We start from the raw sequence: 57,671 nt of genomic DNA on the forward strand, positions 1-57,671 counted from the left end.
GTCGCGATCTCCCGCGCCAAGGCGATGGCGGTCATCGTGGGCAGCCCCCTGCTCACCGACGCCGAGGTCCACACACCGGAGGAGCTGCGCGCCGTCAACGCGCTGTGCCGCTACGTCGACGAGGCCAAGACCGTCTGAGCCGGGACTCGCCGGCCGGGCGCCGCTCGGTGATGGCCCGCGTCGACCGCAGCGGCCCGCGCCGGTCCGGGCGTCAGTTTCGGCGGGGGAGCGACGCGAGGTCCTTCTCGACGACCTCGCGGTCCTCCGGGTCGTCCATCGTGGCAAGCACCTCACGGGCCTCGGCCTCGAAGCGCTCGGCGGCATCGAAGTCGCCGCCGACCGCGGCCGCCCTCGCGGACGCCTCGAGGGCGGCCGCGAGGTCCCAGCGCTCGCCGGCCCCACCGCGCGCGATGGTGACGTACCGCCCCGCGTGGTAGGCAGCGGCATCAGGCTGTCCGAGCACGGCATGCACGCGGGAGACGAGCCAGTGACCCCGGCCCCTGTTCTCCGGCCGCACCCCCTCGAACCTGCCCCAGTGGTACAGCGAGGCATGGGCGCGAGCCAGCATCTCGTCGTCGTCCTCCGGCGACCGGTCGGTCTGCTCGAGCAGCTCCCACGTCGCGTTGTAGAGGTCCACGCCGAGGCGGCGGTGGTCGATCTCGCTCATGGCGGCACTGTAGACCGCAGCCTGGTCCGGGTTCAGGCGCCGTGGGCGGCGACGTCCCAGAGCCGTCCCTCCCCGCGGATGCCCGGCAAGGCCTCCCGGATCGACCGCTCGGCGAGCTCGGGAGCGACACCGAGGTCGACGGCATACCGCAGCGCCACCGCCGGGGTGCGCTGGACGCCCTGACGGCAGTGCACGAGCACCCGCTTGCCCTCGGCGCGGAACTGTCGCAGTGCCGACGAGGCGTCGTCGAGGACGAAGTCGAGGTGAGGGTTGCTCTCCTCCTGCTCCTCGTCGTTGATCCAGAACTCGATGTGGTCGCGTGCCGTCATGCCGGCGGCGGGGATGTCGTCCAGGCCGAGCGCGCACAGGGAGACGATCGCCTGCACGTCGAGCTCGGGCACGCGTCCGAGGTCAGTGATGGTGCCCAGCACGATGTCGGGGTCGATGGGGTGCGGGATGCCCAGTGTCGGGATCCGCGCGTCGCCCATCGAGGCGACCGACGGCCACTCGCCGACACGACGTCCGCCTTCCGAGGTCGAGACGGCGAGCTCGACGAGGTCGTGGGCGCGCAGCCCCGGCCACCCGTGCACCATGCGCCGCCACTGGGTCGGCACCGCCGACGCGCCGTAGCGGGCGCCGAGCAGCGAGCCCGCGATGGCGGCGACGGTGTCGGTGTCGTGTCCCGCCCGGACGGCAGCCTGCAGCCCCCGCTGGAGGTGCATCGCCGAGCCGTCGCCGCGGTCGGTCGTCGTGATCGCGGCCCAGGCGTCCTGCAGCGCCGTCACGGTGAAGCCGTTGTTGCCGAACTGCCCCGGCTCGGCGCCGGTCGCCGCCTCGATCCAGTCGCCCCAGCGTCCGACGTGCGGCGCGCTCACGAGGTCGAGACCGGCCGCGAGGTCGAGACGCCCCTCGGTGACGGCGACCCGGATCGCCTCCGACCACAGCACCGCCGAGTCACCGGCGAGCGGGTCGGCGTGGGTGAGCAGGGCGATGGCTCGGGCGGCGCGGGCCGTCGCGTCGCGGTCGTCGAGGGCCGACAGGCCGACGATGGGGGTCCGCATCAGCGCGCCGTTGCCGGCGGTCAGCCCGGTGCGGGCGTGCAGTGCCTCGCTCGCCCGGGTCAGGCGTTCGTGCGAGCGTCCGGTCAGCTCCTTCGCCTCCGTCAGCACCGAGCGCGTCTGGATGCCGACGTCCGTGGCGCCGCCGTCGAGCCAGGCCGTGAAGGCATCGGCGACGCCGTCGAGGCCCTCGGGCGAGGTGAGGTCGATGCCCTGGGCGGCGATGCGCGCCACACAGAGCGTCATCTGGGTGTCATCGCTCCATTCGCCGGGCTCGTACGGCCCGAGGCCACCACCCTTCATGACCGCCTCGCCGACCGGGGGCGCCGCCATCTCGTACGGCACGCCGAGTGCGTCGCCGCAGGCCTCGCCGAGCAGCACCCCCGCCGCGCGGTCGACGGCGATGGGGCGGATCGACACGACGGCTCCTCCTGGACGGTGTGGACGCTCGGGCGCCCGGGGACGTGGGGTGGTGCTTCGGGACGAAACTACCGTCCGCGCCGGCCCGGTCGACGGTCCGGTCCAACCCTCGATGCCGCGTCGGGGAGCACGGACCGACGCCGTAGGCTTCTCGCGTGCTCCAACCCCTGACCGTCGTGCTGCTCGTCGCAAGCGGCCTGCTCGGCCTGCTGGCCGCCCACCACCTGCTCCGGGGCCGTCTCGTCGACGACCCGCTCATCATCGTCGGTGCCGTCATCGAGCTCGCGCTCGTCGTGCAGCTCGTCGTGGGGCTCACGAAGGCGTCCGCGATCGGCGACGGCGCCGAGCGGGCCACCTTCATCGCCTACCTCTTCACCGTCCTGCTCGTCATCCCGGCCACGATCGTCATCGCCGTCAAGGAGAAGACGCAGTGGGCCATGGCCGTCGTCCTCGGTGGCGCCCTCGTCGTGGCGATCCTCGTCGCCCGCCTGCAGCAGGTCTGGAGCCTCAATGTCTGAGCCGGCGCCCACCCCCGAGGCCTCGTCGGAGCAGCCGGACACGGAGCGGCCGCACACCGGGCACGGCTTCGGCCGCGTGCTCGTCGCCGTCTACGGCCTGCTCGCCCTCGCAGCGACCGGGCGCTCGATCCTGCAGATCACCGAGTACTTCGACCGGGCACCAGTCCCGTTCCTGCTGTCGGCGCTCGCGGCGCTCATCTACCTCGTCGCGACCATCGGTCTGGCCCGCGGCGACCGTGCATCCGTACGCCTCGCGACCATCGCCCTCACGGTCGAGCTCGTGGGCGTGCTCGTGGTCGGGACCTGGAGCGTCGCGCGACCCGAGGCCTTCCCCGAGAAGACCGTCTGGTCACACTTCGGCGCAGGCTACGGCTACGTCCCTCTCGTGCTGCCGCTCGTCGGCCTCTGGTGGATCCGTCGCACGGCCCGGGCTACCGCCGCCTCCGATGAGGAGGTGGCGCGGTCGGCGGACTGACGCGCCGCCGATAGGGTTGCGGCCATGACCGAGCAGACCCCTGCCCCTGCGCCGACGACGCAGGCGACCCTTGTCGCCGGCCCGCTGACGGTGCGCGAGATCAGCGCCGACGAGGCCGTCGAGACACTTCTCGAGGTCGGGGGCAGCTTCCTCCAGACGCCTGCCTGGGGACGGGCGAAGGCAGGCTGGCGGCGCACGCACCTCGGCTGGTTCGACGCCTCGGGGGCCCGCGTCGGGGCCGGCCTCGTCCTCTCGCGCACCATCCCGCGCCTCTCCCGGTCCTACGCCTACCTGCCCGAGGGTCCGGGGCTGCCGTGGGACGTCGTGGCGACCGACCCGGCGGCGTGGCTCGACCCGCTCGTCGCCTGGGCCAAGGCCAACAAGGCGTTCGCGCTCCGGCTCGGCTACCCCGTCGTCTCCCGCGTCTGGGACCGCGAGCCGGTCAAGAAGCAGGTCGTCGACAACGGCCTGCTCAGCTTCACCACCCTGCCCGCGGCGGTCGACAACCCGACGGCCCGCACCCTCGAGGCCTGGCTCGACCGCAACCACTGGCTCCCGCTCGGCGCCGACGGTGTCGCGGTGGGTCAGCCCCGCCTGCTCTGCATCGTCGACCTGCGTGGCCGCTCCGACGCCGAGCTGCTCAAGGGCATGAACCAGCAGTGGCGCCGCAACGTCAAGAAGGCCGAGAAGGCCGGCGTCCAGGTGCGCGCGGTCGGGCCCGAGGGGCTCGACACCTTCCACGCCCTCTACGTCGAGTCGGCCGACCGAGACAACTTCCTGCCCCGACCCAAGGCGTACTTCGACGTCATGGCGCGCTCGTTCGCGTCGGACGGCACGGACGGTGACGGTCCCGTGTCGGCGCGCTTCTACGAGGCCCACGTCGACGGCGACGTGCTCGCCTCGGCGTTGATGATCCGCTTCGGTCGCACGTTCTCCTACCTCTACGGCGGGTCGACCGAGCGCAACCGCGACGCACGAGCCTCCAACGCCCTGCAGTGGCAGGCGATGCGTGACGCCGCCGCGGCCGGGTGCGAGTCCTACGACTTCAGGGGGTTCAACACCTCCCTCGGTGCCACGAGCCCCCTCACCGGCCTGCTCCTCTTCAAGCTCGGCGCCGGCGCCGACGTCGTCGAGATGGTGGGAGAGCGCGAGCTCGTCATCAGCAGGTTCTGGCACCTCGCCTTCGAGAAGGCCATGGCTGCCCGGATCGCAATCAACAAGCGCCGCAAGGCGGCCCGCGCCTCGGCCGACGCCGCCGACATCTGACCGATCGACGCGGTAGGTGGCGCGCCGACCGCGGGTCAGCGTCGCTGGATGTCGAAGTACGGGCTGACGTAGCAGGTGGCATAGCCCTGCCCCTGCTGCGCCGTGACGACGATCCCGTCGACGAGCGCCCGGCACGACACGGCGCCGCGGACCCCTGACCCCGTCGGGTCGCTCGTGCGCACCCGGAGGCTGAAGTAGTCGTTGCTCGTCGCGCCCGGTCTGACCGGCACCTCGAAGGCGAGGGGCGCGGTCTGCGCGGGGTAGTCGTAGCGCTGGTGCGTCGCGTCCGAGAGGGACACCTCGATGCGGGCGCCCTTCTCGGCATACGCCTCGAAGCGGATCGTCCGCGCGTCCGCGGGAACGGGCGTCACGGGAACGGCCGGCACGGGGATGAGCGTGGGGGGAGAGGTCATGACGCCTCGGGTCGGGGTGGTCGCCTTCGCGGTCGCGCCGGGGGCCGACCGGGTCGGGCTGGCGCCGGGAACCAGGGGCGTGATCGTCGGGACCGGGAACGTCCTCGTCACGACGGGACGGTTGCGGGTGACGCTGACGGCGGGTCGGGCGACCGGGTCGAAATCGTCGACGGAGCTCATGGCCGCCCAGAAGCCGAGCGGGACGAGCATCCCGACGAGGATCGCCACGACGTGCCAGGCCTGGAGACGCCCGCCGAGCGAGCGTCCCGCGGCGCCGGGAAGGGTGACGGTGCGCAGCCGCTCGGTCATCGGCGGGGAGGCGGGTGCGGGAGGAGGCGGTGGCATCGGTGCGGGGTCCGCCCCCAACTTCTGCGGCACCCAGCTCGTCGCCGGCGGCCGCTCGAGGCCGAAGGTCGTGTCGTATGCCGTCACGTCCTGAGGCGTCCCGGTCGCCGTGGGCAGATCGGCCGGGTCAGCCGAACCGGCCGGGTCGAGACCGCGGGCACTCGTCGACCCGTCACGCGGGTCGGTCGGATCGGGGCCGACATCTCCCGTCGTGTCGCGGGTCGGGTCGGGCTCGAACGGCGGATTCTCAGACACGGGGTCCCCTCGTCTCGTGCGTGCGGCTGCCCAATCTAGTGCGGCCGACCATCCCTGACCTCGGTCACAGGGAGGGGCTGCAGACGACTTGGTGGTCCGACGTGTCGACGGCCACGAGCTGTCGGCCGGCGTAGACACGGCACTGGATCGTGCCCGGCCCGGTAAGGACCGTCGCCGTGACCTGCAGCTCGGACGGCCGGCTGTCGAGCGTGACCTTGGCGGCGTACGGGCCGAGCCCCTGGTGCCCGTCCAGGACGACACCGCCCCAGGTGATGTCGACGCCGGCGACGAGCCCCGCGCTGGGCGAGCTCGGCGTCGACACCACCTCGACGGTCAGCGAGGTGGCGTCCGCCGGCACCGGGGACACGTCCGGGGTCCCCCCGAGCAACGGGGCAAAGGCCGTCGAGGCGGTGACGTCACGGGCATGGACGCCGATCACGGATCCCGGGGCGTCACTGCTCCCGTCGGTCGTGCCGTCGAGCGTCCCGTCCATCGTGCTGTCGCAGTCGGGGATGCCGGGTTCCGCTCCGATGTCGGAGGTCCAGCACTCGTAGCTCTCGGTCGCGTCGTCGTGGTTCGAGAGACCGAGGAGCAGGGGCGGGATGAGGAAGAAGGCGGCCCATCCCGGCAGTCGTCGCCGGGGCGGTTGCCGGACCGGCGGGGTGGTGAGGACCGGCGGCACCGGGGCCTGCCACGAGGACGGCGTCGCTGACTCCGGAGCGGGGGCGGACGACCGAGGCGCCCACGCGTCCGGGGGCAGGGACGGTCCCGACGTGGCGGGGTCAGCGCTGGACACGTCGCCCGGGAAGGAGACGTGCCGGTCCCGCTGGGGGTCCGGGAGGGCCGGGCGCGGGTGGTCGGGGTCGGACAACGATGCCTCGCTTCAGACGGGTGGGACCACGGTAGGTCCTCGGGTGCCTCAGTCGTCGCACCTCTGACCGTCCCCGGCCTCGGCGCGTTCCGTGCGGCTGCCGGGTCCCGAGCCGGGAGGCTGACGGCGCAGGCTCAGCGGACGCCGCTCCGCGTCCGGTCGTTCACCGCGGCATCGACGGCCGGGGTCACCCCAGCTCGGTGGCGGTCAGTCGGCGCCGGGCCTCCAGCCACCGACCCGGATCTCGGTGCCGTCGACGATGTCGACGGGTGAGGTGGGGTCCAGCGGCACGGCCGCCGGTGACGACCCGTCGCTCACGACGATCGTCATCGACGCGGTCTGCTCGACGCCGGCGGCGGCGAGGTCGCCCCGCCACCCGAGGTCGAGGTGGGCGACGTCACCGGGATCGAGGGGCACCGTCTGCGCACTCGAGGTCTCCGCGTCGTGCAGGCGACCGCGAGGGTTGGCGAACACGGTCCCGGAGGGGCCGCGAGCGGACACCACGGCATACCCGGTGAGGACGCACGGCACCCGGCTGGAGTTGGTGACCCGCACCCGCATCTGCCGATAGCCCAGCGCGGGGTCGACCGGGCTCGCCGAGACGTCGAGCTGGCTCGGCTGGCACGGTCCGTCAGGGAAGAGCGGCGCCGCCGGGTCGACCGGACCCGTCGACGCACCGGCGGTCCGGCTGGGCGGCAGCACGAGCGGAGGCTCGGTGGGCAGGGCCGTCGGCGTCTGCTCGGTCTGGGCCGTGGTGGCCGGCGGGCTGGACGCGTCGAGGGAGGTGTCGGGTGGCGGGCTGGCGCAGCCGGCGACGAGAACGAAGGTCAACGCCAGCGTTGCGGCGGACACGACGGATCGGGCCGACGTCCTGCCTGCCTCCCCGTGCACGCCCGTCCCCCTCATGGCTCCACGCTAGGCGAGTCCACGGCGCCGTCGACCCGAGCCACACGAGTCCTCGACGAGGTCTTCACCCTCAGCACAGAGCGCGGGAGCGATATCCGTTCGGAGCCACCGCCGCCGCCCGCCTATCCTGTCGAGCATGTCCGACGAGCCTGCGAACGCACCCGCGCGCTCGCGGCCACCTCGTCGACGCGGGCGTCGACGTCCGGCGGGCGCCCAGCAGCCTCCGGCCCAGACACCCTCGGCCCCCGCCTCCTCGGCCTCCTCGGCCTCCTCGGCTTCCTCGGCCTCCACCGAGCCACCGGCCTCCTCGACTCCCTCGACGCCCGCGGCCGCCGAGGGCCATTCGGACCGGACGGCCCAGCGCGCCAGGGCCACGGAGGGTGACCGGCGCGACCACGGCCGCACCGCGACTTCGCGACGTCAGTCCGTCCGCACCCTGACGCCCGAGCAGCGGGAGGCCCGCCGCGCCGCCCGGGCGGCGACGGTTCCGCCCATCACCTATCCCGAGCACCTGCCCGTCGTCGAGCGTCGCGACGACATCGCGGCGGCGATCCGGGACCACCAGGTCGTCGTCATCGCCGGTGAGACGGGGTCGGGCAAGACGACCCAGATCCCGAAGATCTGCCTCGAGCTCGGTCGCGGCCTCGACGGCGTCATCGGGCACACCCAACCGCGTCGTATCGCGGCGCGCGCCGTCGCCGAGCGGCTCTCCGAGGAGCTCGCCGTCGATCTCGGCACCGCTGTCGGCTACCAGGTGCGCTTCACCGACCAGAGCAGCCGAGACACCCTTGTCAAGGTCATGACCGACGGCATCCTGCTCGCAGAGATGCAGCGGGACCGCGAGCTGCGCCGCTACGACACGATCATCATCGACGAGGCCCACGAGCGCAGCCTCAACATCGACTTCATCCTCGGCTACCTCAGGCAGCTGCTGCCTCGGCGCCCCGACCTCAAGGTGATCATCACCTCGGCCACCATCGACCCCCAGCGCTTCGCCGAGCACTTCGCCGACCCGGCCACGGGCGAGCCGGCCCCGATCATCGAGGTCTCGGGCCGCACCTTCCCCGTCGAGATCCGCTACCGCCCGCTCGTCGACCCCGACCGCCCCGAGGCGGAGGAGCGCGACATGGTGACCGGCGTCTGCGAGGCGGTCGAGGAGCTGTGGACCGAGCGGCACGCAGGCACGAGCAGCGACATCCTCGTCTTCTTCTCCGGCGAGCGAGAGATCCGTGACGCCGCCGACGCGCTCAACGGCATGAAGCTGCCCGTCACCGAGGTCGTCCCGCTCTACGGACGGCTCTCGGCCGCCGAGCAGCACCGCGTCTTCTCGTCGCACACCGGCCGCCGGATCGTGCTGGCCACCAACGTCGCCGAGACCTCGCTCACCGTCCCGGGCATCCGCTACGTCATCGACACGGGCACGGCGCGCATCAGCCGCTACAGCCAGCGCACCAAGGTCCAGCGTCTGCCCATCGAACCGGTCAGCCAGGCGTCGGCCAACCAGCGGTCGGGTCGCTGCGGGCGCGTCTCCGACGGCATCGCGATCCGCCTCTACTCCGAGGACGACTACGACAGCCGCCCCGAGTTCACCGACCCCGAGATCCTGCGCACCAACCTCGCCTCGGTCATCCTCCAGATGACGAGCCTCGGGCTCGGCGACATCGCCCGCTTCCCCTTCGTGGACCCGCCGGACAGCCGCCAGATCACCGACGGCGTCCGGCTCCTCGAGGAGCTCCAGGCCTTCGCCCCCGAGGACGACGAGCCCGCCCCGGCGCGGGGGAGGCGACGTCCGGGACGCCGCCTGACGGCATACGGCCGCACCATCGCGACGCTGCCGATCGACCCGCGTCACGCGCGCATGGTCATCGAGGCCGACCAGCGCGGTGTCCTGCGCGAGGTGCTCGTCATCGTCGCGGCCCTGTCGATCCAGGACCCGCGCGAGCGGCCGCAGGACAAGCAGGAGCTCGCGAACGCCTCGCACAAGCGCTTCGCCGACGAGACGAGCGACTTCGTCACGTGGCTCAACCTCTGGGCCTACCTCAAGGAGCGGCAGCACGAGCTGAGCAGCAGCGCCTTCCGGCGGATGTGCAAGGCCGAGTTCCTCCACTACCTGCGCATCCGCGAGTGGCAGGACCTCCACAGCCAGGTCAAGCAGGCCGCCAAGCAGGCCGGTCTCGACCTGAGCCGCGGGAGCACTCACGTGGCCCAGGGCGAGCTCGACGTCGACGCGATCCACCAGTCGCTGCTCGCCGGACTCCTCTCGCACGTCGGTGTCCGGGACGAGCAGAAGCGGGAGTATGCCGGTGCGCGCGGCACGCGTTTCGGCATCAGTCCCGGGTCGGCGCTCTTCCGCAAGCAACCCCAGTTCGTCATGGCCGAGGAGCTCGTCGAGACGAGCCGCCTGTGGGCGCGCGTCAACGCCCGCATCGACCCCGTGTGGGCCGAGCAGCTCGGCGAGCACCTCGTGAAGCGGCAGTACTCCGAGCCACGGTGGTCGGGAAAGCGTGGCTCGGCCGTCGCGACCGAGCGCGTCACGCTCTACGGCGTGCCGCTCGTCGTCGGCCGCGTCGTAGGCCTCGGCCGCATCGACCCCGAGCTCGCGCGCGACCTCTTCATCCGGCACGCCCTCGTCGAGGGCGACTGGCACACCGAACACGCTTTCCTGCGCGAGAACGCCGCCCTCGTCGAACGCCTCGGCGAGCTCGAGGCCCGCACCCGGCGCCGCGACATCGTCGTCGACGACAGCACGTTGATCGCGTTCTACGACAAGCGGATTCCCGCCGACGTCGTCTCGGGACGTCACTTCGACACGTGGTGGAAGAAGGCGCGGCGTCAGACGCCGGACCTGCTGACCTTCACCGAGGAGCTGCTCCTGCGCGAGAGCGCGGGCAGCATCGCCGACGAGGACCACCCGACGACCTGGACCCAGGGCGAGAACGTCCTGTCGGTGACCTACCAGTTCGAGCCGGGATCGGCACAGGACGGCGTGACCGTGCACATCCCGGTCGAGCGCCTCAACCAGGTGACACCCGACGGCTTCGACTGGCAGGTCGCGGGCTTCCGCGAGGAGCTCGTCACGGCGCTGATCCGCAGCCTTCCCAAGGGGATCCGCCGCAACCTCGTTCCGGCGCCCGACCACGCCCGCGCCGTCCTGCCCGAGCTCGACCCGACGTCGGGACCGCTCCTCGTCACGCTCGCGACCGTGCTGCGGCGCCGGGCGGGCGTCGCCGTCACCCCCGCGGACTTCGACGTCGAGCGCATCCCGCCGCACCTGCAGGTCACCTTCAGCGTCGACGGCGCCGACGGCCGACCCGTCGCCACCGGCAAGGACCTCGAGGCGGTCCGTGACACCGCCGCTCCGCAGCTGCGCCGGCAGGTCAGCCGCGCCGGCTCCGGACTCGAGCGCGCGGGCCTCACGTCGTTCCCCGACGCAGGCGTGGCCGAGTCGTTCGAGAGCGCGCAGGGCGTCCACGGCTACCCGGCCCTCGTCGACACCGGCTCGACCGTCGACCTCCGGGTGCTCCCGACGCGTGCTGAGGCCGACGCCGAGCACCGCCTCGGGGTCCGGCGACTCCTCCTGCTCGGCATCTCGCCGCCGTGGAAGCAGATCCTCGCCCGCCTGACGAACACCCAGAAGCTCGCGCTCGGCCACAACCCGCACGGCAGCGTCCCGGCCCTGCTCGACGACTGCCTCGCCGCCGCCATCGACGCGATCCGCGACGACGCCGTCACCGACAGGTCGGACCACACGGTGCGCACCCGCGAGGACTTCGAGTGGGCCCTGTCGGCCGTGCGCACCCACACGACCGCCAAGGTCGTGCAGGTCGTCGGGCTCGTCGAGCCGATCCTCGCCAAGCACCTCGCCCTGACGAACCGGCTCGCCGAGCTCGACCGGTCGAGCAGCCCGGCCATCCGACCGATGCTCGCCGACGTCCGGGCCCAGCTGGGAGAGCTGGTGCGCCCCGGCTTCGTCGCCGACACCGGGCTGCGCCGTCTGCCTGACCTCGATCGCTACCTGCGGGGGATCACCCACCGCCTCGACAAGGCGCCGGCCAACCTGGCCCGCGACGCCCAGGCGCTCGAGCAGGTCGACCTCGTCGAGGGCCGGTACGCCGACCTGCTCGACACGCTGCGGCCCGCCCAGCGCGGCGCCGCCGACGTCGTCGACATCGGCTGGATGATCGAGGAGCTGCGGGTCTCGCTCTTCGCGCAGACCGTCGGGACGGCATACAGCGTCTCGCCGCAGCGCATCCTCAAGGCGATCGCCAAGGTGGACGCCTGACCCCTGCCGCGCCCGGACATGGGGAATCATGGGATGCAGCGGAGCGTTGCACGAAGGACCCCGTACGACGAAAGGCCAGACCCGTGCAGGACCCGACCGAGCTCTTCCAGTTCGAGAGCGACACCTCACCGAGCCAGCTCCAGCAGCTGCAGGCGTCGGTGCTCGTGGTCGCCCTCGGCGGATTCATCGACGCCGGCCACACCCAGCGACTCATGGCCGACCACATCCTCGAGACGCACGAGTCGCGCGTCATCGCCTCCTTCGACGTCGACCAGCTGCTGGACTACCGCGGCCGTCGACCCGTCATGGTCTTCGACCGCGACCACTGGAGCAGCTACGACGACCCGAGCCTGCTGCTGCACCGCGTCGTCGACAAGGAGGGTGTGCCCTTCCTGCTCCTCGTCGGCCCCGAGCCCGACTACCAGTGGAACCGGATGGTCGAGGCGACCACGATGCTCGTCAAGGCGTTCGGCGTCGACCTCACCGTGAGCGTCCACGGCATCCCCATGGCCGTCCCGCACACCCGACCGCTCGGCGTGACCGCGCACGGCACCAACCCGCGGCTCGTGACCGGCAACGACCCGGCGTTCGGCACGGTCCAGGTGCCGGCGAGCTTCTCGTCGCTGCTCGAGCTGCGCCTCGGCGAGGCAGGGCTCGACGCCATCGGTTTCGCCGTCCACGTGCCGCACTACCTCGGTCAGAGCGAGTTCGCCGACGCCGCCGTGCTCGGCCTCGAGCGGGTGCGCGCTGCGACGGGGCTCGACCTCGACCTGCGCGAGCTCGCCGCGACCGCCGGGCTCAACCGGGCCGAGATCACCCGGCAGATGGAGGAGTCCGACGAGATCTCCGCTGTGGTGCACGCGCTCGAGCAGCAGTACGACACGTTCCTCGAGGGCCGCCAGCAGCGCAACCTGCTCGCCACCGACCTCTCGGACCTCCCGACGGCCGACGAGATCGGCGCCGAGTTCGAGGCGTTCCTCAAGGATGTCACCGACGAGGACCAGGGCGACGACCGCACCTGAGGCGTTCTGACGAAAGGCGGGTCCGACCATCTGGTCGGGCCCGCCTTCGTGTCCCCTGCTCCCGTATGCCGTCGGCCGCCGCCGATGCCGCTCCCCCCGCCGCGCCCCGCTCGCTCGTGTTCGGCTCGGCTGCCTCGGGTCAGGCTTTCGCTTCGCTCCAGCGGCGGACGATGGAGGTGTCGGCGACGAACCGGACCTCGTCGGTGCCGGCCCACGTGCGCGCTGCGCTCGTCAGCGTGCCTTCGACGGCGGCCGCCGCGGCCGCGGCGTGCTGCTCGGGCACGTGGACGAGCAGCTCGTCGTGCAGGCACAGCACGATCTGCCCGCCGAGCGGGCGCACCGCGTGGCGTACCGTCGCCGCCCACGCCTTGAAGAGCTCGGCCGCCGAGCCCTGGATGATCGCGTTGCGCGCGTAGCGGCCCCGCGCTCCGTCCGCGCCCGTCGCGGAGAACTCGGCGCTGCCGGACGGCTCGGGCGCGCCCGGCTCGAGCGCGGGCAGGGGCACCCCGCCGAAGCGGATGAGCCGTCCACCCCACGTGCGCACCGGACGGCGGGCGACCCCGTCCGCGTAGGCCCGGTCGAGCAGGCTCATGGCCACGGGGTAGGCGCGCTCGAGGTCCTTGAGGGCCTCGCCCGCCGCACCCGAGCGCTGGCCGTACATCGCTGCGAGCACGGCCACCTTGGCCCGGGGCCGGTCGGCGCCGAGCTTGGCGGCCACGGGTGCGTAGAGGTCGTCGGCGCGGGTGGCCTCGGCGAACGCCCGGTCGGCGCTGACGACGGCGAGGACGCGCGGCTCGATCTGGCCGAGGTCGGCGCGGACGAAGACGTGGCCCGGTGCCGCGCAGATGGCTGGACGCAGGGGTGCGGGGAGGTTGTGCAGACCGTTCTGCGCGGTCATGCGCCCGGCCGCCCCGTCGCAGGCGGTCCAGCCGCCACGGAGCCGGTCGTCGGCGCCGACGTGGTCGTCGAGCCAGCGGTAGCCGTAGGTCGTCGCGATCCGCTCGTCCTTGCGCCACCGGAGCAGCGCGTCGACGAGGGGATGCGTGTGCCGGTACGGCTCGAGCACCCAGGCGCGCGTGTTGGGCACGTCGACACCGACCGAGAGGAGCAGGTCGCGCACCTGGCCCGGGTTGCGCAGGTCGGCGCGCTCCCGGCCGGGCGCGTGGCGGAGCACGACCGCGTCGCGCTCTGCCCTGATGCGCGCCGCGTCGGCGTCGTCGTCGGGTCGCGCCCCGGCGGACGCCGCGATGAGGTCCTCGGCGGCGGGCCGGTCGACGGGGAGCCCGTCGCGCTCGAGCTCGAGGCAGAGCACGGCCGCGGCGGACTCGGACCACACGGTGCGTTCGAGCCGACCGACGTGGTCGCCGCCGAGGCGGGCGAGGGCCTCGCGCTGCGCGGTGCAGCAGTCGAGCGCCAGGACGGCCAGCTCGCGCAGGCGGGCGTCGTCGGTCGCCCACGCGAGAGCATCGGCGCGGAGGTGGCCGGCCGCGGTCAGCAGGGACACGTCCTCGCCGGCAGCAACGTCGAAGAGGTCGCCGTCGAAGCCGCTCAGCCGCGGCGCGCGTGGCGCGGGCACGTCGGCCTCGTCGAGCCCGCGGCACCCCGCCACGACATGACCGGGCGTCGCCCACCAGCCGCCGTGGACGATGCGGTGGGCCTCGGCGAGGTCCCACGTGCGGGAGACGTCGACACCGGCGCCGACGACGAGCCGCAGGGTCGAGGCGGCCGACCACACGACCCAGCGCGGACCGAGCCGCGTCGTCGTGTCGACGAACCGGTGCACCACGTCGCCGAGCGGCCACGCCTCGTCGACACCCGGCCCGACGGCATACGCCCCTCGGGGGCCGACGACGAGCGCGACGAGCGGAGGACCGGAAGACTTGTCAGTCAAGGCAACTCGCCATCCGCTTGACGGCCTCGCGGAGGATGTCGGGGGAGGTCGCGTAGTTGAGCCTCGCGTGCCCCGCGCCGCCGGAGCCGAAGATCGGACCGGGGGAGAGCGCGACGCGGGCGCGGCGCAGCACCTCGCCGGTGGGGTCGTCGCCGAGGCCCAGCCCGGAGAGGTCGAGCCACGCGAGATAGGTCGCCTCCGGCACGACGAGACGGGCGCCTGGCAGCTGCGCTGCGACGAGCTCGGCGAGCAGACGCCGGTTGGAGTCGAGCTCGCGGACGAGTCGGTGCACCCACTCGCGCCCGTCGCGGAAGGCAGCGGTCTGCGCGATGACGCCCAGGTGGCTCGCGCCGAACGTGACCCAGGGGTGGAGGCGGCGCACGTCGTCGGCGGCGTCGGCCCCGGGGACGATGATCGCGGCCTTGAGCCCTGCGAGGTTCCACGCCTTGGAGGCCGACGTCACGGTGATGCCGCGCTCGGCGCCCGCGACGGCGAGATAGGGCGTGAAGGTGCTCGTCGGCAGCACGAGCGGACCGTGGATCTCGTCGGAGACGACCCGGACGCCGCGCTCGTCGGCGACCCGGGCGAGGGCCGCCAGCTCGTCGGGGGTGTGCACCGTGCCGGTCGGGTTGTGTGGGTTGGAGAGCAGGTATGCGGCGCGGTCGCCCCGAGCGGTCACCTCGGCGAAGACGTCGGCGAGGCGGTCGAGGTCGAGCCGGTGGTCCGGACCGAGCGGCGCCTCGACGACCCGTCGCCCGCACGCCTCGATGACCTCGTAGAAGGCGTTGTAGACGGGCGGGCTGACGACCACCGAGCCACCGGGGTCGGTGAGGAGCCCGAGCAGGTGGGTCACGCCGGTCAGCACGTCGGCGACGCGGGTCGTGCTGTCGTGGTCGAAGCCCCAGCCCCACTCGTCGGCGGCGAACGCGGCGATCTCGGCGGCATACTCCTGCGTCAGGGCGTAGCCCGTGTCGCCCCGGGCCACGGCGGCGCTCACGGCGTCCACGACCGCGGGGCACGGCGCGCAGTCCATCTCGGCGATCCACATCGGGATGACGTCGGGCTCGTAGCGTCCCCACTTGACCGACGTGCGGTCGCGCCGGAGGTCGGCCAGCGGGACGCCGAGGATCGTCGCGCCGTCTGCGTGCCTCTCACCCATGGGAGCGACCCTACGAGAGCGGGGGGACGTCGTCTCCCGCGGTCCCCGGTCGGCTCGACTGGGTACGAGGGTGCCACGAGCGACCCGGGCGGCATACGGTGTCGTCGGCGGCGAATCGACAGCCGCCACACAGGGACGACGGACGAAGGGGTGGAGCCGGTGGGCATCTTGGGTTACGGCAGGGACGAGACCGTCGAGGCATCGGACGCGACCGCGGTGAAGCTGCGCACGGCGAAGGACGCCGGCGCGCTCGAGCGGGCTGCCCTGCCGGCCGAGGGAGGTCTCTCGGGAGCCGCGACCCGACTCGTCGAGCGTCTCCTCGACGTCGGGATCGACGGCAAGGGACCGTTCGACCCGGCCCACGAGGTCGCCGCCAACGCGCTCAAGCACGCCCGGGGAGATCGCGACCAGGCCCTGCGGATCATCGTGCGCGACCACCGGCAGCTCGGCGCGATCGGCGGCTTCGCCACCGGTCTGGGCGGCTTCTTCACGATGCCCCTCTCGCTGCCGGCCAACGTGCTCGAGTTCTACCTGCTGGCCACCCGCATGACGGCGGCGACGGCCAAGGTGCGCGGCTACGACATCGACCAGCCCGAGATCCGCTCCGCGATCCTGCTGACCCTCGCCGGCGCCGACAGCGACGACCTCCTCAAGAAGGCCGGTCTGCAGGCTGCCGGTGGCAAGCTGTCCTCCGTCGCCTTCGACCGGCTGCCCGCCCCGGCGCTCATGGTCCTCAACAAGGCGGTCGGCTTCCGCCTGCTCGGGCGCATCGGGCAGGGGACCTTCGCCCGGCTCGGGCGCCTCGTGCCCGTCGTCGGAGGCCTCATCGGCGCCGCGGTCGACGTCTACATGCTGGGCCGCATCGGCAAGCAGGCGGCCAAGGAGTTTCCTCCCGTCGAGACCTTCGGTCGCTGAGCGACCGGCTGGACTGGCCTCACCGTGAGGGACACGCAGATCACCGTTGCGCATCGCCGTCCGGGCCGGGGAATCGCACGCGGCACCCGTTCGTTGGGCCGGGCATGAAGCCCGCATCCCGGATCAAGATGGCCGCGACCGTCGCGTCGGTCGTGCGCGCCTCGACGCGACCCGGCGCGCCCAGCCTGCCGGAGCGGCTGCAGGCCGTGCCGCGCCTGGTGCGCGCCACCGTGGACGGGACGTATGCCGGCACGACCCTCAAGCGGCTCGGGCTCGTCGCAGGGGCGGTCGCCTACGTCGCTTCGCCCGTCGACCTGCTGCCCGAGGCGGTCCTGCCGGTCATCGGCGCGGCCGACGACGCCGTCGTCATCTCCTGGGCGGTCAAGGCCTTCTTCGAGGAGACCGAGCGCTTCATCGCCTGGGAGGTCGGTCAGGGTCTGCACCGCCCGCGGCCCCGGCGTGGTTCTGCGAGCGGGGCGCCGGGTGGCGATCCGGCGACCGAGGCGTCGCGCACGACGGTGCACGGTGAGCCGGTCACGGTGCCGGGCGATCCGACGACCCGGGCGTGGGCCGGAGGTGCCGAGGACGGACTGCGCCGCGACCGTGACAGCACCGGGGCTGCTGCACCCCGCCGCATCGTCAGCCGCGTCACGCGTGTCAGGGGCAGGTCCGCCAGCAGTGACCCCGGGCGGGGTCGGGACGACCGGGCGCGACTTCCGGAAGGGACGCGCCAGGCCGCGACCGACTACGTCCTCGAGTCGGTGCGCAAGCGCCTCGAGCGCTGAGCCCAGCGCACTCGGCGACACGGCGTACTGCTGCGCCGTGCTGCGTGCGGTGAACCCGGCCGCTGGGTCCGCGATCCACACCCCCTGACACGAAAGGCACTCGGTCCACAGGAGCCGATCGGGGTCTGCCGGTCCCCGGTGCGTGCCGCGAGGCTCGGGACATGCCGAAGATCTCACTGTCCGGGCCGGCCGAGCTGCTGACCATCATCCCCTTCCACCTGGGCTTCCAGCCGGAGCGCAGTGTCGTCGTGGTGTGCTTCCACGGCAAGCGGCTCGGGCTCGTCGCGCGGCTCGATCTCGTCGACGAGACCCTGGCCGCCGAGGCCGCCGCCCAGACGGTGCCGACCCTGCTCCAGGGTTCCCCGTCGTCGGTGGCCCTCGTGGGTTTCGAGCAGGTGCGCGACGAGTCGCTGGCCCTGCTCGAGGCGCTCGCCACGGGCGTCGAGGACCACCGGGTCGTCGTCCGGGAGCGACTCGCGGTCCTCGAGGGGCGCTGGCGCTCGGTCGGGTGCGACTGCTGCCCCTCGGAGGGCTGGCTCCTCCCGGAGCAGGCGGACGTGCCGGCCGTCGCGAGCTACGTGGCGCTCGGGCACTCCGTCCTGGCGGACCGAGAGGGGTTGGCGAGGCTCGTCGAGCCGCTCGCCCCCACGGAGCCCCGGCACGACCTCGCTGCCGCCGCGATCGACGACTGGCAGCGCCGCTATGTGGCAGCCGGTGGCTCCCTCAGCAGGACGCCGGCCCGGGCGAGCCGGACGGACCGGAAGCCCGCCCGGGGTCGGCGCCGTCGACCCACAGGAACGGGGCGCCGACCCGGCGCGGCGCTCGGGGTCCTCGACGGCGGCGACCCGACGGCCCGCCAGTTCCTCGTCCACGACTCCCTCGTGGCCTGGGGAGGGGTGCTGCACGGCGAGATCGAGGGGTACGGCGTCGAGCACTGGCTCCCGTCCCTCGTAGGTCCGCTCCGTGACCCGCGCTTCCATGACGCCCTGGTGGCGTGGCTCTGCCCCGGGATGGCCTCGGCCGACTTCCTGTCCGACGACCTCGCAGCCCTCCTCGGGGTGCTGCTCGGTCCAGACCTCCGGCTCGCCCCGGCTGCGGGCGATCACGAGACGGCCGGCGTCCCGACACCCGACGGCGCCGAGCCCGGTCGCTCCCCGGGATCGGGTGCGGACCCGGGCGACCCCGACACCGCGGCGGGGTCGGGGATGCCCGTGCAGGAACGCCTCGAGGAGGGCGACTCCGACGCGCTCCGAGCGCTGTTGCAGCTGCTGGCTGCGGGGCCGCCGTCGTCGGACCGGCACGACGACGACACCGACGACGAGGACCCCGGCGACGACAACAACGACGAGGACGAGGACGACCACGAGGACGACCACGAGGACGACCACGAGGACGACCACGAGGACGATGGCGAGCCGCCGCGCGACGTCTTCGAGGCACGACGGGTGCTGGACGAGCCGGACGCCATGGGGACCGTCGCGGCGCTCGAAGCGTCGGTGGACCGGGACGGACCGCGCTCGCTCGACCTTCGGGCCGGCCTCGCCGCAGCGCCCGACGCGGCTCCCGAGTCGTGGCTCGGTGACGGCACCGACCCGAGCGGCTGGGAGGAGTGGGACGAGGCTGCGACGCCACGACTCGTCCTGTCCCGCCTCGAGCAGGTCTGCCGACTCACGCCGGCGGATCATGCGGTTCCCGTCCTGTCCCTCTTCGCCTCGATGGCGTGGTGGTGCGGCGACGGTGCGCGGGCCGGGGTCGCGGTCGACCGTGCGCTCGAGCTGGAGCCCGAGGACGGGCTGGGGCGGCTGCTGCGGCACGCCCTCGACGTCGGCCTCCGGCCACGGGAGTGCGCCTGAGCGTCTCCGGCGGCGGCGCCGTCCGTCCATGTCGTGGAACGGCGCGCGGCCTCTCCGTAGGGCCTCGCGTATGGTTGGAGCAGGTCATGAGTACCAGCGACAAGCCCCGGCTCGCTGGTCGGCAACCCTCCTTCGCGGTGGGGTGCCCCGGGTGAAGACCAGGCCGCCCCGTCCCCGGGTGCGTGCAAGCGCGAGGACCGAGGAGTACCCCGATGACCGTCACCCACCGGACGCAGAGCACCCGCCGCCGTGCGCGGCCCGGGACCGCTGGCACCGGCCAGACCGGCGACTCGGCGACGAGGGACCGTGCGGCGACGAGCCACGTCGACCCGACGGCACCGGAGCCCCGCCGGCCCGACGGCGCCTGGCGTGACGGCGACCCGGTCGGCCGGCGGCAGTTCGCCCACGTCGGTGACATCGAGCTCGAGCGCGGGGGAGTGCTGCCCGACGTCCGCATCGCCTACGAGACGTGGGGCCGGCTCAACGAGGCCGGCGACAACGTCATCCTCGTCGAGCACGCACTGACCGGCGACAGCCACGTCATCGGTGAGGCCGGCGACGGACACGCGTCGCCCGGCTGGTGGAACGCCCTCATCGGGCCCGGCGGACCGGTCGACCCCGAGCGGTGGTTCGTCATCGCCTCCAACGTCCTCGGCGGGTGCCAGGGCAGCACCGGCCCCGCGAGCCCCGCGCCCGACGGTCGACCCTGGGGCAGCCGTTTCCCCTACGTCACGGTCCGCGACCAGGTCGCCGTCGAGCGACGCCTCCTCGACGGGCTCGGCATCCGCCGCCTCGCGGCCGTCGTCGGCGGCTCGATGGGTGGGATGCGTGCGGTGGAGTGGGCCGTGACGCACCCCGACGACGTCGACCGCTGCATCGTGCTCGCGTCGACGGCGTACGCGACCGCCGACCAGATCGCCTGGTGCCAGCCGCAGCTGCTGGCGATCCGCAACGACCCCGACTACGCGGGTGGCGACTACTACGAGGGCCACGCGCGACCCGACACCGGCCTGGGCCTGGCTCGCCGCATCGCCCACATCACGTACCGCACCGAGACCGAGCTCGGCACCCGCTTCGGACGAGAGGCCCAGCTCGGTGAGGACCCGCTGCGCGCCGGAGACCGCGGCCGGTTCGCCGTCGAGTCCTACCTCGACCACCACGCGGGCAAGCTGGCCCGGCGCTTCGACGCCAACTCCTACGTCGTGCTGACCGAGGCGATGAACTCGCACGACGTCGGGCGCGACCGCGGGGGGCTCGAGGCCGCCCTCGAGCGCGTCCGCGCCGAGTGCACCATCGTCTCGGTCGACACCGACCGCCTCTACCCGCCCCGGCTCTCCGACGAGCTGCACGCCGCCCTGCCGGGGTCCCGACGTGCACACATCACCTCGGAGTTCGGGCACGACGGCTTCCTCATCGAGGAGGACCAGGTGGGTCGCATCGTCCGGGACGCGCTCGAACGACTCCGCGACTGAACCCATCTGCGCGCCGGGCCGGTTCGCCGACAGGCGGCGCTGTCGCACGCTCGTCGTCCGCGTCGCCGACGCCGCGGTGAGACTTCGCGCGGGACGCGCCGGACGCCTCGTAATCGGGTACGGTGCGAGCACTGGTTGTTTCCGTCCCAAGGAGGTCCGGGAAAGTGGCCATCGTCGTTGGTTATGTCGCCACCAAGGAAGGTCGCGCGGCGCTCAAGCGAGCCGCCGAGGAGTGCGTCCTGCGTGGAGCGAAGCTCGTCGTCATCAGCTCCCACCGGGGCGGCAAGGACTTCGACGCGAACGAGGCCAGCCAGTTCGAGAACGAGCTCGCCCGGGTGCAGACGCTGCTCGAGGAGAAGGGCCTGGAGCACGAGGTGCGCCAGCTCGTCCGGGGCAACGACCCCGCCGAGGACCTCATCTCCGTCGCCGAGGAGGAGAAGGCCGACTTCATCGTCATCGGCCTGCGTCGCCGCAGCCCGGTCGGCAAGCTGATCCTCGGGTCCAACGCGCAGCGCATCCTGCTCGACGCGAGCTGCCCGGTGCTCGCGGTCAAGGGCGACTGAGCTCTCTCCGGCACGTCGTCCGGCCCGGTTCGTGCGGGCCGGACGCCCGTTCGCGGCACGCGGGTTGGACGCGCGTTCGCTCGGAGGGCGTACGCCGTTTTATAATGTCCGAGTACCGGATCGCACGAGGCGCACCGAGAGCTCGAAACAGGGATCGACTCCGACAGGCCAAGCTCTTCCGGCACCAACCCCCATTCTCGTTCGTTGTGATGGTGCATGCCCGGATTCGGGTCGACCATCAGACGAGACCTGTGACGAAAGGCGACTGCATCCGTGCCTAAGGCAACAACCGCTGGAGCTCCCAAGACCCTGCCGAAGGTGTTCCAGCACGAGGCGATCATGCAGCTCCTGGTCAAGGGCAGCAGCAGCGGCACCATCACCGGGACGGAGATCGCGCGCGCCCAGGTCGATGCAGGACTCGACCTGAAGCAGATGAAGCCGGTCCTCACGACCCTCGAGGCCCACGACATCGAGATCGTCGTCGACGCGCCGCACTCCAGCACGACGAAGAAGACCCGAACAGGGACCAAGGGAGGCACTGTGGCCACCGCACGCAGCACCACCGCCGCGGCGACGAAGTCCGCGACGCGGACGACGACCGCGACGACGAAGACCGCCGCCAAGAAGACGACGGCCAAGGCGGCGCCGGCCCGTGCCGCCGCAGCCACCGACGACGAGGCGGCCGCCGCCCCCAAGGCGGCCGCGGCCCGCACGGCCAAGAAGGCTGCCACGAACGCCGGTGTCGCCAAGGCGGCCGCAAAGCCCGCTGCCAAGAAGACCGCCACCCGCAAGACCGCCGCGAAGAAGGCCACGACGTCGGCCGACGGCACCGTCGTCGCCGGTGACGACGCCGAGCCCGAGGACGCACCGGTCGGCGAGCTGGAGGAGGTCGTCGTCGAGCCCGTCGACGTGGACGACGACGCCGAGGACGGTGACGAGGCCACCCCCGCAGCTGCCGCGAAGACCGAGGAGACCGAGGAGTCCGGCTTCGTCATCCGTGACGACGACGAGGACGACGCCCCGGCCCAGCAGGTCGTCACCGCCGGCGCCACGGCCGACCCGGTCAAGGACTACCTCAAGCAGATCGGCAAGGTCGCCCTCCTCAACGCCGAGCAGGAGGTCGAGCTCGCTAAGCGCATCGAGGCCGGCCTGTTCGCCGAGGAGAAGCTCAACTCCGGCGACAAGATCGACATGAAGCTCAAGCGTGAGCTGTGGTGGATCGCCCAGGACGGCAAGAAGGCCAAGAACCACCTGCTCGAGGCCAACCTGCGACTCGTCGTCTCGCTGGCCAAGCGCTACACCGGCCGCGGCATGCTCTTCCTCGACCTCATCCAGGAGGGCAACCTCGGCCTCATCCGTGCGGTCGAGAAGTTCGACTACACCAAGGGCTACAAGTTCTCGACCTACGCGACGTGGTGGATCCGCCAGGCGATCACCCGCGCCATGGCCGACCAGGCGCGCACCATCCGCATCCCGGTGCACATGGTCGAGGTCATCAACAAGCTCGCCCGCGTGCAGCGTCAGATGCTCCAGGACCTGGGCCGCGAGCCCACCCCGGAGGAGCTCGCCAAGGAGCTCGACATGACGCCCGAGAAGGTCGTCGAGGTCCAGAAGTACGGCCGCGAGCCCATCTCCCTGCACACGCCCCTCGGTGAGGACGGCGACAGCGAGTTCGGTGACCTCATCGAGGACTCCGAGGCCGTGGTCCCGGCCGATGCGGTCAGCTTCACGCTCCTGCAGGAGCAGCTGCACTCGGTGCTCGACACCCTGTCCGAGCGGGAGGCCGGCGTCGTCTCGATGCGCTTCGGCCTGACCGACGGCCAGCCGAAGACGCTCGACGAGATCGGCAAGGTCTACGGCGTCACGCGCGAGCGCATCCGCCAGATCGAGTCCAAGACGATGAGCAAGCTGCGTCACCCGAGCCGCAGCCAGGTGCTGCGCGACTACCTCGACTGAGGACGCGCCGCGCCGGCCGGCCCGGACACCGAAGGAGCCCACGACACGTCGTCGTGGGCTCCTTCGCGTCTGCGGTGTCCCGTGGTCTGCGTATGCCGTGTGCCGGGCTCAGCGGCGCCGGGGGAGCAGGCGGTCCGGGAGGGAGCGCCAGAACGACACACCAGCCTCGGGCCAGAAGAAGGACCGTGCCCGGGTCTGCCAGGCCCGGGTGCGGCCGACCTGACGCCGGATCGACCGGATGTCGTGGTGCAGCCGGAAGGCCTCCTGCGGTGTCGTGCGCTCGGGCCGGTCGTAGCGGGACTTCTCGAGGGTCGCCGTGACCCGTCGCATGGCGGTGGCGTTCTCCTCGTCGAGGTGCCCGTCGGCGACGTAGCGTTCGCGCAGCTGGCGCAGGGTGACGCCCTCGGGCGCACTGAGCCCCAGGTCGCCGAAGTGCGAGGTGAGGTCGTCCCACTCGGCCTCGATGAGGTCCTGCTGGGTCACGGCGGCGCGTCGGCGACGCAGCCGGAGCAGCCAGGCCGTGATCGGCATCGCGAACGCCGCGAGCAGGCCGAGCACCAGCGCGAGGGCGAGCACGACGTTGCGCACGGTGAAGACGTGCCCGACGGAGTCGAGGAACGTCTCCTCCTTCTGCACGGGGGCCGCCGTTGCCGCCGTGGTCGAGCTGGTGGCCGAGGCCGTGCCGCTCGCGGTGTTCGTCTCGCTGACCTCGCGCCCACCACCCGTCGGGCCGGAGCCCGCGCCGAGGACGGCATACGGTGGCGGCGAGCCCGCACGGGCACCAGGGGTCGGCTCGAAGCGCAGCCAGCCGTAGCCCTGGAAGTAGAGCTCGGGCCACGCGTGGGCGTCGCTCGCGCGGACGATGTAGCGCTCGTCCGAGAGCTGGCCCGGGAGGAAGCCGATCGCCATGCGGGCCGGGATCCCCTGGGCCCGGGCGAGCATGATCATCGCCGTCGCGAACTGCACGCAGTAGCCGCGCCGGGTCTGGTAGAAGTTCTGGATCGGTTCGAGAAGGCGCCCCTGGCTGTCGCGGAGCTGCTCGCCGAGGTCGAGGGAGTAGGTGTAGCGGCTCGGGTCGCGCAGGTGGTCCTGGATCGCGATCGCCTTGTCGAGCGGGTTGTCCGCGCCGCGGGTGACCTGGTCGGACCACTGCTGGATCAGGTCACGCGAGCGGTCCGGGATGGTGAGGTCGTCGTCGGTGATGTCCGGCGAGTCCGGGGCTCCCGACTCGCGCAGCTCCGGCGGTGAGGGCGCGAGATCGGCATACGTCACCCGGTAGGTGCTCACCGCGCGGTCGACGCGGACGTCGCGCGTGACGGGGTCGATGCTCCACGGCGTGCCCTCCATCGCGACGGCGACGACCGGGTAGGGCGCCGCGATGCGGGGCGCGGCGAGGGTGTTGTCCGTCACGGTGATGACGTAGTCGCGTCGCTTGTCCGGTGGCGGCAGCGGAGACGGGTTGTCGGGACGATCGCCGGTGGCGCCGGCGACGCTCCACTGCCCGCGGGAGTAGTACGACGTCGCGAGCACCCGCAGGGGGGACCGCGTGAAGGCCGTCGTCGTGTAGGTCAGGACGGGCGACTGGTCCTGGTTGTTGAGGCTGCGCGAGAGGTCGAGCGTGTCGTTGAACCCGACGGACCCCTCGCCGGCGCCGCCGCCCGACCGGCCGAGCCCCTCGGTGAGGTAGCGCGGTGGGAAGTGCGGGATGACGGCCGGCACGACGAGGGCGACGACGACCCCGACGGCGCCGAGCTTCAGCGCCCCCGCGGTGAACGAGCGCAGGGCGTCGCGGTCGTGGGCTGCCTCGTCGATCTCGCTCTCGTCGGCCGCGCTGGCCGTGCCCCAGCGCCCGAACTGGGCCCGGGCGGTCGTGTGCAGCATGACGAGCCAGAGCACGACGGGCACGACGAAGAAGCGCAGCGCGAGGGCGGCGTCGCCGTTGGCCGCCGTGATGAGGTATGCCGTCAGCAGTGGCAGTCCGGCGGCGGCCGGGCTGCGCCACGTGGCGGCCATGGCGTCGACCGCGATGGCGACGAGCGCGACGGCGACGACGAGGCAGAACGTCAGCCCGTCGTTGAGCGGTGCGGGGGCCGAGTAGCGGTTGATCGTCTCGAGGGCCTGCAGCCCCAGGGAGTTGGCCGCCTCGAGGGTGGCAGGTGTCGGCACGAAGAGGGTGAAGGACTCACCCGTGTAGCGGGCGAGGATGACGTAGGACGTCACGAGCACCTGGAGGAGCACGACGAGTCCGCGTGAGCGGGTGAGGCCCCGGGCGACGAGGCCGAGGCCGGCGACGAGGGCGATGACGAAGGCCGCCTGCGGCAGCCACGTGGACTCGACGAAGAGGCTCGTGATGGGGTAGACGGCGGCCAGGGTGGCCAAGGCGGCCAGGAGGGTGATCCTCCAGCGACGGCGGGTCATCGGCTGCCTCCGACGGTGGCGGCCGTCAGGACGGCCCAGACGTGCGCGACGTCCTCGTCGCGCTGGACCGAGACGGCGCGCCACCCCGCGAGGCGCAGCGTGTCGACGTGCGGCTCGGCCTCCTCGGCATCGGTCGTGCCGAAGCTACGGGCGTCGAGGACGAGCGCCAGGCCGGTGGTGCCCGGTTGGCGCAGGCTCGCCACCCGGGAGGTGATGTCGCGTCCCTGCGGTCCGACGACGGCCACGAGGAAGCCGCCGGCAGCGGCGAGGGCCTGTCCGGCACGCAGGATCTCGTCCTCGCCCGTGTCGTCGCGCGGCGTCGCCACGGCGAGCACGTCGAGGATCTCCTCGGGCATCATGGTCTCGGCCGCGCGGGAGGTCTCGACCGTCTCGGCGCAGACGAGGTGGACGGCATACCCCGAGTCGCACAGGTGCACGGCGATGGACGCAGCCGCGGTGATCGCCCACTCGAACGAGCTGCTCACTCCCGTGCCCCCGTGCGCGGAGGGCCGCGGGTCGATGAGCACGACCGCGCGACGCTGCGCGGGGCGGTCCTCCTGGCGCACCATGAGGTCGCCGGTGCGGGCGGTCGCGGGCCAGTGGATGCGGCGCAGGTCGTCGCCGTCGCGGTACTCGCGGATCGTGACGTCGTCCTCGCCGTGCAGCGCGATGAGATGGGCCTGCTCGCCCTCGGAGCCGACGCCCGCGCTCGGCTGGCGGTTCGACGACAGCGGGTGCACGGCCGGCAGCACGACGAGGTCGGCGGTGCCCTCGAGCACCGCGTTGCGGTTGGCGAGGCCGAACGGGTCCTGCACCTGGACCCCGAGGGGCCCGAGGTGGTGGCGTCCACGCAGGTGGGAGCGCACGGCGTAGTCGATGGCGCGGACGCGGCCCGGCGGGATCCGGCCGACGACGAAGCGCGGCCGGTCGCCGAGGACGTAGTCGAGCCGCTCCTCGGCGAGGAAGATCGGCGTCGTGTTCGTCGAGACGTTCTCGAAGGACAGCGTGACGTGTGCGTCCTGGCCGACGCTGATGCGCTCGGGGTGGCTGTGCCGCTCGATGCGCATCCGCGTCTTGCGGGTGCGCACGAGCACGGCGGAGATGAGGGGGAGCGCGACGAGGAGCACCCCGAAGCGGGTGAGGTCGCGGAAGCCGAAGATGACCCCGGCGAGGACGAGGACCGCGCCCGAGCCCATGAAGGCCCGGCCCCTCGTCGTCAGGACGCTGCGCAGCGAGCGCATGGGCGCCTGCCCCCGCTCAGCGCGCTGCGGGCGGCACCGGCACCTGGCGCAGCAGGTCGGTGACCACCTCGACGGTGGTGCGGCGGGCGAGCTGGGTCTCGCTCGACGGCATGAGCCGGTGGGCGAGGACCGGCCCCGCGAGCACCTGGACGTCGTCAGGGATCACGTGGTCGCGACCCTCGAGCGCGGCAAAGGCGCGGGACGCGCGCAGCAGGTGCAGGGCGGCACGCGGTGACGCGCCGAGCCGCAGCGCGGTCGTCGACCGGGACCGGGTCACGAGGTCGACGATGTACTGGCGGATGGCAGGACTCGCGTGGACCTGGCTGACGGCGTGCACGACGCGGTTGATCGTCTCGGCGTCGGTCACGGGGGTCAGGGCGTCGAGCGGTGAGCTCGAGCCGTGCGTCTCGAGCAGGTCGAGCTCGGCGCTGGGTGCCGGGTAGCCCATCGAGATCCGGGCCATGAAGCGGTCGCGCTGGGCCTCGGGGAGGGGGTAGGTGCCCTCCATCTCGATGGGGTTCTGGGTCGCCATGACGATGAACGGGGCCTGCAGGGTGTAGGTCGTCCCGTCGACCGTGACCTGGCGCTCCTCCATCGACTCGAGCAGGGCCGACTGCGTCTTCGGGGACGCGCGGTTGATCTCGTCGCCGACGACGACGTTGGCGAAGATGGCGCCCGGCCGGAACTCGAAGCGGCGGGCGTCCTGGTTGAAGATGCTGACGCCCGTGACGTCGCTGGGCAGCAGGTCGGGTGTGAACTGGATGCGGCGCACCGTAGCGTCGATCGACCGGGCCAGCGTCTTGGCGAGCATCGTCTTGCCGACGCCGGGCACGTCCTCGATGAGCAGGTGACCACCGGCGAAGAGGACCGTCACGGTGGTGCGGACGACGTCAGGCTTGCCCTCGATGACGCTTGTCATGGCGCCCATGAGCCGCTCCGCCACGTCGTGGATGAGGTCGAGGTCGGCTGCGCCCGTGGTCGCGGCCGCGCCCGGTGATGCCGTGGTCCCGAGCCCCGTGTCCGTCGTCGTCACACTGTCCTCCGTCGTCGTCCCCATGTCGTGGCGCAGCGCTGCTCGTGGCGGGCTGCGTAACCCGTCAGGTGATCTTCTCCCATGGACCCACGACACCGGTAGGGCTGCCCCGGTCGTGACCGGATGGAGACCTTGGTCGTGGGCACGTGGTCGACGCCCCCGGGAGCGCGCCCGGGACCACCTCCACTTTCCTCCACCTCCAACGTCCGGTGTGGCCGTTCGGTTCGGTTTGGGGCGGGTCCTGGTGGGGCCGAACCCGCTGCTGAGCACGATCCGCAGGGCGCGGGCGTCGGCCGGGTGGCCCGGGCGGGCGTCGCCGTCACCGCGGTGGGGTGTTCGGGCGAGTGGTGGTGCCCCAACTGCTCCACTTCACTCCACCCCGTCTGACCTGCGTAAACGCGGGACTCGCCGGGCCAAAAAGGGTCAAAGTTCGTTGACGGTGGAGCAAAGTGGAGTATCGTGGGGCTTCAAGGTAGGGAATGGGGACGCCTTCGGGTCGACAAAGGGGAGGTGGCGGACCATGTTTCTCGGGACGCACACGCCCCGGCTCGACGAGAAGGGTCGGCTCTTCCTGCCCGCGAAGTACCGCGAGCGGATGGCCGGCGGGCTCGTCGTCACGCGCGGCCAGGAACGCAGCCTGTTCATCTACCCGATGGACGAGTTCGTCAAGGTCGCCGACCAGATGCGCCAGGCCCCGACGACGAGCAAGGTCGCCCGCGACTACATGCGCGTCTTCCTCTCCGGCGCGTCCGACGAGATCCCCGACAAGCAGGGCCGGTTCACGATCCCGGCCAACCTGCGCCAGTACGCCGGCCTCGACCGCGAGGTCACGGTCATCGGTGCCGGCGCGCGCCTCGAGGTCTGGGATAGCGCGGTCTGGAACGCCTACCTCGAGCAGACCGAGCAGAGCTTCGCCGACACGGCGGAGGAGGTGATCCCCGGACTCTTCTGAGTCGGGACGACCACCGTCGCCGACGACGACCGCCACGACATCACCCGCACCACCGACCAGCACCTGAGCGCCGGCCTCCAGCCGCTCCACACCCGGGACGACTTCCCCCGTCCCGGGCGAGGCAGCGGATGGGGACCAGCCCCCAGGTCGACGGGCTCCGCAGAGCAGCACCGACAGCACCACTCCCGACCGGCACGCGACCAGCTCCCTCCACCTGTTCGCTGCCACTCCGGCCGACCGGCCACCACCACATCACCCCACGGCGGATCCCTATTCGCCGTGAGGTCACACCAGTCACACCAGCCCCGTGCGTCACAGACGCACCACACAGGGCCCAGCAGCACGAGCGTGAGAGGGACGCACCATGAGCGATCGAGGACAGGCGCAGGAGCGTCACGTCCCCGTCATGCGCGACCGGATCCTCGAGCTGCTCGCCCCCGCGCTGCAGCGGCCAGGGGCGGTGCACATCGACGGCACCCTCGGCATGGGTGGCCACGCCGAGGGTGTCCTCGAGCGCTTCCCCGACTGCACCGTGGTCGGCATCGACCGCGACCGTGAGGCCCTGGCTCTCGCGGGCGAGCGACTGGCCCGGTTCGGCGACCGCTTCCGCCCGGTCCACGCCGTCTACGACGACATCAAGGACGTCGTCGGCGACCTCGACGTGTCCGCGGTCGACGGCATCCTCTTCGACCTCGGCGTCAGCTCACTCCAGCTCGACGAGGCCGACCGGGGCTTCGCCTACCGGGTCGACGCGCCGCTCGACATGCGGATGGACCAGTCGACGGGGCAGACCGCCGCCGACGTGCTCAACACCTACTCGGTCGAGGACCTCACCCGCATCCTGCGCGACTACGGCGAGGAGCGCTACGCGCGCAAGATCGCCAAGGCCGTCGTGCAGGACCGCGCGATCGAGCCGTACTCCTCGTCCGGTCGCCTCGTCGACATGCTGCGTCGCGTCATCCCCGCCGCCTCGCAGCGACAGAGCGGCCACCCGGCCAAGCGCACCTTCCAGGCCCTGCGGATCGAGGTCAACGACGAGCTCGAGGTCTGGCGCCGCGCCATCGACGAGGCCATCGACGTCCTTGCCGTCGGCGGCCGGATCGCGGTCCTGTCCTACCACTCGCTCGAGGACCGGGCCACGAAGCGGGCCTTCGCCGCCGGCGCCACGTCCAGCACCCCCGCAGGTCTGCCGGTCGAGCTCGCCGAGCACGCGGCATACCTCTCCCTCGTCACTCGGGGCGCCGAGGCGCCCGGCGATGACGAGGTCACCACGAACCCGCGGGCCGCCTCGGCCCGACTTCGCGTCGCCGAGCGCGTGCGCAACACCTCCACGCACACCCCAGCCAGCAGGACCAGGAAGGGACCCACCCGATGAGCCAGATGACCGCCACGGCCCGGCCGCTCCGCGCGCCGCGGCGCGGCCCAGCCCCCACGCCGCTCCGGGTCATCCCGAGCAGCATCACGCGCACCGGCAACGGCGCGTTCGTGACGATCTGCATCGGGCTGCTCACGGCCGGGCTCATCGCCCTGCTCCTGCTCAACACGGCACTCGCCCAGGGCTCGCTGGCGGTCGGTGACCTCCAGCGCGAGTCGGCACGCCTCAGCGACACGGCCGGCAACCTCCAGGAGGACATCGACCGGGCCTCTGCCACGGGCGCGCTCGCGCGCAGCGCCGCCGAGATCGGCATGGTGCGGATGAACACCCGCGGCTACATCGACCTCTCCACGGGCACCGTGTCGGGCGAGCCGGAGCCGGCGACGAAGAACAACGCCTTCCCGATCGTCACGAGCCCGACGCCGCCCGCCGTGACGGCAAAGGTCAAGAAGGTCCTGTCCTCCGCGACGAAGGCCAGCAAGGCGGCCTCGGCCACGCCGGCCACGCCGTCCCAGGCCGCCACGCCGACGACGCCCGGTGCCAAGCCGGAGACCCCCGCAGCACCCACACTGGGCACGACGCCCGGAGCGTCGGGGCAGGCCACGGGCGCGACCGGGGCGGGCCAGGCAGGGCAGGCCCAGCAGACGACGGTGAGGTGATCCCGTGACGCAGAACCGAGCGACCGATCCACGACGGACCGGTCGCGGTGCTGCGCCCGCAGGGGACACCCGTCGCGCCTCCTCCGCGACGGGCACGGCCCGCGTCGGCCAGGCGCGCGCAAGCCAGGGCCGGCCCGCCCAGGGTCGGTCCGGCCAGGGGCGGGCCGCCCAGCCGGGCTCCGTCCGGCAGAGCGGTGCAGCCAGCTCCCCGGGCCAGAAGTCGGGCCAGAAGTCGGGCCAGAAGTCGGGCCAGAAGTCGGGACAGAAGCCGGGACAGAAGCCGGGCTCGTCCGCGGGCGCGCGCGCGAGCACGTCGGTGCGCGCGACCTCGGCGGGGCGGGGCGCCGCGCCGGCTCGCAGCCGCAGCGGCAGTTCGTCCGGCAGCCCCCGAGCCAGCACGCGGACGAGCGCTCCCCGGACCCAGACGGCCTCGAGCCGCGGTCGCGGGCCCGCAGCTCAGCGTGCCGCGGCACTTCGGGGACCCCGAGGGCCTCGAGGTCCGCGCGGGCCCCGTCGCCCGCTCAAGATCTCGCGCGCGAACCCGCGCCGTCGGGCGCGCGTCATGTTCGTCGCCATCCTCTTCGTCTTCACGATCTTCGCCGGGCAGCTGCTGCGCATCCAGGCCTTCGACGCGTCGGCCACCCAGGAGGCCGCGCTGTTCAAGCGGTCGGTCAAGACGACGACGCCGGCCATGCGTGGCCAGATCCTCGACACGAACGGACAGGTCCTCGCGGACTCCGTCGAGCGCTTCACCATCGCCGCGGACCCCAAGATCATCCCGCTCTACACGGTGAAGATCGACGGCGTGCGGCAGGAGGTCGGGGTCACCCGCGCCGCTGCCGACCTCGCGCCGCTGCTCGGCATGACGCCGTCGGCGCTGACGAAGCTCTTCACGCGCTCGAACACCCGCTACGTCGTGGTGAAGAAGGAGGTCAACCCCGCGATCTACCGTGAGATCCGGGCGCTGGGCATCCCCGGCATCACGGGTGAGCGCACGGCCCAGCGGATCTACCCGACCTCCATGGCGCTCGGCCAGCTCGTCGGCTTCGTGCGCCCCTCCGACCAGAGCGGCGCGGGCGGCATCGAGCAGATGCTCGACACGGCGCTCAAGGGCACTCCCGGTGTCAGCGTCGCCGAGCGGGCCCGGGACGGCTACATCATCCCGGGATCGCAGCGGGTCGACACCCCCGTCGCCAACGGGCGCGACGTCAAGCTGACGATCGACGCCGACCTCCAGTGGTACGCCCAGAACGCCCTCGCCAAGCAGGTGACCGCCGTCGGGGCCGAGTCCGGCACCGCGGTCGTCCTCGAGGTGGCCACGGGCAAGGTGCGCGCCGCCGCGAGCTACCCGACGTTCGACCCGAACGACCTCGGCGACGCCTCGAAGTCCTCGCTCGGCAACTACGCCTTCAACGACGCGTTCGAGCCCGGATCGACCGGCAAGCTCATGACGATGGCTGCCGCTCTCGAGCAGGGCGTCATCACGCCCGACACCGGGGTCATCGTCCCCCCGCGCCTGCCCCGGGCCGGCACGTCCTTCAAGGACAACGAGCCGCACGGCGTCGAGAACATGACGGCCACGGGCGTGCTCGCGAAGTCGTCCAACATGGGCACCATGCTCATCGGCGAGCGCGTCTCGCCGTCCATCATGGAGGCGTACTACCGCAAGTTCGGCATCGGCTCGAAGACTCCCGTCGGCTTCCCCGGGGAGTCGGCGGGGCTGCTCGCCGGCGCCAAGGACTGGGTCTCGACGCGGCGCTACACGATCCTCTTCGGCCAGGGCTACGCCGTCACGGCGATCCAGCAGGCCGGCGTCTTCCAGACGATCGCCAACAGGGGTGTCCGCGTGCCGCCGTCGCTCGTCGAGGGCACCGTCAACGACAGCGGCACCCTCATCCCGTCGACACCGACGACGCCGAGCCGCGTCGTGACCGAGGACACCGCGGTGAAGCTGTCGCGGATGATGGAGGAGGTCACCGGCGAGAACGGCACCGCGAGCGCGGCCCGCATCAAGGGCTACCGCGTGGCCGGCAAGACCGGCACGGCCGACCGCTACGACGAGAAGCTGGGCCGCTACAACGGCTTCACCGCCTCGTTCATCGGGTTCGCGCCGGCCGAGGCGCCGAAGTACGTCGTGGCCGTCTTCATCCAGAAGCCCAGCTCCGGCATGTTCGGTGGCGCGCTGGCCGGACCGGTCTTCAACCAGGTCATGTCCTACCTGCTCGAGCGCACCGGTGCCCCGCCCAGCCCCACGTCGACCCTCGACTACCACGTCTGGGCCGACAAGCCCCTGTCGTCCGACGACCCCGAGGTCATCAGCAATGCGCGGGCGAAGCGGGATGGCCTGTAAGTTGGGATGACGTGTCACCTTCCCCCCTTCGACCCGCCACGTCGGGTGTGCGCCTCCGCGACCTGACGACCCGGATCCGGGCCGAGGTGCCCTCTGGAGCCGGCGTCGACGCCGTCGTGACAGGGGTCACGCTCGACAGTCGAGCCGTGCTCCCGGGCGACCTGTACGCGGCCCTCCCGGGCTTCAACGTGCACGGCGCGCGCTTCGTCGCCGACGCCGTGGCCGCCGGAGCCGTCGCGGTTCTCACCGACACGGCCGGCCTCGCCGAGCTGGCCGACCTCACGGTGCCCGTCGTCGTCACGCAGGACCCACGGAGCGTGCTCGGCGACGTCGCGGCGCAGGTCTACGGCCGGCCCTCCGACTCGCTGACGATGCTCGGGGTCACCGGCACCAACGGCAAGACGACGACGGCCTACCTCGTCGAGTCGGCGCTGCGGGCGCACGGTCAGCGGACGGGGCTCATCGGCACCGTCGAGACGCGGATCGGTGACGAGCGCGTCGAGTCCGTGCGCACGACGCCCGAGGCGACCGACCTGCACGCCCTCCTCGGGCTCATGCGGGAGCGGGGCATCGACGCCTGCATCATGGAGGTCTCCAGCCACGCCCTCGAGCTGCACCGGGTCGACGGCGTCGTCTACGACGTCGCGCTCTTCACGAACCTCTCCCAGGACCACCTCGACTTCCACCCCTCGATGGACGACTACTTCGCGGCCAAGGCCTCCCTCTTCACGCCGCAGCGCTCTCGCGCCGCGGTCGTCTGCGTCGACGACGCCTGGGGTCGGCGCCTCGCGTCCGAGGCCCTCGTGCCGACGACGACCCTCGCCACGACGAACGAGGGCGCCCGTGACGCCGACTGGGGCGTCGAGGAGGACGAGGACGGGGCGTTCACCCTGCGGGAGCGGTCCACGGGCCGCGCCCTGAGCCTCGTCTCGCACCTGCCCGGTCACTTCAACGTCGCCAACACCGCGCTGGCCGCCCTCGCGCTCCTGCGCATCGGCCTCGAGCCGAGCGAGGTCGAGGGCGCCATGTCCGTGGCCCCGGACGTGCCGGGCCGTATGGAGGTCGTCGCGCCCGGTGGACCCGAGGGCCCGCGCTGCGTCGTCGACTTCGCGCACACGCCCGACGCCGTCGATGCCGCCCTCGCAGCGCTGCGTGCCTCGACCGGCGGTCGCCTCATCGCCGTCCTCGGTGCCGGGGGAGACCGTGACCGGGGCAAGCGACCGGCCATGGGGGCCGCCGCTGCGCGCCGCGCCGACGTCGTCGTCGTCACCGACGACAACCCCCGCTCCGAGGACCCGGCCGAGATCCGTTCGGCCGTCATCGCCGGGGCGCGCGAGGAGGTCGGTGCCGGGTCGGCGCGGGCGTCCGAGATCATCGACGGCGGCACGCGCTCGAGCGCGATCGCCGAGGCCATCGCCCTCGCGGTGGTCGGCACGGGGGAGGACCGCCCTGTCGACACCGTCGTGGTGCTCGGCAAGGGACACGAGAAGGGTCAGGAGATCCACGGAGTGAAGCACCCGTTCGACGACCGCGACGCCGTGCGCGCCGCCCTCGCAGCCGTCACCTCGTCGGGGGTGACGTCGTGATCGCCTTGTCCCTCAGCGAGATCCGCGACCTCACCGGAGGTGCCGTCCACGGCACAGACACGCCTGAGGCGGTCGTCGTCGACGGTCCGGTGACCACCGACTCCCGCGAGTGCGGGCCGGGCAGCCTCTACGTCGCGCGGGTCGGCGAGAGCGCCGACGGGCACGACTTCGTCGCTGCCGCCGTCTCGGCGGGAGCGGCCGCAGCCCTCACCTCGCGTCCGGTCGACGGCGTGCCGTGCGTCGTCGTGGACGACGTCCAGACGGCCTTCGGCCGGATCGCCCGCGGGGTCGTCGACCGCGCTCCCGAGCTGCGGGTCGTGGGCATCACCGGCTCGTCGGGCAAGACCAGCGTCAAGGACCTCCTCGCGTCCGTGCTGTCGTCGGTCGCCGAGACGGTCGCACCGGTCAACTCCCTCAACGGCGAGATCGGCGTGCCGCTCACGGTGTGCCGTGTCACGCCGACCACGCGCTTCCTCGTCGCCGAGATGGGCGCCCGGGGCATCGGCCACATCGACTACCTCACGCGCATCGCACCGCCGCAGGTCGCGATCGTCCTCAACGTCGGCACCGCTCACATCGGCGAGTTCGGGTCACGCGAGAACATCGCCCGCGCCAAGGCGGAGCTGCCCCTGGCGGTCCCCGCCGAGGGGCTGTCGATCCTCAACGCCGACGACCCCGTCGTGGCCGCCATGGCCTCCGGCGTCGCGTCCCGGGTCCAGCTCGTCGGGCTCGCGCCCGAGGCGGACGTGCGCGCCGAGGAGGTCACCCTCGACGAGCGCGGGAGGGCGGCATACACCCTCGTTAGCCCGCAGGGCTCGGCCCGGGTCTCCTTGCGCCAGAGCGGTGCCCACCACGTCGGCAACTCCCTCGCCGTCGCCGCGGCGGCGCTCGAGCTCGGGCTGTCGCTCGACCAGGTCGTGGCCGGGCTCGGCGCTGCCGAGGCCGTGAGCCGCTGGCGGATGGAGATCACCGACCGGGCCGACGGCGTGGTCGTCGTCAACGACGCCTACAACGCCAACCCCGACTCCATGCGTGCCGCGCTCGACGCCGTCGCCGCCATGCACGTGACGGGGGAGCGCTGGGCCGTCCTCGGGGGCATGCTCGAGCTCGGCCCCGACAGCGACACCGAGCACGCAGCCGTCGGGTCGTATGCCGCGTCGCGCGGTTTCGAGCACGTCGTGGCCGTCGGCGAGGGCGCCCGTCCGCTCGCCGAGGCCGTCCCCGGCTCGGAGTGGGTGCCCGACACCGACGCCGCCCACGACCTGCTCGCCGCGCGCCTCCGCGCCGGCGACGTCGTCCTGCTCAAGTCGAGCCGCGACAGCGGACTGCGCTGGCTCGGCGACCGCCTCGCCTCCGAGGGCGCGAGCACCACCACACCCGTCCCCACGACCTCCGGAGAGGCGGTCTCGCGGTGAAGGGCGTCCTTCTCGCAGCATCGATCTCGCTGCTCATCTCGCTGTTCGGCACCCCGCTGTTCATCAAGTACCTCGTCAAGCGCGGCTACGGCCAGTTCATCCGCGACGACGGGCCGACCTCGCACCACACGAAGCGCGGCACGCCGACGATGGGCGGAGCCGTCATCCTCGCGGCGATGCTCGGCGCCTACTTCCTCGCGCACCTGCTGACCCTCAACCCACCGACGGCCAGTGGGCTGCTCGTGCTCTTCCTCGCCGCAGGTCTCGGCTTCGTCGGCTTCCTCGACGACTTCATCAAGATCAGCAAGCAGCGCAGCCTCGGCCTCCGCTCGAAGCAGAAGCTCCTCGGGCAGGCCCTCGTCGGCATCACCTTCGCCGGACTGGCGCTCCAGTTCCCCAACGAGCAGTACCGCAATCCCGCCTCGCTGCTCGTGTCGTTCGTGCGCGACACGAACATCAGCCTCGCGCTCGGTGGCAGCACCGTCGTCGGGGTCATCCTCTTCGTCGTGTTCGCCAACGTCATGATCGCGGGCGCGTCCAACGGCGTGAACCTCACCGACGGTCTCGACGGTCTCGCGACGGGCGTCTCGACGATGGTCTTCGGCGCCTACGTCCTCATCAGCATCTGGACCTTCAACCAGAACTGCCAGACCAACCCGGGCATCAAGTGCTACGAGGTGCGCGACTCGCACGACCTCGCCCTCGTGGCTGCTGCGGGCATGGGCGCGTGCTTCGGCTTCCTCTGGTGGAACGCGACGCCCGCGAAGATCTTCATGGGTGACACCGGCTCGCTCGCCCTCGGCGGCGCGCTCGCCGGCCTCGCCATCACGACCCACACCGAGCTTCTCCTCATCATCCTCGGCGGCATGTTCGTCCTCGAGACGCTGTCGGTGGTGGCCCAGGTGGCCTCGTTCAAGACCACCGGTAAACGGGTGCTGAGGATGGCGCCGCTGCACCACCACTTCGAGATGGTCGGCTGGAACGAGGTGACGGTCGTGGTCCGCTTCTGGATCATCGCCGGACTCTTCGTCGCCTTCGGCCTCGGCGTCTTCTACGCCGAGTGGGTGGTGGGGTCCCAGTGAGCTTCGACCCGCTCTACGAGCCCCGCGAGGGACTGACCCACCGTGACGCGGACTGGTCGGGGATCAACGTCCTCGTCGTCGGGCTCGGCGTGTCCGGCTTCGCCGCCGCCGACGCGCTCGCCGACCGCGGCGCCCGCGTCACGGCCGTCTCCCGCGACGAGACCGAGGCGATCCGCGAGCGCGCGACGATCCTCGAGATCCTCGACGTCGACGTCCGCCTGGGCCCCGAGCACGTCGTCGAGCCGCCGCCGGGCACCGAGCTCGTCGTCACCTCGCCCGGCGTCCCCCCGCACGACCCGCTCATGCTCGCGGCGGCCACGTCCGGCATACCCGTGTGGGGAGAGGTCGAGCTCGCCTGGCGCATGCGCGCCCGGGAGGGCGCCGCCCCGTGGCTCACGGTCACGGGCACCAACGGCAAGACGACGACCGTCAACATGCTCGCCTCGATCCTGCGGGCCGCGGGCCTGCGCGCCACGTCGGCCGGCAACGTCGGGACGCCCCTGCTGGAGGCGGTGCTCCACCCCGAGCCCTACGACGTGCTGGCCGTCGAGCTCTCGAGCTTCCAGCTGCACTGGCAGCGCTCGGTCTCGGCCGTCGCGTCCGCCGTGCTCAACGTCGCTCCCGACCACATCGACTGGCACGGCAGCTACGCCGAGTACCTCCGGGCCAAGGGCAGGATCTACGAGAACACCCACCTGGCGTGCATCTACAACGTCGCGGACATCCAGACCGAGCAGCTCGTCATGGAGGCCAACGTCGTCGAGGGGTGCCGTGCGATCGGGTTCACGACAGGCATCCCGGCGCCCTCGATGGTCGGCGTCGTCGAGGACGTCCTCGCCGACCGCGCCTTCGTCGAACAGCGCCAGCGTTCGGCCGCCGAGCTGTGCACCATCGCCGACCTGCGGGGTGACGCTCCGTCGGTGGCGCCGCACTACGTCGCCAACGCCCTCGCGGCGGCCGCGCTGGCCCGTGCCTATGGCGTCGGTCCCATCGCCGTGCGTGACGGCCTGCGGGCCTTCCGGCCCGACCGGCACCGGATCGCCGAGCTCGCGACGGTCCAGGGCGTGCGCTTCGTCAACGACTCCAAGGCCACCAACCCGCACGCGGCCGCTGCGGCCATCCGGTCGTTCGACTCCGTCGTGTGGGTCGCGGGAGGCCTGCTCAAGGGAGCCGACGTCGACAGCCTCGTCGAGGAGATGGCCTCGCGCCTGCGGGGTGTCGTGCTCATCGGCGCCGACCGCGACCAGATCGCCCAGGCCCTTTCCCGACACGCGCCGGATGTCCCGGTCGTCGACGTGTCCGACACCGACACTGGAGTCATGGACCGTGTCGTCAGGGAGGCTGCCCGACTCGCCCAGCCGGGCGACGTCGTGCTGCTCGCCCCCGCCGCCGCGTCGATGGACATGTTCACCAACTACGGAGCCCGCGGCGATGCCTTCGAGGAGGCGGTCCGGCGGCACCTCGAGGCACACGGGGGGCTGGAGTGAGCGCGACCACCGCCGGCGACAAGACGGCCGCGGGCACCGCGGGCGCGGCCGACACCGCGACCACGCACCGGTCGCTGCCCGTCATCGGCAAGCTCGAGTCGCCGCTGACGACGTACTACCTCATCCTCGGCGCCACCTCGACGCTCGTCGTCTTCGGCCTGATCATGGTCTTCTCGGCCTCCAGCGTCGAGCAGCTGCTCGCCGACGAGGCCTCGTACACCGTGTTCCTGCGCCAGCTGCTCTTCGCCGTCATCGGCGCCGTCGCGGCGGGTGTCGCGAGCCGCGTCGCCGTGGGCACGTGGAAGCGCCTCGCCTTCCCGACGATCATCGTGTCCGTGCTGCTGCTCGCAGCCGTCATCCCGTTCGGCCGGAGCGTCAACGGCAACCGCAACTGGCTCGCCGTCGGGCCGATCCAGTTCCAGCCCGCCGAGTTCGCCAAGGTGGGCCTCGTGCTCGTCGGGGCCGTCATCTTCGCCAACAAGTCGTCGCGGATGGCGAGCATGCTCCACGTCGTGCTGCCCTACCTCGTGCCCATCGCCACCGTCGTCATCGGCCTGATCCTCGCCGGGCACGACCTCGGCACGGCGATGGTCGTGCTCGTCATCGTCGCCGCGGTCCTGCTGGTCGCAGGTGCCCCGAAGCGCGTGTTCGCCATCGCGGGAGGCTTCGCCGTCCTCGGGGTCGCCCTCATGGTGACCGGCAGCAACAACCGCACGAGCCGCATCGCGAACTGGCTGAGCCCGTCCTGCAACGCCGACCCGGACGGCTGGTGCGGCCAGTCGGTCCACGGGCTCTACGCCCTCGCCGACGGTGGGTGGTGGGGCGTCGGCCTCGGGGCCTCCAAGGAGAAGTGGGAGTGGCTGTCCGAGGCGCACAACGACTTCATCTTCGCGATCATCGGCGAGGAGCTCGGGCTGCCGGGCACGCTCATGGTGCTGCTCCTCTTCGGCATCCTCGCCTGGGCCTGCTTCCGGCTCGTCAGCCGCACGCAGGACCGGTTCGTGCGCATCGCCGGCTTCGGCATCATGGCGTGGCTCCTCGGCCAGGCGATCATCAACATCGGCGCCGTCATCGGGCTCTTTCCGGTCATCGGTGTCCCGCTGCCGCTCGTCTCGGCCGGAGGGTCCTCACTCGTGACGACCCTCCTGGCCCTCGGCATCCTGCTGTCCTTCGCGCGCAACGAACCGGGCTGCAAGGCCCTGCTCGACGCGCGCCCGAGTCTCGTCCGTCGGTCGCTCGCGGTGCTCCCGTCCCGCGTCCGGTCCGTCCCGCAACGTCGCAGAAGCCGGTGATCCCACTGTCCTCGCCCACCTCCGTCCTGCTCGCCGGGGGAGGCAGCGCCGGCCACGTGTCGCCGCTGCTTGCCCTCGCGGACGCCCTCCGTCGGCGCCACCCCGACCTGCGGGTCACGGCGCTCGGCACGCAGGAGGGTCTCGAGGCGCGCCTCGTGCCGGCCCGGGGCTACGACCTGAGGGTCGTGCCCAAGGTGCCCCTGCCGCGTCGCCCGAGCGCCGACCTGCTTCGGCTCCCTGGCCGTCTCAAGGCGGCCGTCGACGCCGCCGGCGCGGCCATCGACGAGACCGGTGCCGAGGTCGTCGTCGGCTTCGGGGGCTACGTCAGCACCCCGGCCTACCTCGCCGCGCGGCGCCGTCACGTCCCCATCGTCGTCCACGAGCAGAACGCCCGTGCGGGCCTGGCCAACCGTCTCGGCGCCCGCTGGGCGAGTGCCGTGGCGACGACCTTCTCGGTCACGTCCCTTCCGCACGCCCAGCGGATCGGCATGCCGCTGCGCCGTGAGGTCGCCACGCTCGACCGCGAAGCCGTGCGTGCCGAGGCCCTCGAGCTCTTCGGGCTCCAGCCGCAGTGGCCCACCGTCCTCGTCACCGGCGGGTCGCTCGGCGCCCAGCGCCTCAACGACGCCTTCCGGGCGCGCGTGGCCGAGCTGAGCCGCGGGGGAGTGCAGGTGCTGCACGTGACCGGGCTGGGCAAGGAGTTCGTCCCCGAGCCGCCGGCCGAGGGGGCCCCGTACGTCGTCGTGCCGTACGCCGACCGGATGGAGCTGGCGTATGCCGCCGCCGACCTCGTCGTCGCACGCTCGGGTGCCAACACGGTGTGCGAGCTGACGGCCGTCGGCCTGCCGGCCGTCTACGTCCCGCTGCCCGTCGGCAACGGCGAGCAGCGCGTCAACGCCGCCGACGTCGTGTCCGCCGGTGGTGGCCTGCTCGTCGACGACGCCGACCTCACCCCCGAGTGGGTCGACGCCGTGCTGCTCGGGCTCGCGACCGACCGCGAGAGGATCGCGCGGATGGCTGCGGCCGCCCGGGCCCTGGGCGAACCCGCCGCCGACGAGAAGCTCGCCGACCTGGTCGACCGGGCCGCAGCAGGCAGGAACCGCACGTGACCCAGACCCCGCGCACCCCCACCGTCGACGACCCGTTCGCGGCGGCGCGCTTCGACTTCCGGGCCGTCGTGCCCGGCGCCGACGAGCTCGGTCGCGTGCACTTCCTCGCCATCGGCGGCGCCGGCATGTCGGGAGTCGCCCGCATCATGCTCGCGCGTGGCATCCGCGTCACGGGCAGCGACGCCAAGGACGTGCCCGTCCTCAAGGCCCTCGAGAGCGAGGGCGCCGGCGTGTGGGTCGGCTTCCACGAGGCGCACCAGGAGCGCGCCGACGCCATCGTCATGAGTTCTTCGATCCGCGACGACAACGTCGAGCTCGTCGCCGCGCGCCAGCGTGGCGTGCCCGTGCTGCACCGCGCGCAGGGACTCGCCGCGCTCATGCACGGACGCCGGCCGGTGGCCGTGGCCGGTGCCAACGGCAAGACGACGACGACCTCGATGCTCACCGTGGCCCTGCAGGGTTGCGGTCTCGACCCGTCGTTCGCCGTCGGCGGCGAGCTCGCGAAGCACGGCACCAACGCGCACGACGGCTCCGACGACATCTTCGTCGTCGAGGCCGACGAGAGCGACGGCTCGTTCGTCGTCTACGGTCCCGAGGTCGCGATCGTCACCAACGTCCAGCCCGACCACCTCGACTTCTACTCGAACTTCAAGGTTGTCCAGGCGGCCTACGACGCGTTCGTCGGCACGATCCGTCCCGGGGGCCTGCTCGTCACGTGCACCGACGACGCCGGTGCCGTGGCGCTGGCCGAGCGAGCCCGGGCCGCGGGCACGCGCGTGCTGACCTACGGCTTCGAGCCGTCGTCCGACGTCGTCCTGGACCATCACCACCAGGACGGCGTCACGTCCTCGGTCACGCTGCTCGACGAGGGCGTCGAGCGACGCATGACGCTCGGTGTGCCGGGCCGCCACAACGCGCTCAACGCCGCGGCCGCGTACGCCGCCGCCGTCCACGGGCTCGGTCAGGCGCCCGACCAGGTCCTGGCCGGGCTGGCGTCCTTCACGGGGACGCGCCGTCGTTTCGAGCCGAAGGGCGAGGCCGGCGGAGTCGTCGTCGTCGACGACTACGCCCACAACGCGGGCAAGGTCGCAGCGGTCGTCGAGACCGCCAAGGACCTCGTCGGCGACACCGGCCGGCTCGTCGTCGTCTTCCAGCCGCACCTCTACAGCCGCACGCGCGACTTCGCCGCCGAGCTCGGGGCCGGTCTGTCCCCGGCGGACGTCGTCGTCCTCATGGACGTCTACGCCGCCCGCGAGGACCCCGTGCCCGGAGTGTCCGGCCGACTCGTCGCCGACGCCGTGACGGCGGCCCGGCCCGAGGTGGAGGTCCACTACGTGCCCTCGTGGTCGGAGGTGGCCGGTCGGGTCGCAGGCCTCGCCCGGCCAGGGGACCTCGTGCTCACCGTCGGCGCGGGCGACGTCACGATGATCGGCCCGGAGGTGCTGCGGATCCTCGGGGGAGGCACGCCATGATGCTCGAGCACGGCAACGCCCGCCGCCGGGTCGCGGGCACCGGGCTCGCCTCGTCGCGCACCCGCTTCGAGCGCCGCGCGGCCGCCGCTCGGCGACGTCCTCGCCTCGTCGCGGGGATCCTTGCGACCCTCGTGCTGGGCGCCGGGCTGCTCGTGTGGGTGGGGTGGTTCAGCAGTGCCCTCACCGCGTCTCGCGTCGAGGTGCACGGCGTGAGCGCGGCCGCCTCCGCGCAGGTGCGTGCCGTCGCCCGGGTGCCGCTCGGCGGGCCGCTCATGCGCGTCGACACCGACGCCGTCGCGCAGCGGCTGCTCGCCGGCAAGGCGTGGAGCTCGGTCACCGTCGGCCGCGGTCTGCCCGACACCGTCGTCATCACGGTGACGCCCAGGGTCGCCGTGCTCGCCGTCCGCAACCCTCGAGGTGAGGTGGACGTCGTGGACCGCGACGGGGTCGCCTTCCGCACCGTCGGCAGTGCCCCCGACGGCGTCCCGCTCGTCAGCTCGGGGTCCGCGCAGGTCACCAAGGCCGGGGTCGAGGCAGCCCTGGGCGCGCTGGGGTCCCTCGACCCGTCGCTGCGTGCCGACGTCTCAGGGGTGTCGGTGTCGACGGCGGACCAGGTCTCCTTCACCGTCAAGGCCAAGGGGGAGAAGCGCAAGACGGTCGTCTGGGGTGGCGCCGCCGACGGCAAACGCAAGGCGAACCTCGTGAAGATCCTTCTGCCAGAACCCGGTTCGACGATCGACGTCAGCGTCCCGTCGTCACCGGTCACACGCTGACACCCACGGCCGGGGCGTCTCGTCCGCCACGGGACCCGCCCACGGGCCCGCAGGCCGGTCGTGGGAGGGTGATCCCCGGGCGGTCGTGACCCGAGTGTCCGGTGGTGCTGGTGTGGCCCTTGGGGCGCGGCTCCCGGAATTGGGTCAATCCCGGTGACGACACGCCGCGGCGTGGGTTGATCGACCCTGTGCCTCGTCATACCGTCAGGGCACTGGTTCGTGACCAAACTGTAACCTTTATGTCTACGTTTAAGGTTTGAGGGCTACACGCTCGGAACGAGCCGCACCACCCAGACCACGCACCGCCCGTCCCCCAGACCACCCGCAGCACCGGCACCACCAGTCAGGAAGGCCCACTCTCGTGGCAGCAGCACCGCAGAACTACTTGGCCGTCATCAAGGTCGTCGGCATCGGCGGCGGCGGCGTCAATGCCATCAATCGCATGATCGAGGTCGGCCTCAAGGGTGTCGAGTTCATCGCCATCAACACCGATGCCCAGGCGCTGCTCATGAGCGACGCCGACGTCAAGCTCGACGTCGGCCGCGAGCTGACGCGCGGCCTCGGCGCCGGCGCCGACCCCGAGGTCGGCAAGAAGGCCGCCGAGGACCACTCCGAGGAGATCGAGGAGGTCCTCAAGGGGGCCGACATGGTCTTCGTCACCGCCGGTGAGGGCGGCGGCACGGGCACCGGCGGCGCCCCCGTCGTGGCTCGCATCGCGCGCGAGCTCGGTGCCCTGACGATCGGTGTCGTCACTCGCCCGTTCACCTTCGAGGGCCGTCGTCGCGCCAACCAGGCCGAGTCCGGCATCGGCAGCCTCCGCGAGGAGGTCGACACCCTGATCGTCATCCCCAACGACCGGCTGCTCTCGATCAGCGACCGCAACGTGTCGATGATGGACGCCTTCCGCTCGGCCGACCAGGTCCTGCTCTCCGGTGTCCAGGGCATCACCGACCTCATCACGACGCCCGGTCTCATCAACCTCGACTTCGCCGACGTCAAGTCGGTCATGCAGGGGGCGGGCTCAGCCCTCATGGGCATCGGGTCCGCGCGCGGCGAGGACCGGGCCGTCCAGGCGGCCGAGCTCGCGATCAGCAGCCCGCTGCTCGAGGCGTCCATCGACGGCGCGCACGGCGTCCTCCTCTCCGTGCAGGGTGGGTCCGACCTCGGTCTCTTCGAGATCAACGAGGCCGCTCGCCTGGTCCAGGAGGCCGCCCACCCGGAGGCCAACATCATCTTCGGTGCCGTCATCGACGACGCCCTGGGCGACGAGGTCCGGGTCACGGTCATCGCCGCGGGCTTCGACAGCGGCGGCCCCAGCCAGCGACACGACGACCGCGCCCTCGGGCAGGTCATGGGTCGCTCGCAGCCGGCCCAGCAGCGTCCGGCCTCGCCGGCCCCGCAGTCGGCGCCGCAGCACTCCAACGGCGTGCCCCAGGCGGCTCCGCAGCAGGCGGCGCCGCAGCAGGCACAGGCGGCCCCGGTGCACCACCAGCAGCCCGCCCAGCAGCTGCCGACCCAGCAGCCCGCTGCCCCGGCGCAGCAGCCCCAGCACCACGCTCCGGCCCCCGCGGCCCAGCCGGTGCAGCAGCCGCCGCGCCAGGTGACGTTCGACGAGGGCGACGACCTCGACGTCCCCGACTTCCTCAAGTAGGGCCACGGGCGGCCCGAGGCCGAGATCGACCCGGACGGGCGGGAGACGCGCTCAGCGTCTCCCGCCCGTCGGCGTCCCAGGGGCCCCGCAACGGTGCGGTCGGCCGCGGGCCGCTCTGGTCCCCGGGATAGGTTTGTCGTCGTGTTCTACTGGCGCACCACCACCGCGAGCGACGGCGACACCTGCTCCGTCGACCTCGCCTTCACGGGTCGGTCGGCAGGCCGGGGGAGCGGGCCGTATGCCGGTCTCAACCTCGGCGGTCACGTCGGCGACGACCCCGCCGACGTCGAGGGCAACCGCACCGCCGTCGCGCACGAGATCGACGTCCCACGCGATCGTCTCGTCCTCATGAACCAGGTCCACGGGGCCGACGTCGTGCAGGTCGACGGGCCGTGGGTCGGGGAGCCACCAGCGGTCGACGGAATCGTCACGCGCGCAACCGATCTCGCGCTCGGTGTGCTGGTCGCCGACTGTGTTCCGGTGCTGCTGCACGATGCTCGCGCCGGAGTCGCCGGCGCGGTGCACGCCGGTCGGCCGGGCATGCTCGCGGGCATCGTCGGCCGGGCCGTCACCGCGATGCGCGACCTCGGTGCGACGTCCGTCTCGGCGACCGTGGGGCCGTCCGTCTGTGGACGGTGCTACGAGGTCCCGACAGAGATGGCGCGCACCGCCGCCGAGACCTCAGCGGCCTCCGCCGCACGATCCTGGACCGGGACCCCGGCCATCGACGTGGCCGCCGGCGTCGTCGAACAGCTCGCTGCGGCTGACGTCGCGGTGCAGTGGGTCCCGGGCTGCACCCGCGAGAGCGGCGACCTCTACTCCTACCGGCGCGACGGCCGTACCGGTCGTTTCGCCGGCATCGTCGCGCTCCGGCCGGTGCACGCGTGACGGGCGCCCCGTCGAGCGGTGACGCGGCGCGACGCGACGAGCTGCGCGACAGCCTCGGTGCCGTGCGCACGCGCATCGAGCGCGGCTGCGCCGAGGCCGGACGCGACCCCGACGACGTCACCCTCGTCGTCGTCACGAAGTACTTCCCGACCTCCGACGTCCTGCTCCTGCACGACCTCGGCGTCAGGCACTTCGGCGAGAACCGCGACCAGGAGGCCGCCGAGAAGTTCCGAGAGGTCCGGCACCGGCTCTCGGAGGCCGGCGCCGAGGCGCCGACCCTCCACTTCATCGGCCGGCTCCAGAGCAACAAGGCGGCGCACGTCGCGGGCTACGCCGACGTCGTCCAGTCCGTCGACCGCACGAAGCTCGTCGCCGCCCTCGCCAAGGGCGCCCACGCCGCGGACCGGACCGTCGAGGTGCTGCTCCAGGTGAGCCTCGACGGCGACACGTCGCGCGGTGGTGTCCTCCCCGCCGATGTCGACGCCCTCGCGGACACCGTTGCGGCACAACAGCTCCTGGACCTGCGCGGCGTCATGGCCGTCGCCCCTCTGGGCGCCGACCCCGACGCGGCGTTCACCCGGCTGCGAGAGGTGGCGGACGGCATACGTGCTCGGCACCCCGGTGCCGACTGGATCTCCGCCGGCATGAGCGGCGACCTCGAGGCCGGGCTGCGGCACGGAGCGACACTCCTGCGTGTCGGCACGGCAATCCTCGGTTCACGCCCGTCACTTCTGTAACGTCGTCAACGATCACAATCCGACGTTTTGGGAGTTGGCCATGGCAGGGGCACTGCGCAAGACGATGGTGTACCTCGGACTGAGCGAGGAGGACCAGCGTCATGATCGTTACGACGACTACGACGCCTACGACGAGTCCGACCGCTACGACGACGAGACCGAGCACACCGCTGCCGTGACGCAGCTGCCCACGAAGCGGCCCGTCGCCGCCGTCGTGCGCGACGTCGAGGTCGGTTCGCTCAACCGCATCACGACGATCCACCCTCGCACCTACAACGAGGCCAAGAACATCGGTGAGTGGTTCCGCGACCAGGTGCCGGTCATCATGAACCTCAGCGACATGGACGACGCCGACGCCAAGCGTCTCGTCGACTTCGCGGCTGGGCTCGTCTTCGGGCTGCACGGCACGATCGAGCGGGTCACCTCCAAGGTGTTCCTCCTCTCGCCGGCGCACGTCGAGATCTCCGCCGACGAGCCCGAGGCGCCGGCGGCCAACACCCGCGGCTTCTTCAACCAGAGCTGAGCCCACCAGTCCACCGCCGTGAGCGCGAACCGGGGTCACAGGACCATCGACCTGGGCCCCGGTTCACACTCTTGCCCCGACATCAGGGACACTGACCGACATGGACGCGTTCTGGACGATCTACGGGGTGGTGGTCTTCACCTTCTTCATCGCCCTCATCGGCCGCTTCGTCATCGACTGGGTGCAGGTGCTGGCCCGGTCCTGGCGACCCACCGGGGTCGTCCTGGTCCTCGCCGAGGCCGTCTACACCGTGACCGACCCGCCCCTGCGCGCCCTGCGCAAGGTCATCCCGTCACCGAGCCTCGGTGGCGTCCGACTCGACCTCAGCTTCCTCGTCCTGATGTTGCTGACCTCTCTCGCTCTCAACGTGCCGAGCTTCTTCTGACCGACCGGCGGTCACCCGTCCCGCACCTCGGGCCGCGGGTGTCCACACGCCGATCGGTGAGCATGGCTTTGGTTCGTGACCGGAACGTTAGATACCGTTGACCCGAACCATTACGTCTGTATCGAGGTGACACATGGCGCTTACGCCTGAACAGGTGCTCAACAAGCACTTCCAGACCACGCAGTTCCGTCGTGGCTACGAGGAGCGGGACGTTGACGACTTCCTGGACGAGATCGTGGCGGAGATGCGTTCGCTCATCGAGCAGCGTGACGACTACCTGAAGCAGCTCAACGACTGCCGCGCGAGCAAGAACCAGTCGGCCGTCCGTGCCGACGGTGCGACCGCGGCCATGCCGGCCGTGGGCCGGCCCGGTGACGACGCCAAGCTCGGCGGCCTCACCGCGAAGATCCAGGACGCGGAGCGCGCCTTCAAGGCCGCCACCGACCGCGCGGCCAAGGCCAAGGCCGACGCCGAGAACGCCGAGCGGGTCGCCAAGGAGCGCATCGACCGCGCCAAGGCCGAGGCCGAGCGCGCCGAGGCGGCCGCCAAGTCCGCCGTCGACTCGCAGGCGCTCAACGACGCCCAGGCCAAGCTCAACGGCATCAACTCCCAGGTCGCCGACGCCGAGGGCAAGCTCACCAAGGCGCAGGAGAACGCCCGCGCCGCCGAGGAGCGGGCCGCCAAGGCCCAGGCCGACGCGGAGGCTGCCGCGGCCACCGCTGCACGACTGCGCGAGGAGGCCGCCAAAGCTCCGGCGCCGGCTCCCGCTCCCGCCGCAGCCGCTGCTGCCGCGCCGGCCGCAGCCGCCGCGACGGGCAACGTCGACGCCGCGGGTGTCATCGCCCTCGCCCAGCGCCTGCACGACGAGCACGTGGCCGCCGGTGAGACCCGTCGCGACGAGCTCATCTCCGAGGCCGAGAACCGCCACCGCGAGCTGCTCGCCGCGGCCCAGGCCCGGCACGACGATCTCATCAACACCGGTCAGAGCCGTCACGACGAGGCCACCCAGCAGGCCGAGCAGATCTCGGCCGCAGCCGCGGCCCAGCGTGAGCAGATGATCTCCGAGGCGACCTCGCAGCGCGACCAGATGATCGCCGAGGCGACGTCCAAGCGTGACGAGATGCTCACCGAGGCTCGCGAGCGGGCCACCGGCATGGTCGCCGAGGCGCAGCAGAAGAAGGCGGCCCTCCTCGAGGAGCTCGACAAGCAGAAGGGCCTGCTCGACCGCAAGATCGCCGAGCTGCGTGGCTTCGAGAAGAACTACCGCAGCAACCTCAAGTCCTACATCGAGGGTCAGCTGCACGACCTCGACTCGAGCGCCCAGGAGCCGGCCCACGCCGGAGCCGGAGACGGCAACCAGGGCTGAGTCCCACCTCGAACAGACGCACGCAGGCCGTCCGGGCATCGTCCCGGGCGGCCTGAGGTGTATCCGAAGGGCGAACACTTCGCCCGCATAAGCGTTTCGCGTTTGTGCACGACCCGTGCGGGGCTTATTGTCAGCCCCACTTGTCAGCGTCGACGGCTTGAGCGACGGAGGGTCTGATGGCGGCGAAGAAGACGGCAGCGGCGACGACCGCGGCCAAGCGGGCCACCGCGAGCAGGACGACGGGCGCAGCCAGGAAGGCAGCGCCTGCGGCGAAGACTGCGACGAAGCCTGCGACCGCGAGCAGGACCGCGACGAAGACGGCGACGAAGACCGCGACCACGGCTTCAACGGCCAAGAAGGCCGCGACGAGAGCCACGCCGGCGAAGAAGACGGCGACCAAGGCCGTCCCCGTGAGGACGACGGCGACCAAGGCCGCGCCGGTCAAGAAGGCCGCGACGAAGGCCGCGCCGGTCAAGAAGGCCGCGACGAAGGCTGCGCCGGCGAAGAAGGCCGCGACGAAGGCTGCGCCGGCGAAGAAGGCCGCGACGAAGGCTGCGCCGGCGCAGAAGACGGCGACCAAGGCTGCGCCGGCGCAGAAGACGGCGACCAAGGCTGTGCCCGTGAAGAAGACGGCGACCAAGGCCGCCGCCGAGAAGCGGGTCACGACGAAGGCCGCGCCGGCGAAGAAGACCGCGACGAAGGCCGCGCCCGTCAAGAAGTCCGCTCCGGCGGCTGGAAGGACCACCCGGTCCACGGCGGCGACGAAGCCGCCCGCCACGACGTCCACCCGAGCAGGAGCCGCGAGCGCGAAGTCCGCTGCCAAGGCCCCTGCGACACGAACCAAGAAGGCATCAGTGACCACGAGCTCCACGGCAGGACCCCGCTCGACCACGAAGAAGGCCGCGGGCACCACGACGAACCGCACCAGCGCCCGCAAGCTCGCTGAACAGCTGCGGGTCAAGGACGACGAGAGCCCCTGGAGCGAGGACGAGATCAGCGAGGTGCGTGGGGTCCTGCTCGAGGAGATCGAGCAGCACCGCGTCGAGCTCAAGCTCGCGGAGGACGAGCTCGACGACCTGCTGCGCGCCTCGGGCGACGGCTCGGGCGACGACCAGGCGGACGCCGGCGCCAAGACGGCCGAGCGCGAGCACGAGATCTCCGTCGCGGCCAACGCTCGCGCGAGCCTGCGCCAGGCCGAGCACGCGCTCGAGCAGCTCGAGGCCGGCACCTACGGCATCTGCGAGAACTGCGGCAACCCGATCGGCAAGCTTCGACTTCAGGCCCGTCCTCGTGCGACCCTGTGCATGACATGCCAGGAGAAGCAAGACCGCCACTGACGCCCACGCACGCCACGTCGACCCCCCGCGCGGGGGTCGACGGCGTGTCCACCACTACCTCGACCGAGACCGTGAGTTCGACGCCCGCCGACGAGAGCCGCCCGACGCCCGACCGGCGCAGGCGACTGTTCGTCGTCCTCGGCGTCGTCGCCGTTCTCGCCTTCGTCAGCGACCAGCTGACGAAGATGGTCGCCCTCGACGTGCTCGGCGACGGCGAGTCACGCCCGTTCGTCGGAGACTTCATCCGGCTCAAGCTCATCGGCAACCCCGGCGCGGCCCTGTCGCTCGGGGCGGGCAACACGTGGGTCATGACCGGCATCGCCCTCGCGGTGCTCGTCGCGATCGTCGTCGTCGCCCGCCAGCTCGGGTCGCGGGCCTGGGCCATCGCGCTCGGCCTGCTGCTCGGAGCCGCGATCGGCAACCTCACCGACCGGTTCGTCCGTCCACCCGGCGGCGGCCAGGGGCACGTCGTGGACTTCATCGACTACAACCGCTGGTTCATCGGCAACGTCGCCGACATCTGGATCGTCTCCGCAGCGTGTCTCGTCGTCATCCTGGCTCTGCTCGGGATCGGCGTCGACGGCCGGCGCGACCACGGCCGGGCCGCGACCGCTCCCGACGCCACGACCGACCAGACCACTGTCCGGACCACCGGCGAGACGACCACGAACGGCGAGACCGACATGACGCAGCAGACCCACGGGACGCCGGACGCTCCCGAGACGCACGAGGCGCGGCGTCAGGGGGGCGACCATGCCTGACGTGCGCACCGTGCTCGTGCCGGACGGCCTCGAGGGCGAACGCGTCGACGCCGGCGTGGCCCGCCTCTTCGGGGTCTCGCGCACCAAGGCCGCCGACCTCGCCGCCGACGGCCACGTCGTCATCGACGGCAAGGCGGTCGCGAAGTCCGAGCGGCTCTCCGCCGGCTCGATGCTCGAGGTCTCGTTGCCGCGCGCCGAGGACAGCCCGAGCCTGCAGGTCATCGCCCAGCCGGTGCCAGGCATGTCGATCGTCCACGACGACGACGACATCGTCGTCGTCGACAAGCCGGTGGGTGTCGCCGCGCACCCCAGCGTCGGCTGGAGCGGACCGGACGTCGTGTCGGGGCTCGCCGCGGCGGGCTACCGGATCTCGACCTCGGGGGCCCCCGAGCGCCAGGGCGTCGTCAGCCGACTCGACGTCGGCACGTCCGGTCTCATGGTCGTCGCCAAGAGCGAGTACGCCTACTCCCGGCTCAAGCAGGCCTTCCGCAGCCGGACGGTCGACAAGACGTACCACGCCCTCGTCCAGGGCCTGCCGGACCCGGTCGTAGGGACCATCGACGCGCCGATCGGACGCCACCCCGGGCACGACTACAAGTTCGCCGTGATGAAGAGCGGCAAGCCGTCGGTGACGCACTACGAGGTCATCGAGGCGTTCCGCTACGCCAGCCTGCTCGACATCCACCTCGAGACGGGCCGCACCCACCAGATCCGCGTGCACTTCGCAGCGCTGCACCACCCGTGCTGCGGTGACCCGACCTACGGCGCCGACCCGAAGCTCGCAGCTCGCCTCAAGCTCGAGCGACAGTGGCTGCATGCAAAGGGTCTCGGCTTCGAGCACCCGGGCACGGGGGAGTACGTCCACTTCGAGAGTGACTACCCGGAGGACCTCCAGCGCGCGCTCGACATCATCGCGACCTTGTGACCTTCACCCTCGAGGTGAGGGTGAAGGTCCGTGCGGGCCGTTCCGTATGCCGTGTGGCGGCGTCGTGTCCGTGCTGAACCCGACCGGGGCGGCGCGCTCCGGGTCGGGCCGGCGCGGGTTCGTGGCGGCCACGGTGCCGGAGTCTGCCCGGGACCGCCACCGTCCGAGAGCGACCCCGAGCCCGAGCGCCAACACCGCGGCGGCGGTCGTCGCCCACCAGGGCACCGCACCGGGAGCCGCCCCCGCGACCGTGGTGGGCAACACGGCTGCCACCCGGGCGGCAGCCACCGGCCGTGCCGTGGGCGAGGACGTCGAGGTCGGGGACGGCCTCGCGTCGCCGTAGACGCCGAGGGAGGTCAGCGTCGCGAGGAGCAGGGCGGTGTCCTTGGGCCGGTGCAGCACGGCGGGCGCCTGGAAGAGGTCCTTGCCGTCGGCGAGGTTCATCGACGTCTCGACCCAGACGTCGTCGCCGTCGATGATGACGGCGTCGACGCGCCACGGCGTGACGTCGTGGATCAGCCACGTCAGCCGGACCCGCGAGTCCATGAACGACACCGCGGGCATCGCGTCACCGGTGGGGGTGTTGTAGACGTCGAGGGCCTTCTCGAGGTTCGCGTAGGCCTGGCTCCCGGTGAGGGCGCCCGCGGCCCGGGACCCGTCGTAGTCGACGGCGAGCACGGACGTCGGGCCGCCGGCGGAGGCCGGCGGCGCGGCCACGACGAGCAGCGCCGCCGCGACGGCGGCGACGAGCAGGGGGAGTCTGCGCATGGTGTTCTCCTGGGGCGAGTGGGCCCCCGCGAGGGGCCGACGCCACCTCAACACCGCTGCGGGCGCGGAGGTTCGCCCTCAGCCGGCCGACCGGGCCACGCGCAGCGCTTCCTCGAGGCTGTTCGCACCCTCGAGGCGGTAGGTCACCTCACCCGCCGAGGACGGGACGACCCAGACGAGAGTCGGCCCGGCGAGGCGCGGCGGCTCGGAGTGGGTGTCCCCGGTCCGGTCCACCCACTCGACGCGGTGCGGCGACCCGATCCACACCGCGTCGTGGTCGGCCACCCGGGTCGGGGTGACCGCGTCCCACACCGTCTTGAGGTAGCCCCACGACAACGACCCGACGAAGACGTCGAGACGGGTCGTGTCGGCGCCCGACCCCCACACCAGCTCGGCGACGCGACCGTCGTGCGTGACCGTGACGGACGTCGGTGGGCCGAGCGCCGTGGGCGTCCCGATGTCCGCGCCGATGACCTGCTCCGCCTGCCTCAGCGTCACGGGCGTCGCCGTGGCCCCTCCGGCGCTGCTACCCACCGCTCTGGACGCCGGCGATGTCGTCGTGGGAGTCGCGGGCGGTGCGGGCACCTCCCGCACCACGATGCCGCCGATGCGGAGCAGCTCGAGGACCGCCGCACGGACCGGCGGGACGAGAGCGAGCACGAGCACGACGACGGCGGCCGTCGCCCAGCCGAGCCGGCGCCTCATGACGCGCGTGGGACGTGCGGCGCTGGGGATCGTCGCCACCGCCTCGGGCGGCCGCACGGATGGCGGCTCGGGCGCCGGCGCGGCCCGCTGCACGGCGGCCAGGCGGGAGAGCACGAGCGTCGCGAGGTCCGGCCTGGGCGGCTCGGTCACGAGCGTGCGGCCGAGGGCGACGAGCTCGGCCTCGAGGTCGAGGTGGTCAGGCATCGGCCATCACCTCCCGGAGCGAGCGCAGGGCGCGGTGGAGCCGGGACTTGACCGTTCCCGGCGGGATGTCGAGCGTCCCGGCGGTCTCCGCCTCCGAGAGCTCGAGCAGGTAGCGGCACGTCACCACCTCGCGCAGGTCGTCGGGCAGACCCTCCACCGCCTCGACGAGCCCGGCTCCCTGGTCGCGTGAGACCGCTGCGTCGGCCGGGTCCGGGACGGGGTCCGTCGCCGTCCTCTCCGCGGCCACACGGAGCTCGCGCAGGGCGCGCCGTGACCGGCCGCGCTGGAGGTTGCGCGTCTCGTTGACGACGATCCGCAGCAGCCACGGACGGAAACCCGCGCCCTCGTGGAACCGCGGCAGGGCCTGGTATGCCTTCACGAACGCCTCCTGCACGACGTCGTCGGCCTCGCTCCCGGCGCCGGAGAGCACCGCGAGCCGTTTGGCGATCGGGGCGTGCAGCGTGACGAGCACCGCGTACGCCGATGCGTCCCCGGCGCGTACGCGAGCCAGTACCGCTGCCTCATCCGACGTGTCGATCGCTGCCTCCGTCCCCACCGACGACCGTGCCTCGGCACCATGGTGCCGTCCCGACGCCCCCTCAACACCGCTCGCGCCGGATCGGTTCGCGCGGACCGCGCGACACCCCAACCGACACGCCGAGGAGTGTCCTCGCGGAGGCTTAGACTCGTCCACGATGTCGACCGAAGCCGCCCCGCGCAACGACCAGAACTTCGTGCACCTCCACGTGCACACGGAGTACTCCATGCTCGACGGGGCGGCGCGTATCGGCGACCTCTTCAGCGAGGCGGCGCGGATGGGCATGCCGGCCCTCGCGACGACCGACCACGGCTACGTCTTCGGCGCCTACGAGTTCTGGAAGAAGGCGCAGGGCACCGGCGTCAAGCCGATCATCGGCGTCGAGGCCTACATCACGCCGGGCACGCACCGCACCGACCGCACCAAGGTCAGCTGGGGCGACGGCGGTCGCGACGACATCTCGGGCAGCGGCGCCTACACCCACATGACGATGCTCGCCGAGAACAACCAGGGCATGCACAACCTCTTCCGGATGAGCTCCATCGCGAGCCTCGACCAGGTCTACACCAAGTGGCCGCGCATCGACCGCGACCTCCTCTCGACCTACGGCAAGGGCCTCATCGTCACGACAGGCTGCCCGTCGAGCGAGATCCAGACGAAGCTGCGGTTCGGGATGTACGACGAGGCGCGCGAGGTCGCCGGCGAGCTGCGTGACATCTTCGGCAACGAGAACGTCTACGTCGAGCTGATGGACCACGGCCTCGACATCGAGCGCCGCACCCAGAAGGACCTCATCCGGCTCGCGCGCGACCTCAAGCTGCCGCTCCTGGCCACCAACGACCTGCACTACACCCGCGCCGAGGACGCCAAGGCCCACGCCGCCCTGCTCTGCGTCCAGTCGGGCTCGACCTTGATGGACCCCAACCGGTTCAAGTTCGACGCCGACGACTTCTACCTCAAGTCCGCGCAGGAGATGCGCCACCTGTGGCGCGAGCTGCCCGAGGCGTGCGACAACACGCTGCTCATCGCCGAGCGTTGCGAGGTCTCCTTCACCGAGGGGGAGGGGCGCTTCATGCCGCGCTTCCCGGTGCCCGAGGGCGAGGACGAGACGTCGTGGTTCATCAAGGAGGTCGAGACCGGCCTGTCGCGCCGCTTCCCCGAGGGAGTGCCCGACTACGCCCGCAAGCAGGCGGCCTTCGAGGAGGACGTCATCGTCTCCAAGGGCTACCCGGGCTACTTCCTCGTCGTCGCCGACTTCATCAACTGGGCCAAGCGCAACGGCATCCGCGTCGGTCCCGGCCGAGGCTCGGGTGCCGGCTCGATGTGCGCCTACGCCATGGGCATCACCGACCTCGACCCGATCCCGCACGGCCTCATCTTCGAGCGGTTCCTCAACCCCGAGCGCATGTCGATGCCCGACTTCGACGTCGACTTCGACGAGCGCCGGCGTGGTGAGGTCATCCGCTACGTCACCGAGAAGTACGGCGAGGAGCGCGTCGCGCAGATCGTCACCTACGGCACGATCAAGGCCAAGCAGGCCCTCAAGGACGCGAGCCGCGTCCTCGGTCACCCGTTCGCGATGGGCGAGAAGCTCACCAAGGCGATGCCACCCGACGTCATGGGCAAGGGCATGCCGCTCGCCGACGTCTTCAAGCCCGACTCCAAGCGCTACAACGAGGCCGGCGACTTCCGCGTCGTCCACGACGAGGACCCCCAGGCGCAGGAGGTCGTCGCCACGGCGCTCGGCCTCGAGGGCCTGAAGCGCCAGTGGGGCGTGCACGCGGCCGGCGTCATCATGTCGAGCGAGCCGCTCGTCGACGTCATCCCGATCATGCGCCGCCTGCAGGACGGCCAGATCATCACGCAGTTCGACTACCCCAGCTGCGAGTCGCTGGGCCTGGTCAAGATGGACTTCCTCGGCCTGCGCAACCTGACGATCCTCGACGACGCCATCGAGAACATCAAGCTCAACCGCGACGAGGACATCGACCTCGACGAGCTGTCCAAGACCCTCGACGACCGCGCCACCTACGACCTGCTCGGTCGCGGCGACACCCTCGGCGTCTTCCAGCTCGACGGCGGCGGCATGCGCTCGCTGCTGCGCCTCATGCAGCCCGACAACTTCGAGGACATCTCGGCGGCCCTCGCGCTGTACCGGCCGGGGCCGATGGGTGTCAACGCCCACACGAACTTCGCGCTGCGCAAGAACGGCAAGCAGGAGGTCGTCCCGCTCGACCCCCAGCTCAAGGGCAAGCTCCAGCAGGAGATGATCGACGCCCTCGACCCGATCCTCGGGATGACCTACGGCCTGGTCATCTACCAGGAGCAGGTCATGGAGATCGCCCAGAAGCTCGCCGGCTACACGCTCGGCAACGCCGACCTGCTCCGCCGCGCGATGGGCAAGAAGAAGAAGGAGGTCCTCGACGCCGAGTACGTCCCCTTCTCGGAGGGCATGAAGTCGCAGGGCTTCAACGAGGCCTCCATCGCGGCGCTGTGGGGCGTCCTCGTCCCCTTCTCGGACTACGCGTTCAACAAGGCGCACACGGCGGCATACGGCCTCGTGTCGTACTGGACGGGCTACCTCAAGGCCAACTACCCGGCCGAGTACATGGCGGCCCTGCTGACGAGCGTGCGCGACGACAAGGACAAGTCGGCGCTCTACCTCAACGAGTGCCGGCACATGGGCATCAAGGTGCTGCCGCCCGACGTCAACGAGTCGATCGCCAACTTCGCGGCCGTCGGCACCGACATCCGCTTCGGTCTCGCCGCGATCCGCAACGTCGGCCTGCCTGTCGTCCAGGCGATCATCAGGGCCCGCGAGGAGAAGGGGTCCTTCGCCGCGTTCAAGGACTTCCTCTCGAAGGTGCCGGCCGTCGTCTGCAACAAGCGCACCATCGAGTCGCTCATCAAGGGCGGCGCGTTCGACTCGCTCGGCGAGAGCCGGCGCGGCATGGTCGAGGTCCACGAGCGCTACATCGACGCGCTCGTCGAGGTCAAGAAGCAGGAGGCCATCGGCCAGGAGAGCCTCTTCGGCAGCTTCGGCGACGACGACGACGCCGGCGCCTCCGACGGCCCGGGGGCCTTCGACGGGCTGCCGCCCGTGCCGACGCTCGAGTGGGACAAGGCCAGCCTGCTCTCCTTCGAGCGCGAGATGCTCGGCCTCTACGTCAGCGACCACCCGCTCTTCGGCATCGAGCACATCCTCGCCACGCATGCCGACACCTCGATCGCCTCGCTCATGGGCGACGACCCCAAGGCCGACGGCACGCCCGTCACCGTCGCCGGGCTCATCACGAGCCTCCAGCTCAAGCGCACGAAGAAGGGCGACCTCTGGGCCATCGCGACCGTCGAGGACCTCGACGGCGCCATCGAGTGCCTCTTCTTCCCCTCGGCCTACATGACGTACTCGACGATGCTCGCCCAGGACACCGTCTGCGCGGTCAAGGGCCGCATCAGTGCCCGCGACGACTCGATCTCGATCTTCGCCCAGGAGCTGACGATCCCCGACATCAAGGAGGGACCGCGCGGGCCGGTCGTCCTGACCCTC

Annotated in this window: 48 protein-coding genes and 1 riboswitch (2 of these 49 only partly in view); of the genes, 34 read left to right on the plus strand and 14 right to left on the minus strand. The window is 72.0% G+C overall.

Going from position 1 to position 57,671, the window contains the following annotated elements:
- A protein-coding gene (locus tag ASE25_RS20860; protein ID WP_056827266.1) for a TM0106 family RecB-like putative nuclease crosses the window boundary here: on the plus strand, positions 1 to 138 show its end. Its footprint begins 3,213 nt before the window's first position; the window shows 138 of its 3,351 coding nt (coding positions 3,214–3,351); its start codon lies off the left edge, out of view; its stop codon occupies positions 136 to 138.
- A 73-nt stretch (positions 139 to 211) separates the two neighbouring features.
- On the opposite strand, the gene ASE25_RS20865 is transcribed toward ASE25_RS20860, so the two are convergent.
- Both ASE25_RS20865 and ASE25_RS20870 read right to left on the minus strand, forming a co-directional pair.
- Positions 212 to 667 (minus strand): hypothetical protein, encoded by a 456-nt coding sequence (locus ASE25_RS20865; protein ID WP_056776157.1) that lies wholly within the window; start codon positions 665 to 667, stop codon positions 212 to 214.
- A 32-nt stretch (positions 668 to 699) separates the two neighbouring features.
- Positions 700 to 2,145 carry an ADP-ribosylglycohydrolase family protein gene (locus ASE25_RS20870; RefSeq protein ID WP_056827267.1) on the minus strand — a complete coding sequence of 482 codons (1,446 nt, stop codon included), beginning with the start codon at positions 2,143 to 2,145 and terminating at the stop codon, positions 700 to 702.
- 155 nt (positions 2,146 to 2,300) lie between these two features.
- Between ASE25_RS20870 and ASE25_RS20875 the strand changes: the two genes are divergently transcribed.
- Genes ASE25_RS20875 through ASE25_RS20885 form a run of 3 tightly spaced genes read left to right on the plus strand, consistent with a single transcriptional unit; the run spans position 2,301 to position 4,404 of the window.
- Positions 2,301 to 2,663 (plus strand): hypothetical protein, encoded by a 363-nt coding sequence (locus ASE25_RS20875; protein ID WP_056776161.1) that lies wholly within the window; start codon positions 2,301 to 2,303, stop codon positions 2,661 to 2,663.
- Positions 2,656 to 3,138 carry a hypothetical protein gene (locus ASE25_RS20880; protein WP_056827268.1) on the plus strand — a complete coding sequence of 161 codons (483 nt, stop codon included), beginning with the start codon at positions 2,656 to 2,658 and terminating at the stop codon, positions 3,136 to 3,138. The genes ASE25_RS20875 and ASE25_RS20880 overlap by 8 nt, the downstream gene beginning before the upstream one ends.
- A 24-nt stretch (positions 3,139 to 3,162) precedes the next feature.
- Positions 3,163 to 4,404: a peptidoglycan bridge formation glycyltransferase FemA/FemB family protein gene (locus ASE25_RS20885; protein ID WP_056776164.1), complete on the plus strand. Its 1,242-nt coding sequence runs from the start codon at positions 3,163 to 3,165 to the stop codon at positions 4,402 to 4,404.
- Positions 4,405 to 4,439: 35 nt separating this feature from the next.
- On the opposite strand, the gene ASE25_RS20890 is transcribed toward ASE25_RS20885, so the two are convergent.
- From ASE25_RS20890 to ASE25_RS20900, 3 genes are all read right to left on the minus strand, one after another.
- Entirely contained in the window at positions 4,440 to 5,417 is a 978-nt protein-coding gene (locus ASE25_RS20890; RefSeq protein WP_056827269.1) for a hypothetical protein, read from the minus strand.
- Positions 5,418 to 5,481: 64 nt separating this feature from the next.
- Complete coding sequence (locus ASE25_RS20895) at positions 5,482 to 6,288, minus strand: hypothetical protein (protein WP_056827270.1); 807 nt, start codon at positions 6,286 to 6,288, stop codon at positions 5,482 to 5,484.
- Between the two features lie 207 nt (positions 6,289 to 6,495).
- The gene (locus ASE25_RS20900; protein ID WP_082623026.1) at positions 6,496 to 7,194 is read right to left on the minus strand and encodes a DUF4232 domain-containing protein; all 699 of its coding nucleotides are present in this window, start codon (positions 7,192 to 7,194) and stop codon (positions 6,496 to 6,498) included.
- A 136-nt stretch (positions 7,195 to 7,330) separates the two neighbouring features.
- On the opposite strand from ASE25_RS20900, the gene hrpA reads away from it, so the two are divergent.
- Both hrpA and ASE25_RS20910 read left to right on the plus strand, forming a co-directional pair.
- Positions 7,331 to 11,476: an ATP-dependent RNA helicase HrpA gene (gene hrpA / locus ASE25_RS20905; RefSeq protein ID WP_056827272.1), complete on the plus strand. Its 4,146-nt coding sequence runs from the start codon at positions 7,331 to 7,333 to the stop codon at positions 11,474 to 11,476.
- Between the two features lie 83 nt (positions 11,477 to 11,559).
- Complete coding sequence (locus ASE25_RS20910) at positions 11,560 to 12,498, plus strand: proteasome assembly chaperone family protein (protein ID WP_056776172.1); 939 nt, start codon at positions 11,560 to 11,562, stop codon at positions 12,496 to 12,498.
- Between the two features lie 139 nt (positions 12,499 to 12,637).
- Here ASE25_RS20910 and ASE25_RS20915 read toward each other — a convergent pair whose 3' ends face one another.
- Positions 12,638 to 14,389 carry a DNA polymerase gene (locus ASE25_RS20915; RefSeq protein ID WP_056776174.1) on the minus strand — a complete coding sequence of 584 codons (1,752 nt, stop codon included), beginning with the start codon at positions 14,387 to 14,389 and terminating at the stop codon, positions 12,638 to 12,640.
- Positions 14,382 to 15,548, minus strand: coding sequence for a MalY/PatB family protein (locus ASE25_RS20920; RefSeq protein ID WP_056827273.1), 1,167 nt, complete (start codon positions 15,546 to 15,548; stop codon positions 14,382 to 14,384). Before ASE25_RS20920 ends, ASE25_RS20915 begins: the two co-directional genes overlap by 8 nt.
- Before the next feature lie 159 nt (positions 15,549 to 15,707).
- Here ASE25_RS20920 and ASE25_RS20925 point away from each other — a divergent pair, with 159 nt between their 5' ends.
- From ASE25_RS20925 to ASE25_RS20950, 6 genes are all read left to right on the plus strand, one after another.
- A complete protein-coding gene (locus ASE25_RS20925) occupies positions 15,708 to 16,463 on the plus strand; it encodes an EcsC family protein (RefSeq protein ID WP_235508784.1) in 756 nt (251 codons plus the stop codon).
- A 104-nt stretch (positions 16,464 to 16,567) separates the two neighbouring features.
- A complete protein-coding gene (locus tag ASE25_RS20930; RefSeq protein WP_056827274.1) occupies positions 16,568 to 17,248 on the plus strand; it encodes a YkvA family protein in 681 nt (226 codons plus the stop codon).
- A 161-nt stretch (positions 17,249 to 17,409) separates the two neighbouring features.
- Positions 17,410 to 19,101 (plus strand): DUF4192 domain-containing protein, encoded by a 1,692-nt coding sequence (locus tag ASE25_RS20935; protein ID WP_056827275.1) that lies wholly within the window; start codon positions 17,410 to 17,412, stop codon positions 19,099 to 19,101.
- Positions 19,102 to 19,183: 82 nt separating this feature from the next.
- A riboswitch (SAM riboswitch) is annotated at positions 19,184 to 19,298 on the plus strand.
- 15 nt (positions 19,299 to 19,313) lie between these two features.
- Positions 19,314 to 20,573, plus strand: coding sequence for a homoserine O-acetyltransferase (locus ASE25_RS20940; RefSeq protein ID WP_056827276.1), 1,260 nt, complete (start codon positions 19,314 to 19,316; stop codon positions 20,571 to 20,573).
- 164 nt (positions 20,574 to 20,737) lie between these two features.
- On the plus strand, positions 20,738 to 21,136 hold the full coding sequence (locus tag ASE25_RS20945) for a universal stress protein (protein ID WP_056827277.1): 399 nt from the start codon (positions 20,738 to 20,740) through the stop codon (positions 21,134 to 21,136).
- A gap of 339 nt (positions 21,137 to 21,475) precedes the next feature.
- Complete coding sequence (locus tag ASE25_RS20950) at positions 21,476 to 23,092, plus strand: RNA polymerase sigma factor (RefSeq protein ID WP_156415605.1); 1,617 nt, start codon at positions 21,476 to 21,478, stop codon at positions 23,090 to 23,092.
- Between the two features lie 108 nt (positions 23,093 to 23,200).
- On the opposite strand, the gene ASE25_RS20955 is transcribed toward ASE25_RS20950, so the two are convergent.
- The 3 genes from ASE25_RS20955 to ASE25_RS20965 are packed head-to-tail and all read right to left on the minus strand — an operon-like array spanning position 23,201 to position 27,808.
- The gene (locus ASE25_RS20955) at positions 23,201 to 25,510 is read right to left on the minus strand and encodes a DUF3488 and transglutaminase-like domain-containing protein (protein WP_056827278.1); all 2,310 of its coding nucleotides are present in this window, start codon (positions 25,508 to 25,510) and stop codon (positions 23,201 to 23,203) included.
- Complete coding sequence (locus ASE25_RS20960) at positions 25,507 to 26,751, minus strand: DUF58 domain-containing protein (protein ID WP_056827279.1); 1,245 nt, start codon at positions 26,749 to 26,751, stop codon at positions 25,507 to 25,509. The genes ASE25_RS20955 and ASE25_RS20960 overlap by 4 nt, the downstream gene beginning before the upstream one ends.
- Positions 26,752 to 26,767: 16 nt before the next feature.
- On the minus strand, positions 26,768 to 27,808 hold the full coding sequence (locus ASE25_RS20965; RefSeq protein WP_056827280.1) for a MoxR family ATPase: 1,041 nt from the start codon (positions 27,806 to 27,808) through the stop codon (positions 26,768 to 26,770).
- 496 nt (positions 27,809 to 28,304) lie between these two features.
- On the opposite strand from ASE25_RS20965, the gene mraZ reads away from it, so the two are divergent.
- The 18 genes from mraZ to ASE25_RS21055 all read left to right on the plus strand — a co-directional run bounded on the left by mraZ (position 28,305) and on the right by ASE25_RS21055 (position 48,886).
- Positions 28,305 to 28,736, plus strand: a complete 432-nt coding sequence (gene mraZ, locus ASE25_RS20970) for a division/cell wall cluster transcriptional repressor MraZ (protein ID WP_020144649.1) — start codon at positions 28,305 to 28,307, stop codon at positions 28,734 to 28,736.
- Between the two features lie 364 nt (positions 28,737 to 29,100).
- Positions 29,101 to 30,111 (plus strand): 16S rRNA (cytosine(1402)-N(4))-methyltransferase RsmH, encoded by a 1,011-nt coding sequence (gene rsmH, locus ASE25_RS20975; RefSeq protein ID WP_056827281.1) that lies wholly within the window; start codon positions 29,101 to 29,103, stop codon positions 30,109 to 30,111.
- Entirely contained in the window at positions 30,108 to 30,770 is a 663-nt protein-coding gene (locus ASE25_RS20980; protein ID WP_056776235.1) for a hypothetical protein, read from the plus strand. The genes rsmH and ASE25_RS20980 overlap by 4 nt, the downstream gene beginning before the upstream one ends.
- Before the next feature lie 562 nt (positions 30,771 to 31,332).
- Complete coding sequence (locus tag ASE25_RS20985) at positions 31,333 to 33,120, plus strand: penicillin-binding protein 2 (protein WP_056827282.1); 1,788 nt, start codon at positions 31,333 to 31,335, stop codon at positions 33,118 to 33,120.
- Between the two features lie 11 nt (positions 33,121 to 33,131).
- On the plus strand, positions 33,132 to 34,706 hold the full coding sequence (locus ASE25_RS20990) for a UDP-N-acetylmuramoyl-L-alanyl-D-glutamate--2,6-diaminopimelate ligase (protein WP_235508785.1): 1,575 nt from the start codon (positions 33,132 to 33,134) through the stop codon (positions 34,704 to 34,706).
- The gene (gene murF / locus ASE25_RS20995; protein ID WP_056776241.1) at positions 34,703 to 36,121 is read left to right on the plus strand and encodes a UDP-N-acetylmuramoyl-tripeptide--D-alanyl-D-alanine ligase; all 1,419 of its coding nucleotides are present in this window, start codon (positions 34,703 to 34,705) and stop codon (positions 36,119 to 36,121) included. Before ASE25_RS20990 ends, murF begins: the two co-directional genes overlap by 4 nt.
- Positions 36,118 to 37,203: a phospho-N-acetylmuramoyl-pentapeptide-transferase gene (gene mraY / locus ASE25_RS21000; RefSeq protein ID WP_056776242.1), complete on the plus strand. Its 1,086-nt coding sequence runs from the start codon at positions 36,118 to 36,120 to the stop codon at positions 37,201 to 37,203. Before murF ends, mraY begins: the two co-directional genes overlap by 4 nt.
- On the plus strand, positions 37,200 to 38,690 hold the full coding sequence (murD, locus tag ASE25_RS21005; protein WP_056827284.1) for a UDP-N-acetylmuramoyl-L-alanine--D-glutamate ligase: 1,491 nt from the start codon (positions 37,200 to 37,202) through the stop codon (positions 38,688 to 38,690). The genes mraY and murD overlap by 4 nt, the downstream gene beginning before the upstream one ends.
- Positions 38,687 to 39,982, plus strand: a complete 1,296-nt coding sequence (ftsW, locus tag ASE25_RS21010) for a putative lipid II flippase FtsW (RefSeq protein ID WP_056776245.1) — start codon at positions 38,687 to 38,689, stop codon at positions 39,980 to 39,982. The genes murD and ftsW overlap by 4 nt, the downstream gene beginning before the upstream one ends.
- Positions 39,979 to 41,091, plus strand: a complete 1,113-nt coding sequence (gene murG, locus ASE25_RS21015; protein ID WP_056827285.1) for an undecaprenyldiphospho-muramoylpentapeptide beta-N-acetylglucosaminyltransferase — start codon at positions 39,979 to 39,981, stop codon at positions 41,089 to 41,091. The genes ftsW and murG overlap by 4 nt, the downstream gene beginning before the upstream one ends.
- Entirely contained in the window at positions 41,088 to 42,563 is a 1,476-nt protein-coding gene (gene murC, locus ASE25_RS21020; RefSeq protein ID WP_056827286.1) for a UDP-N-acetylmuramate--L-alanine ligase, read from the plus strand. The genes murG and murC overlap by 4 nt, the downstream gene beginning before the upstream one ends.
- Complete coding sequence (locus ASE25_RS21025; protein WP_082623027.1) at positions 42,560 to 43,336, plus strand: cell division protein FtsQ/DivIB; 777 nt, start codon at positions 42,560 to 42,562, stop codon at positions 43,334 to 43,336. Before murC ends, ASE25_RS21025 begins: the two co-directional genes overlap by 4 nt.
- Before the next feature lie 361 nt (positions 43,337 to 43,697).
- Positions 43,698 to 44,987 carry a cell division protein FtsZ gene (gene ftsZ, locus ASE25_RS21030; protein ID WP_056827287.1) on the plus strand — a complete coding sequence of 430 codons (1,290 nt, stop codon included), beginning with the start codon at positions 43,698 to 43,700 and terminating at the stop codon, positions 44,985 to 44,987.
- Positions 44,988 to 45,128: 141 nt separating this feature from the next.
- Entirely contained in the window at positions 45,129 to 45,875 is a 747-nt protein-coding gene (locus tag ASE25_RS21035) for a polyphenol oxidase family protein (RefSeq protein ID WP_056827288.1), read from the plus strand.
- Positions 45,872 to 46,612, plus strand: coding sequence for a YggS family pyridoxal phosphate-dependent enzyme (locus ASE25_RS21040; protein WP_056827289.1), 741 nt, complete (start codon positions 45,872 to 45,874; stop codon positions 46,610 to 46,612). Before ASE25_RS21035 ends, ASE25_RS21040 begins: the two co-directional genes overlap by 4 nt.
- A gap of 40 nt (positions 46,613 to 46,652) precedes the next feature.
- The gene (locus tag ASE25_RS21045) at positions 46,653 to 47,135 is read left to right on the plus strand and encodes a cell division protein SepF (protein ID WP_056776256.1); all 483 of its coding nucleotides are present in this window, start codon (positions 46,653 to 46,655) and stop codon (positions 47,133 to 47,135) included.
- A gap of 100 nt (positions 47,136 to 47,235) precedes the next feature.
- Positions 47,236 to 47,520, plus strand: coding sequence for a YggT family protein (locus ASE25_RS21050; protein WP_020144665.1), 285 nt, complete (start codon positions 47,236 to 47,238; stop codon positions 47,518 to 47,520).
- Between the two features lie 133 nt (positions 47,521 to 47,653).
- Positions 47,654 to 48,886, plus strand: a complete 1,233-nt coding sequence (locus tag ASE25_RS21055) for a DivIVA domain-containing protein (protein ID WP_056776258.1) — start codon at positions 47,654 to 47,656, stop codon at positions 48,884 to 48,886.
- 130 nt (positions 48,887 to 49,016) lie between these two features.
- Here ASE25_RS21055 and ASE25_RS23100 read toward each other — a convergent pair whose 3' ends face one another.
- A complete protein-coding gene (locus tag ASE25_RS23100; RefSeq protein ID WP_162260626.1) occupies positions 49,017 to 49,709 on the minus strand; it encodes a hypothetical protein in 693 nt (230 codons plus the stop codon).
- 31 nt (positions 49,710 to 49,740) lie between these two features.
- Between ASE25_RS23100 and ASE25_RS21065 the strand changes: the two genes are divergently transcribed.
- The 3 genes from ASE25_RS21065 to ASE25_RS21075 are packed head-to-tail and all read left to right on the plus strand — an operon-like array spanning position 49,741 to position 51,909.
- Positions 49,741 to 50,223 (plus strand): TraR/DksA C4-type zinc finger protein, encoded by a 483-nt coding sequence (locus tag ASE25_RS21065; RefSeq protein ID WP_056776261.1) that lies wholly within the window; start codon positions 49,741 to 49,743, stop codon positions 50,221 to 50,223.
- Positions 50,224 to 50,267: 44 nt separating this feature from the next.
- Positions 50,268 to 50,984 (plus strand): signal peptidase II, encoded by a 717-nt coding sequence (gene lspA / locus ASE25_RS21070; RefSeq protein ID WP_056776263.1) that lies wholly within the window; start codon positions 50,268 to 50,270, stop codon positions 50,982 to 50,984.
- Complete coding sequence (locus ASE25_RS21075) at positions 50,977 to 51,909, plus strand: RluA family pseudouridine synthase (protein ID WP_056776265.1); 933 nt, start codon at positions 50,977 to 50,979, stop codon at positions 51,907 to 51,909. The genes lspA and ASE25_RS21075 overlap by 8 nt, the downstream gene beginning before the upstream one ends.
- 3 nt (positions 51,910 to 51,912) lie before the next feature.
- On the opposite strand, the gene ASE25_RS21080 is transcribed toward ASE25_RS21075, so the two are convergent.
- The 3 genes from ASE25_RS21080 to ASE25_RS21090 form a co-directional block, all read right to left on the minus strand.
- Positions 51,913 to 52,677 (minus strand): hypothetical protein, encoded by a 765-nt coding sequence (locus ASE25_RS21080; RefSeq protein ID WP_056827290.1) that lies wholly within the window; start codon positions 52,675 to 52,677, stop codon positions 51,913 to 51,915.
- Between the two features lie 78 nt (positions 52,678 to 52,755).
- Complete coding sequence (locus ASE25_RS21085; RefSeq protein ID WP_056827291.1) at positions 52,756 to 53,586, minus strand: hypothetical protein; 831 nt, start codon at positions 53,584 to 53,586, stop codon at positions 52,756 to 52,758.
- Positions 53,579 to 54,142, minus strand: a complete 564-nt coding sequence (locus tag ASE25_RS21090) for an RNA polymerase sigma factor (RefSeq protein WP_056776273.1) — start codon at positions 54,140 to 54,142, stop codon at positions 53,579 to 53,581. Before ASE25_RS21090 ends, ASE25_RS21085 begins: the two co-directional genes overlap by 8 nt.
- Positions 54,143 to 54,281: 139 nt before the next feature.
- Between ASE25_RS21090 and dnaE the strand changes: the two genes are divergently transcribed.
- Positions 54,282 to 57,671, plus strand: the 5' portion of a protein-coding gene (gene dnaE, locus ASE25_RS21095) for a DNA polymerase III subunit alpha (RefSeq protein WP_056827292.1). It continues 204 nt past the right edge of the window; 3,390 of the gene's 3,594 nt are visible here — the first part of the coding sequence; the start codon lies at positions 54,282 to 54,284; its stop codon lies off the right edge, out of view.

It is taken from the genome of Terrabacter sp. Root85, assembly GCF_001429185.1.
GTDB lineage: Bacteria > Actinomycetota > Actinomycetes > Actinomycetales > Dermatophilaceae > Terrabacter.

Coding starts and splice junctions, on each gene's coding strand:
- ASE25_RS21050 (WP_020144665.1), top strand. CDS start 47,236: ATGGACGCGTTCTGGACGATCTACGGGGTGGTGGTCTTCACCTTCTTC.
- ASE25_RS20935 (WP_056827275.1), top strand. CDS start 17,410: ATGCCGAAGATCTCACTGTCCGGGCCGGCCGAGCTGCTGACCATCATC.
- ASE25_RS20920 (WP_056827273.1), bottom strand. CDS start 15,548: ATGGGTGAGAGGCACGCAGACGGCGCGACGATCCTCGGCGTCCCGCTG.
- ASE25_RS20880 (WP_056827268.1), top strand. CDS start 2,656: ATGTCTGAGCCGGCGCCCACCCCCGAGGCCTCGTCGGAGCAGCCGGAC.
- ASE25_RS20865 (WP_056776157.1), bottom strand. CDS start 667: ATGAGCGAGATCGACCACCGCCGCCTCGGCGTGGACCTCTACAACGCG.
- ASE25_RS21085 (WP_056827291.1), bottom strand. CDS start 53,586: ATGCCTGACCACCTCGACCTCGAGGCCGAGCTCGTCGCCCTCGGCCGC.
- hrpA (WP_056827272.1), top strand. CDS start 7,331: ATGTCCGACGAGCCTGCGAACGCACCCGCGCGCTCGCGGCCACCTCGT.
- ASE25_RS21025 (WP_082623027.1), top strand. CDS start 42,560: ATGATGCTCGAGCACGGCAACGCCCGCCGCCGGGTCGCGGGCACCGGG.
- ASE25_RS20900 (WP_082623026.1), bottom strand. CDS start 7,194: ATGAGGGGGACGGGCGTGCACGGGGAGGCAGGCAGGACGTCGGCCCGA.
- ASE25_RS21045 (WP_056776256.1), top strand. CDS start 46,653: ATGGCAGGGGCACTGCGCAAGACGATGGTGTACCTCGGACTGAGCGAG.
- ASE25_RS20965 (WP_056827280.1), bottom strand. CDS start 27,808: ATGGGGACGACGACGGAGGACAGTGTGACGACGACGGACACGGGGCTC.
- ASE25_RS21075 (WP_056776265.1), top strand. CDS start 50,977: ATGCCTGACGTGCGCACCGTGCTCGTGCCGGACGGCCTCGAGGGCGAA.
- ASE25_RS20950 (WP_156415605.1), top strand. CDS start 21,476: ATGCAGCTCCTGGTCAAGGGCAGCAGCAGCGGCACCATCACCGGGACG.
- ASE25_RS20955 (WP_056827278.1), bottom strand. CDS start 25,510: ATGACCCGCCGTCGCTGGAGGATCACCCTCCTGGCCGCCTTGGCCACC.
- ASE25_RS20985 (WP_056827282.1), top strand. CDS start 31,333: ATGTTCGTCGCCATCCTCTTCGTCTTCACGATCTTCGCCGGGCAGCTG.
- ASE25_RS20930 (WP_056827274.1), top strand. CDS start 16,568: ATGAAGCCCGCATCCCGGATCAAGATGGCCGCGACCGTCGCGTCGGTC.
- ASE25_RS20885 (WP_056776164.1), top strand. CDS start 3,163: ATGACCGAGCAGACCCCTGCCCCTGCGCCGACGACGCAGGCGACCCTT.
- ASE25_RS21055 (WP_056776258.1), top strand. CDS start 47,654: ATGGCGCTTACGCCTGAACAGGTGCTCAACAAGCACTTCCAGACCACG.
- mraZ (WP_020144649.1), top strand. CDS start 28,305: ATGTTTCTCGGGACGCACACGCCCCGGCTCGACGAGAAGGGTCGGCTC.
- ASE25_RS21080 (WP_056827290.1), bottom strand. CDS start 52,677: ATGCGCAGACTCCCCCTGCTCGTCGCCGCCGTCGCGGCGGCGCTGCTC.
- ASE25_RS20960 (WP_056827279.1), bottom strand. CDS start 26,751: ATGCGCTCGCTGCGCAGCGTCCTGACGACGAGGGGCCGGGCCTTCATG.
- rsmH (WP_056827281.1), top strand. CDS start 29,101: ATGAGCGATCGAGGACAGGCGCAGGAGCGTCACGTCCCCGTCATGCGC.
- ASE25_RS20980 (WP_056776235.1), top strand. CDS start 30,108: ATGAGCCAGATGACCGCCACGGCCCGGCCGCTCCGCGCGCCGCGGCGC.
- ASE25_RS20940 (WP_056827276.1), top strand. CDS start 19,314: ATGACCGTCACCCACCGGACGCAGAGCACCCGCCGCCGTGCGCGGCCC.